Origin of the sequence: Seleniivibrio sp. (genome assembly GCF_021209385.1) — a bacterium.
GTDB lineage: Bacteria > Chrysiogenota > Deferribacteres > Deferribacterales > Geovibrionaceae > Seleniivibrio.
The window spans coordinates 1-57,671 of sequence record NZ_JAJOIL010000022.1 but is presented as its reverse complement, the minus strand read 5'-3'; the positions used below and the strand labels follow the sequence as shown (position 1 = coordinate 57,671).

Sequence of the window (57,671 nt, the reverse complement as noted above, 5' to 3'; positions counted from 1 at the left end):
GTCGTTGGGTTCAACAGCATTGACCTTATAACCTCTTTCAAGGAGCATTACAGTCAGGTTTCCTGTCCCCGCGCCTATGTCGGCGACATTCTTTACGCTTTCGCCAATATAAAATTTAAGAACATCAAGCAGTTTTGGAGAATAGTTCGGTCTGTAACAGTAATACGCCGCCTGATGAGTATAATCCCAGTTTTTTTCGACAAGATTAGCCATAAATCCCTCATTACGCTTGGTGATATTTTTAATTATAATCTATATTCAGATCGGTTTTACCAAGCTTATCATTAGGTAAATCCGGCATTTAGCTTTCATATGTAACACCAATCAGGATGTTTTTTCCCTTCGATAATATACTCAATATTGTCAGCAAGATACTCGGCAGATTTGCCTATGTTGAACATGAATTCGTCGCGGAAGTTTTTCAACCCTGACTGAATCACGTCATCAGGGGTTTCAAGAATTTTCTTCGCACAGAAAAGCATCTCATCTATATTTTTCGCAACATGCCCGACCCGTTCCCTGTGTTCTACAAAACTGAGCTTCAGTTCCGTATCTGCAGCTCTAACCACAGACGGGAAGTCAACCGGATTGAAAAAAATCGTGGGTCTGAGAGTAGTCAGAGGAAAATTATAAGCAACAGATGAGATGTCTGATACCAAAAATGTGCTTCTGGAAAAGGTTTCCATGTATGATCCGGAACCGTCATCATATACAAAGTTATTGTTATTAATGCCGTTTAAAATACTGTCAATATGCGGATTTTTATTGTGCAGCGGGTGGATTCTGAAAACAACCCTGTACTCAGGGAAATTTTCCAGAAGAGCTTCAATAATATCCTTGCTATAGCTGGGAAAAGACGTATTGGCTCCGGTAAATTTGACGATATCCTCTTTTCTGACATAATCAGGAGTGGGTGCATACAGTATAGTATCCCTCCTGACCGTTTCCTTTGACATTTCCTTAAATTTAGCCAAATTCTGATCAAAACTTGGATAGCCGCCGGGTATTATGCATCTTTCCCTTTTATCTCCGTAATATTCCTTAACGATAGAGGTAAGTTTTTTTGTGAGTTCAAATGTCGATCGACAGGAAGCAAAATTGAATTCTGAAAAATCGAATTCTGCTTTGTAATATGTTTCGAGTGACACCGAACTATCTGAATTAAGGCTCAACGCTGATGAATAGTCAAGAGCGTGGTGTATGAACAGGCTCTTTGTATTGACCGGAACAGGTACTCCGTCGGTCATAATCATAAGGTCTATCCCTTCCAGCATGGTGATGTGCGCCGGATTGATAAGTAAGGCGCCACCATTATAAAATCCGCTTTCATAGTCTTTGCGGATATGCGTAAGGAAAACCGTTTTTACACCCTTTCCGGAAAGGTGTTCAGGGATGTCCCCCAGCGGTTTTTTAGAGTTCGGGCAAAAAATTGCAACAGTTTTCGCACCATCGGTATTGCCTGCAATTTTCTTTAATCTGCCGTTAAGCATTTTCTTAAGATAGTCTTTGTAATGAAATACCTTGGAAATACCCGCTCTTGCAACTTTTTCATACAGTTCAACACCGTATTTGTCACTGTTAACAACAATTGCCGTGTTTTTGTTTTTCGCGGCTTTTATACCCTCTTCAAAACTCAAAATCCCTTCAGCATGGGAATTATCGTCCATAAGCTCCGTATCAAATCCGTAAAAGCTAAATATATCTGCTGCGTCCCGCCCACCGGCTCCGGCAGGATAAAGGATTATCTTATTGTCTTCACTTTCCATCAATTACCACCTATCCGGATAATACCCGAGGAGGTGTTTTATATCTATCCGTTTTTTCCAACATACCGGACAGCTATAAAATTTATTCATGAATAAGCAAATCATCAAAATAATAGCGATATACATCTTCAAATATAACGCGATTTATGCTAAAAGGAACCTTGATTGTTCAGAAGCTATAATTACCAAGGGGGAACGTAATGGAATGGGTAAATAATTTGGTAGACTACGGAATAATCGGCTTTCTGATCGTTCTGTGCTTCGTTGTCGTCATGCTCTCGGTTGAGCGTATCCTTTTTTTCAGAAGCGTCAAAACGGACAGTTACAAATCCAGAAAAGAGCTTGAACTCGACCTTCAGAAAAACCTGCCTTTCATAGGCACGGTTGCCAGCAACTCACCATATATAGGACTTCTGGGAACTGTTCTGGGAATCATGATGACATTTTACAATGTAGGAACATCCACAAAAATCGACACCGGAAGAATAATGGTAAACCTTTCGCTGGCTCTCAAGGCAACTGCCGTCGGGCTTGTTGTCGCGATAATTGCTGTCGTGCTTTACAACGCTCTCTCCGGAACCACAAAAAAAATGCTCACAAGATGGGATATAAGCAATGAAGGATAGTTTTGTTGAAATTAATGTCATCCCGCTGGTTGACATAATGCTGGTTCTCATCACGATTGTTCTGGTAACTGCAAACTTTCTGGTGAGAGGGGTAATTCCTGTAAATCTGCCCAATGCTGATGCGGAAAATCCTTCGACGGCGGAAACCATGACGCTGGATATGACAGCGGACGGAACCATCTATCTTGAGGGAAAGAAGGTCAGTCTCGAAGATCTGCCCGCCGCGCTTGATGGCAAGGACAAAAACACTCCCATTCTCATAAGTGCGGACAAGGATGCAACTGTTCAGCCTTTTGTTTCTGCCGTTGAGGTACTCAAAAACGGGGGATTCTCAAAAGTCAGTATTCAAACGGAAAGATAAATGAATTATCTGAAAGGTTTTTTTGTTTCTCTTTCTATTCATTTACTGGTTTTTGGTGTTTTCATTTTTGGTGTAAAAAATCTGGGTCATATCAAAGATAATACCAGAACTGTTGATATTTCAGCGTTTACGTTTGAAAAACCGGAAATCAAACCCGTTGTTGAAGAACCAAAAAAGACAGTTTTACCGAAAAAAGAGGAATCGAAACCACCGAAACCCAAAACACTCCCTCCTCAGAAGAAGATTGAGAAGGTAGTTGCTCCGCCAGTTGTACCTGAAAAGGTTCAGGCTCCGGTAGAAATGTCCGAGCCGAAACTTGTAAGTGATACCGGAATGAAAGAATATGTGCCTGTAGCGGTACCGGAAAGCGGTAAACCGGAACCATTCTCAGGCACAGGATACGTCGGCAAACCCTCAGAGGAAACAGCGCAGGAATCCGCACCCGTAAAAAGCACCGGAGGCAACGCGGCTTCAAATTATATGAAGATAAATCTGGACGCTCTGAGAAAAAGCATATACGGAAAACTGATCTATCCCAGACAGGCAAAAATGATGGGACTAAAAGGGGTCACAGACCTTCGTTTCAGAATACTTAAAAACGGATCAGTTGAAAAAATTACAGTATACAAATCAAGCGGCTATACAATTCTGGACGATGCCGCGAGAGATGCTGTGCTGGACGCTGCCCCGCTCCCTGTACCGACGGAGGAAATTACAATAGTTCTATCCGTCAGTTTCACATTGAAATAACTGTCATAAGCCTGCGAAACCGATTCGCAGGCTTTCTTGTTTTAATATAAGAATGATTAAGTTTACAAATTTTTGTTTATTTTCTTCCATATCACACTTTCTTTTTTAAATATTTGCAATATCATAAATCATACACATTATCGAAAAATAGTAATTTATTGCTTATAAACACAAGGAGAAGCACAATGACGGTCAACATGTCTTTGAAAAAAAAGATAATTTTATTAGGAATAACAGTTTTTTCCGGTCTGATACTTATTATTATCAGCACCATCGCAAGCTCAAACAAACTGACAGCTCTCTTTAAAGACAAAGAAGCTGCCCTTGAGATAAAAACTGAGATGCTCTCTCTGAGAAAAAGTGAAAAAGATTTCATGATGCGCAATGATCTGCAATACGCGACCGAATTTGACATACACGCTCAGGTGCTCAAAGATAAACTTGAAGAATTGATGGCAAAAAACTCTGAAAATACCTCTTTGGCAGATATTAATAACCATCTGACCGATTACAAAACAGATTTCGCCGGTATGGTAGAACTGAAAAAGAATATAGGTCTCGATGAGGAAAAGGGATATTACGGAAGCCTGCGCGAAAGAGTCCACAAAGTTGAAGATTTTTCAAAAAAACTGGGACTCACAGAAGTAACAAAAAATATGCTTATGCTCAGACGGCACGAAAAAGACTTCATGCTTCGCCGCAAAGCAAAATATCTGGATTCTTTTAACAAAGACTTCGAGGTTCTTATAAACTCTGTAAAATCAAACGTTTCCGATCCCGCCACGAAATCTGAAATGATCAGTTTGACAGAGAGTTACAAAAATGACTTCACAAAACTTGTTCAGGCGGAAACAGAATTCGGTCTCCAGTCGTCCGACGGAGTACAGGGCAAGATGCGCGAAGCTGCGCACGACCTTGAAACCACTATAGACAAGGTTATTGACGATTTTTCGGCGGAAATAACCTCAAAACAAAAAATGAACATGATTATGAACCTGACTGTGATAATTGCCGTTGCCGCTTTGCTCACTGCAATTTTAACAGGACTTCTGATGAACATCATTTCACTGATTAACAAGCTGAACACAACAACAAAAGAACTGCTGATATTTGCAAATCTGAAAACGGACAGCGCAAAACAGAGCAACTGTGAGATCACAACAATCACCCAACTGCTTGAAAGCTTTAAAAAGAAGGTTTACAACATCATAATAACCGTGACAGAAAGCTCTCACAGCGTCACATCCGGCAACACACAGCTTTCTGCCGCTGCCGAAGAACTTTCATCAACCTTCGTTTCCCAGTCGGAACAGATGACTGCCGCTGCCGGAGCCATGGAAGAGATGTCCGCATCATCCGAGCATGTCATATCCAACATTGAACTTTCAGCCGGCATAAACAAGAAAACACTCAACTCCGCCAACAACGGAACGGAAAAACTTAACATCCTGCTGGAGAATATAAATACAATAGAGCATGACACTAAAAAACTGGCGCAAACCATAACAGGTCTTTCCAACTCCTCCGCAGAGATAGGAAACATCCTTGTCGTTATCAACGATATCGCAGACCAGACTAACCTGCTTGCGCTGAACGCCGCCATTGAGGCAGCCAGAGCGGGCGAAGCAGGACGCGGGTTCGCAGTTGTTGCTGACGAAGTAAGGAAGCTGGCGGAAAAGACCCAACAAGCGATACAAGGCATAAGTTCCATCATCAATACACTGGTGAACGATACGAAATACGCCTCAACCGACATGGAACAGGCTTCTCATACGGTAGAAAACGTCTTCAAAGCGGCAAAGGAAACAGGCGTGTCATTCTCGGAAATAACCGAAACGATAAACGAACTGAACAAAACCAACAACAGCATAGAAGTGGCTGTGAAAGAGCAGGTTTCAGCAATACAGAACATTAACGACAGTTTTCAGGTGCTGGCATCTGGAATAGACGAAAGCACAACAGCGGTCACAGAGATAACGAACACTGTGAACGACCTGCAAAAGCAGGCGGAAGGTCTCAACGCTCTCATAAAGGAATTCAAAATATAAACAAAAAACCTCTGACAAAGGAGGCTTCAAACTGATGACAAACTAGATTTTACGTTTCTATCTCCCCCTTTAGAAAAGGGGGATTAAGGGGGATTTTGATTAAACATCAATCAAATCCACCCCAGCCCTTCTTTACAGAAGCTCTGTACACTAACCGCAGGTTGAATGAGTCTACATTCAATTAATCGTCGAATAGAAACATTCGCATAACGAAATCGAATGTTTTTGCTAAAGGAGGGAGAAAAATGGAAATTATGACTTTGTCAACAACTCTAAAGCCTCCGGCAACGGAGGCTTTTTTATTATCTGCCTATGATTTTAGAAAAATATCTCCGCGTGGAATCCTGTAACTTTCCTGCCGCTTTGAACGCTTCTTTCAGAAGCTCCGCCTCCTGCTCTGTCAAACTGTCGGGATCAAGGAAATGACTAGGTGCAAGTCCGCTGTCTATGCACTTGATTTCATTTTGCAGGCGCAGATATGTGAACGATTCAAACGCAGCCTTAACGTGATCCGCAGTCGCCTTGTTGAATTTTCCAAGCTCTTCGAGCCTGTCAAGTCTGTCTATGGTGCTTACGCCATGAATTCCCTGTTCCAGCATATACATACGCACACAGTCCACTATAAAAATACTTCCGTTCTCTTTCAGCGACAAAAGTCCTTTATGCTCACCGGTTTTATGGGTTATGAATCTGTCCAGCAGACCAAGCGGCACCTTATGTTTATAGTCAAGCTCCATCATCTGATACAGGAACAGCGGATTCGCCTTGATAAGTTTACTCACTGTCTCACGCAAGTCGAAACAAAGCGAACTGTCACCTGCAATGGGCATGAAATCGAAAAATATGGACGAATATCTTACTCTTTGAGGTTCAGGCACCTGAATCCAGCGAGTCACCCGCTCCCGCCATTCACGCAGCCTTCCGCGCCATGCTGGATTGTTGACCATCACCTTACCGTTACAGAGATGATATCCCACCTCCGCCAGTGCCATCACAAGTTTTTCAGAAAACGGCACAAAGAACTTGTCCACAGCTTCGTTAAGCTCTTCGGGATAATCCTCGTACAGAAATCCGTTATCCTGATCAGGTCCCAGAAGCATCTCCTTCCGCCCGCCGCTCCCCATGATAAGGAAACACCAGCGGATATCCGGCATAACGTATCCATCATCCAGCATTGAACGCTTAACTATCTCGAAACAGCGGCGTATCACGCTGTGGTGGACATAGGAGAGTATCTCCATTGTCTCAACGTGAGAACGATTCTCTATCAGAAGAACCCGCGCAACTTTGACGATAGCCTTGTAAACTTCCGCCAGCTCCGCCACAGTTTCCGCCTCGTTGGCTCCGCCCACAAGGAGCATGGATTTCTGACTGCGGAACCGCATGAGATCCTGAATTGAAACTATTCCGGCTATCTCGTCACCTGCCAGCACCGGAAGATGCCTTATACCGTGGCGAAACATGAACGTAGCCGCTTCGTACATATAAGTTTCCGGTGTCATAAAATACGGATTATGCGTCATTACATCCGAAACTGGCAGAGCGGAATGGTTCTGCACATCCCGTGCCAGCACTTTGCGCACCAGATCGCGTTCGGTGATTATGCCTTCCATGAGCCCTTCCCTGTTCGTAACTACAAGCGCCGCAATACCCTCTTCCGTCATCTTAACTGCGACCTTCTGCACGCTATCGTCAACCATACACGTCATAACGGGTCTGGACATTATCTCGCTGAGACGCTTTTGAAAAGGATAAGCCTCCATCTGCGCTGCGGGATCCATTGAATTGCGCTCGACCATTTCTTTATAAAGTTTGCGAACCTGAGAAAAGATAGCTTTGTTAAAGTAATTGGAAATGTCGGGATACTTTCTCGCATTCTCAAGCACTTGCTTCTGTGGGATGAGCAGACATGCGGAATCCTCCGCCGCACGCGCGCCTGCTGTGTATCCGTCGTTGGTGAACACAGGCGTCCATCCGAAATAGCCGCCCTGTGACCTCGTATCGACTACCATCTCCACGCCCTCCGGCGTCTCCACGATGATATCTATTTTTCCGCTGCCTATAAAATACAAATAACCTGACGGCTTGTCCGTCTGAGTAAAAATAATGGTACCCGCCGGAAACTGAACAACCTTAGATGCGCTTATGATATCTGCGACGGCATCTTCAGGAATCCGGTCAAAAGGTGAATATTTGTTTAAATTTTTAACATCGGACATCTGTCACCCCGATTGATTCTATGCAATGGCATATGGGCATGCCTAATGGTATTGTTTAAGTTTAACAAAAAAAGTCCCCTTTCGAGGACTTTTTTTGCTGCAGATTTATCTGGGGAGTTGAGGAATAGTCACTGTAATTCAGCTGCTGCCTCTTTCTTTTTCCTGCCGAAAACAAATGGATGCGCCTGCTGCCTAAGTATGAAATCGGCGAATATTTTCGACCAGATGGTGCTTCCCGCAAGAGCCGACCATGTTTCATAAGGGTAGCCAAGAAAAAGAACACCAACTATAGCCCATGCGGCGGCAAGCCCTCCGGCAAGGTTAATAAAACCGGTGAAAGGCGCCCATTTCTTAGGGTTTTTAGGCAACTCTCCGCGTTTGAGCGCCACCTCTGAGTAATCTTTTTTGATAAAAATACGGTAAGCCCTTCGTGTCCAGAAGAAACAAACGGGAAAAAGAGCAAGAAAAAGTATCCATGTTAAAACTACACTTACATCCAAAACCATCTGCAACTCCTTAATACTTTAAAGGTTCCCCGCCGAAAAACTCCGGCGGGGATATTATTGTTAATGATCTACTGCGCCGCCAGCACCCTTGGGGATACGGACACTTTCAACCATAGCCGCTATGTGATCCGGCACAGGTGTCGTCATGTTTTTTACGGCAAATGCTACCGCAAAGTTGACCACTGCACCGATGGCTCCGATTGCGTTGGGAGATATACCGAAGAAGAAGTCCTTCTTGCCGAATATCTGCCAGTATTCAGTTCCCTGAATATAGAATATACCTGTGTGGGCAAACACATATATCATTGTGAATCCCAGACCGGCAATCATACCCGCGATGGCGCCCTGTTTGTTCATGGTTTTGCTGAAAATACCCATCATAAGAGCAGGGAATATTGACGATGCCGCCAAACCGAAGGCAATCGCCACTGTTCCCGCCGCAAAGTCCGGCGGATACATACCAAGATAGCCTGCAACAACAATCGCACACGCCATGGCGATACGTCCTGCCATAAGTTCGCCCTTCTCTGAAAGGTCTTTCATCAGCATGTTTTTAAGAAGGTCATGCGAGATTGCCGATGCAATGGCAAGGAGCAGACCGGCAGCCGTTGAAAGAGCCGCAGCAAGACCGCCTGCCGCAACCAGAGCGATTACCCAGTTGGGGAGTTTTGCAATCTCAGGGTTGGCAAGAACCATAATATCGTTGTTGACTGTAAGCTCGCTGCCTTTCCAGCCGGCCGCTTCAGCCTTCGCAAGGAATTCAGGGTTCTTGGACGTGTCGTTGTAATACTGGATACGTCCGTCACCGTTCTTGTCCTCAAACTTCAGAAGTCCTGTCACTTCCCAGCGCTTCATCCACTCGGGACGTGTGTCATAGCTGATGCTCGCTTCGGGAGCGAAGATATCACCACCGGATTTGACCTCTGTGTTGATTGTGGCATGGAGATTGAGGCGGGCCATAGCCGCAACGGAGGGAGCCGTTGTGTAAAGAATGGCGATGAACACCAGCGCCCAGCCTGCGGATGAACGGGCATCCTTAACCTTCGGTACGGTGAAGAAACGGATGATAACGTGGGGAAGACCCGCCGTACCTATCATAAGAGAAACAGTGTAAACGAACATGTTCAGCTTGCTTCCGGGAACGGCAGTGGTGTACTTGCCGAATCCGAGGTCGTTCACTATGTGGTCAAGCTTCGTGAGAAGCGCCATGTCGGAACCGACATAATGACCGCCGAGACCAAGCTGAGGAATGGGATTGCCCGTAAGCTGGAGCGAAATGAATATCGCTGGGATGGTATACGCAAGGATAAGAACGCAATACTGCGCAACCTGCGTATAGGTAATGCCTTTCATGCCGCCGAAAACCGCATAAACAAACACTATCGCCATACCGATTATAACGCCCATCTGACTGGAAACACCAAGGAAACGGGAAAATGCGACACCGACACCGGTCATCTGACCGATGATATATGTGGTTGAGGCAACCAGAAGACAAATAACAGCAACAACTGTGGCTGTGTTTGAATAATAGCGTGATTTAAAGAAATCCGGCACAGTGTACTTTCCGAATTTCCTGAGATACGGAGCGAGGAGCATCGCCAGAAGAACGTAGCCTCCTGTCCAGCCCATAAGGAACAGCGCTCCGCCGTATCCCATATAACCTATCATCCCTGCCATGGATATGAAAGAAGCCGCAGACATCCAGTCGGCGCCTGTAGCCATACCGTTGATAACAGGGTGAACGCCGCCGCCAGCGACGTAGAATTCTTTTGTGCTGCCGGCTCTCGACCAGAACGCAATTCCAAGATACAGCGCGAACGTCAGACCGACAACAAGATATGTCATTGCTTGCAGACTCATAGGCACCTCCTTAATCTTCTGCCACGTCAAATTCTTCGTCTATCTTGCCCATCAGTTTCGCATAGATAAAGATGAGAGCGACAAAGATATAGATTGAACCCTGCTGTGCAAACCAGAACCCAAGAGGATATCCGCCGAGTTTGATCTTGTCCAGCGCGCCTGCGAACATTATTCCTGCTCCGTATGAACAGAGAAACCACACGATAAGCACATTGCGAATCAGTCCCAAAACTTTTTTCCAGTAAAGTTCTTGAGTTTTCTCCATAGATTACCTCCTCATTATTTTTTGATGCTGTGGGTGGTCAACCCATGAAACCTTTTTAACCGTCACCCCCGTTTGAGTCTTTCCATACTCAGGTTAAAATTTTAAAATAAAATTTATAAATTTTCTAACATCTTTTATATTCATTTTATAATACATTGTTCTATGATTGATAACATCATTTATTCCTTTATTCAAGGGTTAATTTTAAGACACAAGAAAACATATTTGAAAATATAACAACAATACCAAACATAGATATAAAAATATTTTATGAAATATTAACGATCATTGTTAATTTCAAATTAACAGTAAACTATTAGAAATACTAATATCACCCATAGTTAATTCCAAAAACATTGATGCTGAAATATTTCATGAAATATAATCTTAGACATCAACCTATTATACATCCGCTCATATGCTTTCGTGTAAAAAGTTAACAATAAGACATGTGTTTAATTTTTTATAAACACTTAAATTTTGGAGAATTCATGGACACGACAATTAAATATGAATATTTACAAGATATTTAGATAAGCGAACAAAGAAAAGAACACCTGTTATACTAACCGGACACCCACCTCTGTTAAAATTGTAAAGGAGACGAATAATGCATCAGAAATGTAAAAATTCCAAAACAAGTTCGGGCAATCCTGCCATCCTGCAAATTAAAAAGGGACACAAGCCAAAAGGCTTATGTCATGCATGAAAATATACATTAAATTTGCTATGATTGAGCCCGAAACAAGTTCGGGCAATCCTGTCATTCTACAAATAAAAAAGGGACACAAGCCAAAAGGCTTATGTCCCTTTTTTCAAATCGGGATGACAGGATTTGAACCTGCGACCACCTGTTCCCAAGACAGGTACGCTACCAAGCTGCGCTACATCCCGAATATTTACTTTTATAAAAACAAATCCTGTTGACAAGATTGATGGCAAAACAAGTTTGCCAGCCTGCGGCGGAACCTGCGACCACCTGTTCCCAAGACAGAGTAACCTACCAAGCTGCGCTACATCCCGTACTCTTTTTTCAAAGAGATATATCTATAGTAGACTGAAACAAAAATGTCAAGCTATGACAAACAAAAAAAAGAGGGAGCCGGAACTCCCCCGTTAAAAGTTATTTTACAATATGCGCCCAGTCAGGCACAACACCGAACTGTATACCGAACAACGGAACAGCTATCAGATAAACTATAAGCACTGTGATTATTATACCAAGTATGTTCAGACCGAAGCCGCTTTTGACCATCTGAGGAATTGTGACATAGCCGGAACCGAACACAATCGCGTTGGGCGGTGTTGCCACTGGCAGCATGAAAGCGCATGAAGCGGCTATCGCTGCCGGAATGGTGAGAAGCAGCGGATCCTGTCCCAGACCTATAGCAACAGCAGACAGAATAGGCATTACCATAGCCGCTGTGGCTGTGTTGGATGTAAGTTCCGTAAGGAAAATTATTAGAGTTGTAACGGCAATGATCAGAACAAAAATAGGAGCGTTCTGCATCAGACTAACCTGTCCGCCGATCCACTCTGCAAGCCCTGTCGCCTGAAATCCGTCAGCCATGGCAAGACCGCCGCCGAAAAGTATAAGAACGCCCCAAGGCATCTTAGATGCCCAATGCCAGTCCATCACGAAGCTGTTCTTTTTCAGGTCGATAGGGATAAGGAAAAGCAACAGAGCGCCCATCATCGCAACAGCGGAATCGGTGATCATCGAAGGATCAGGGAAAAGGGACGCCACAGGCTTAATAAAAATCCAGCAAAGCGCTGTCAGTCCGAAAACAATGGCTGTATACCTCTCGCCTTTGTTCATAGAACCCATTTTTTTAAGCTCAGCGTCAATAAGCTCGCGTCCGCCGGGAACCTTTTTCAGCTTCATGGGATTTGCAATTTTTGTAAGCCACAGCCAGCAGAGCGGCAAAAATATCACAACAAGCGGAACACCCACAACAAGCCAGCTTGCAAATGTTATCTCATATCCGTATGTCTTATTGAGATAACCGGCAAGAACCGTGTTGGGGGGCGTACCGATGAGCGTTGCGATACCGCCGATAGAAGCGGCATAAGCTATACCAAGCATAAGGTTAAGACCGAATGCAAATTTTTCAGGAGAAAAATCTATTTCCTTGTCAAGTCCCTCTTTTCTGCCCTCTTCCGCAACGTGTGCGATGATGGCAAGACCGATTGGCATCATCATAACTGTTGTTGCAGTGTTGGAAACAAAAGCGGAAAGCGCCGCAGTAGCCACCATGAAACCAAGGATTATCCTGCTGGGTGAAAAGCCGATGACCTTAACGATGTTCATGGCTATACGTCTGTGCAGGTTCCATTTCTGCATGGAAAGGGCTATGATGAACCCCCCCATGAAAAGGAATATCAGGTGGTTTGCGTAGGGTGTCGTGGACTTCGCAGTAGGCAGAAGTCCAAGCGCCGGAAACAGCGGAATGGGAAGAAGGCTGGTTGCCGGAATAGGCAGTGATTCGCACATCCACCATGTCGCCATAAGAAATGTGATCGCCGCCATCTTCTGCGCCGCAGCACTCATTCCTGCGGGTGCCGGAAGGACAAGCACAAGAACAAACAGTATCGGTCCGAGGAAAAGCCCCATCATCTGCCTGCGTGTATATCCGCCGGATTCATGTTTTTTCATACCGCCCGGCGTGGGGTGTACCCTTCCCGAAGTCTCGGCAGGAGACGCCGACATCTCGTCAGCAATATCAACATCCTCTTCATTGGAATGTGAATGGACTGAAGCCTGTTTCATCTTCATAATCATTGCCTTGGGACTGAAGAACACGAGTGCTTTCGTCTCGTGGTGCATGTCCCACATACGCGACCAAAGTGCAGCTAACATGTCAACTCCATTGAAAACGTTATTTTGATTTTTTCACGGGAACTGTTAATCCAATATTAAAAACAATTAACTTGTCATGAATATGTCTTTGAAATGCAATATACATAATACGAAAAAACGAATCAAGTTTTATTTTTAAGCAGGATTACATCGAAAACTCTTTTAAGAACAAATGTTTATAAATAGTCAGGTTCAAAATATTCTATTATATTGACTTTTATGCGGGATAAGAATATCCATATTTTTTCACTTGTGGGGATGATTTATGTTCAAAGGAATAGCCGTAGCGGTATTATCCGCAACATGTTATGCAACACTGGTTATTTTTGGCAAACTTGGAATGGAAATGGGGCTTAAGTCTGTACCGATGCTCACTCTGCGCTTCATTTTCGGAACACTTATCTTATTTATATTTCTGGTTGTTTTTGACAGAGAAGTTTTGCGCCCTAAAAAATCGCTTGTATTGAAATCTGCATTTATCGGGTTGTTCTTTTATCTGGGGCAAAGCCTCACTTTTTTTAAAGCGATAGAATACATCCCAGCGTCCACAGCCTCTCTGATACTTTATCTTTATCCGCTTGCAGTCCTTATTTTATCGCTGGTTTTTCTGCGTGAAAAATTCCGCTCGTCCTCACTCGTGTCGGTTCTTCTGATATTGGGCGGCTGCTGTCTTGTGTTTTACGACGCTTTCCTTCGCAGTTTCAGTATGACCGGAATAATGTTCGCACTGCTTTCAATGGTACTTTTCTCCAGTTATCTGGTTGTGACACAGCATATTCTAAAAACTGAAAATTCAACGGCTGCGACATTCTATGTAATGCTTTTCACAGCGATAGGATACACCGTTCTAAACGGTGGAGCAGACTTTAACAGTTTAACAGGAAAACAGCTTGCGCTTGTATTATCGCTTGGGCTTATCCCTTCGGCAATGGCAATGGGCTTTCTTTATGCCGCATTAAAGATGATAGGAGCTGCTTACACATCAATATTCAGTTCGGTTGAGCCTGTGATAACACTTCTTCTGGCGGGTATTTTTCTAGGGGAAGAGATTGCGGCATTTCAGATATTCGGTGTAATTCTGCTTATGGCAGGGATAATAGTTCCCAACATGCGGATGGTAAGACAGATTTAAGGCAAAAGCTCATCCAGCTTCTCCTTCCAGTCGTCCGTGTCCGTGATGACAACGGTGTTGTATCCTTTGGCTTTGATATATGCCGTGATGCGGGCAAGGCTGTTCTTGTCCCGCGCCTGAACGACGACGAAATCGCCCTCAAGCTTCGCAGGTTCTCCTATGCCTCCGCGCACCTGTTCCAGAAGCGATACGAGGCGTTTCACCCCTTCCTGAAAAACATATTTATCTCTGGAAACCTCTTTGGCGTCTTCAAACGACAGCCCGCTCATATCTCTGGCAGTGAAAACGATCATGCCAAGTTTCTGCATATAGATGCTGGTGGGACCGAACTCTTCGCTGATGAGTTTTCCGGCGTATTCCAGCACCTTATCTTTTGCGCTGTGGTCGCCGTATTTCAGTCTCTCCGCCATTTTCACCAGATTGTCGGCTATCTCGTAAGTTCTTCCCATTTCACCCGCCGCTGAATATAAACCTGTTCTTTCCGCCGTTCTTGGCAGTATACATTGCGCGGTCTGCCATTGCCATAAGTTTAAAGTGATCTCTGCTGTTGTCGGGATAAATACTTATCCCCATGCTAGCGCCTATATGAAAGACAGTTTTGTCTATGACAAGTTCTTCGTTTATGGCATCAAGAACCCTTTTAGCAATGGTTTCAATCTCTGCCATTTCGCTTACCGCCTCCAGCAGAACAACAAACTCGTCACCACCGATGCGTGCGGCAGTGTCTGATTTGCGTATCGCCTCGTTCAGCCTTCCGGCAATCATCTTAAGTGCGATGTCGCCCGCCGCATGTCCGAGCGTGTCGTTAACAGGCTTGAACCCGTCCAGGTCAATGTATATAACAGCCAGTTTTTTTCTGTCACGTTTTCTGCGTTCAACTGCTAGGCTTATCCTGTCGGCAAGCAGATCGCGGTTAGGCAGTCCCGTCAGCGTGTCGTGCAGTGCGAGATATCTGATATATTCTTCCTGAATCTTCTTCTGTGTGATATCGCGTATCACAACCTGAACAGCTGAGCGCCCGTCCATGCTGAAAGGGATTGCGGCAAACTCCACATGGGCAACGCGTCCGTCCCTGCGGAGCATCTTAGCCTCGGCAACGGGCATGGAAGCCTCTTCCTGATAAAGCTTTTTCAGCCGGTCACTTATGGACTGTCTGTTTTCTTCCGGAAAGAAATCCAGAACCTCGCAGCCGAGAATATCCTCCGCCGCACCGCCGAATATTCTGGCTCCGGCAGGATTGATGTATTTTATAACCCCATCCCTGTGAATAACGATGCCGTCAGGGGAATACTCCACCAGCTGTCTGTATCTCTTTTCTGAGTTGACAAGCTCCTGTTCGATGCGTTTTTTGTCCGTAATATCTTTAATGGTGGCAAGAACAGTCCATTTTCTGCCGTATTTAATGCGGGTTAAAAACACCTCTGCATCCAGAATATAATTATCAGAAGGTCTTTTTATCTGCCATGTGAAGACCTGATCACGCCCTTCAACAGCATCCGCAAAGAACTTCATTCCCGCCTGAGAGTTTATGTCATCTGCGGAGAAATCGAAAAAACTTCCCATCTCAGACATCTGTTCTTCTTCGATGCCAAGGAGTGATAGCAGTTTAGCGTTATAGCTGAGAACGTTTCCTTTGGTATCGTGAAGGAGAACGGCATCCTGTATGCCGTGCAGAACGGCACACAGAAACTCCGGGTTCTCATCGGAACCGATAAGTCTGTGTTTCATGAAGGTTTTCAGGTTCTTATCAGGTTTTAAAAGGGGCATTGCACACCAACCTCAAACGTCAAAAAAAATCGCAAAACTCAGGCAACAGATGCTTTCATTTGGCGGATTATACAGATATAATCGGTCAATGCTCAACATTTATATAGGCAACAATCTTAAAAATCTGATAAATATTATGAGCGAAAAGCTCTATGACCCTGCGCATCCGCTCAAAAAACCGGTCGTCTGTGTGCAGACATCGGGTATGCAGCGCTGGATAGGGTTGAAACTTGCCGAACAGAAGGGCATCAGCGCAAATCTGGACTATCTGTTCCCAGCCGCCCTCATAAAGCGCCTTGCCGAAAGGCACTTCGGCTCTGAAAACCTCTGGGTGGACAGACAGCAGCTAACATGGCGCATCTATAAAATACTCACCGCGGCGAAAGACAACGGCTTAAACACCGAGATAATCAGCTACATCAGCAACGACCCTCGCAAAATAAAAACTTTCAGACTGGCGCAGAAGATAGCTGATATCTTCGACCAGTACCAGATATACAGACCCGCCATGGTAAAGGACTGGCTGACGCAGAGTGCACACGAACGCACAAAAAACATCGAAAGCTGGCAGCCGTGGCTTTTCAGCGAAGCATTCCCAAATAAGAACCAATGCAAAACCTTTGTACTCAACAATTTCATGAAGGACTGCTCCGCAGGAAAAGTCAACTTCGCCAATGTGGACACAGTGCATCTTTTCGGGATAAGCGTTATCCCGCGATTCTTCATGGAAGTGCTTTTCGCCGTGAGCAAAGGCGCTGACGTTAACCTTTACCTGCTCTGTCCGTCGGCGGAATATTTTGGGGATTCCATGTCCGACAGAGAGATAAGCTATGCGGAAAAACGCACAGGCAAAACCCGCGACGAGCTTATGATGTACCAGAACCACCCACTTCTGGACAACCTAGGCACCATGGGCAGGGACTTTTTCGAGTTTCTCACAGCAAACGACAACGCAAACATCAAATATGAATACTTTGACGAACCGCCCGCAGACACCCTTCTCGGCGGCATACAGGCGGAGATATACGACTTCGCACAAAGGGACGGTATAACGCCCGACGGCTCCATAATCATAAACTCATGCCACAACCCTCTGCGCGAAGTGCAGGTTCTGTATGATTTCATGCTGGAAACCATGGCAAGTGACGAAACCATAACCCCCGCCGACATACTGGTGATGACTCCGGACATCCAGCGGTATGCACCATACATCCGCGCAGTTTTCGACAACCCGTACGGTGAAAGGGAGACCATTCCCTACACCATAGCGGATATCCCGGCTAAGACAGAAAGCCGCGCCGCCAACGTTTTTTCGGAACTTATTTCGGCAGTGACAGGTGAATTCAGCCTGTCTGCGGTCGTAAAGCTCATTGAAAGCCCCGTAATATCAGGCAGATTCTCAATCACCCGTGTCAGCGACATGGCACAGGTTCTGGAGCGCAACGGTGCCTATTGGGGCATAGATGCAGAGTCTATGCGCGCGGAGGGCATAACAGCCGACATAACCTTCACATGGGATAGAGCCATGCGCAGACTTGCACTGGGGCTTGCGGAAGGCGGCAGACACTCGCTATATGCCGAAGCCGCAGGAAACGACGTTCCCTTCTCAATGGCGAAACAACTTGGCGGTCTGATGCGCTTCGTTGAACTATGCACTGGTTTTTCAAAAAAACTGGGCGGCGAACGAAGAGCCGACGAATGGTGTTCAATTCTTGCAGAAATGGCGGACAGCTTTTTAAGCACAGAGCCGGAATACGCTGACGAAAACGTAAACATTGCAAAGATAATAGCCGACGTGCGCACTGAAACGGAAGACTGCCGCATAAATATGCCGTTCAGACCGATATACGAAACGATCTCAGGCAAACTCGACGAGGTAAAAACCTCCAAAGGGTTCATCACGGGAAAAACCACCTTCTGTGCCATGCTGCCCATGCGGAGCATCCCTTTCAGGGTTATCTGTATTCTGGGGCTGGACGACGGCGCTTTCCCCAGACTTAAGACGGAACCCGAATTTGACCTTATCTCCGCAAAACCTGAAAAAGGCGACAGAACCCAGCGGGAGAGCGATAAATATCTTTTCCTCGAAACGCTCATCAGCGCGAAGGACAGACTTTATCTGAGCTACACAGGCAGAAGCGAAACCGACAACAGACTTCTGGTGCCTTCAATAGCCGTGACGGAACTTCTGCGCCACCTCAAAGAGCGTTTCGGCATTACAAACGCAGTTACAGAGCATCCGCTGCACAGTTTCAGCAGGAAATATTTCAAAGGCGACGGAAAACTTTTTACATACAGCCCCGAAAGATTCGCGGCGGCATCGGTGTTCGGAACACAATATGAAGAGAGAGATTTCTGCGCTGGCGAACTCCCTGCGGAAATGCCTTTAGAGGTCTCACTGGAAGCGTTCGAGCGGTTCTTCATGAACCCGCCTGCATATTTTCTCAACGCAACTCTGGGCATTGACCTTTCCGACAAGTTTGAAGCACTGCCGGACACGGAACGGCTGGTTCTCGACGGTTTACAGCAGTACAATCTGCGTGAGGAAACCACCCGCAGGATGCTGAACAGCGAGAATGCAGGCGACCTGCTGGCATACGCACAGGCAACGGCGCAGATACCCGCAGGAGGGCTGGGCGAAGGCTACAAACAAAAGATAACAAGAGAATCTGAACAAATCTGTGCGGCAGTAACAGCACACGGAACGCCTGAAAGCATAACCGACAGCATAACGGTAGGCGGCTTGCGGATAAATTTCAGAATAGACAACATCACCCAAGACGGGCTGATATACACCAAGAACGGAACGCTGAAACCGAAAGACCTCCTTAAAGCGCGGATACGCCAGCTTATCCTCCTGAACAAAGGGTATGACATAAAAGCCATTCTCATAAACATAGAGGGCGACAGGACGGAACTGAGCGCTGACTGCAACAAAGATGCATTGCAGACCTATGCGGAAATATTTCTGAACGGTCTTAAAAAACCTTTCTGCTTCACGCCTGACGACGGCTTTAAGGCGTTCAAAGGCGTTTATAAAAAGCTCTACCCCGATGTTAAAGAGGGCGACACAAATGGCGAATTGCAGGAATTTACTCTCTGCTTCGGTAATAAAGACTACGCGGAAGAAATGACCAAAAACGGCATACTTGTATTTGGCGCACCGGAAAAAGAAAATGCAGATAAATAATATAGATATCCTCAACTGTCAGCTTGACGGTACGCACCTGATAGAGGCGAACGCAGGTACCGGAAAAACCTACACCATAACCGCACTCACCGTGCGTCTGCTCATTGAGACCGACGCAACCATTGAACAGATTCTGGTCGTTACCTTCACAAAGGCGGCGGTGGCAGACCTTAAAACAAAGATATACGAACGTCTTATAGAAATGCGCGCGGCTCTGAGCGGTGACGTGGCGAAAACCGACTTCGTCAGGAACTATCTGGCAAAAGGACTGCCGGACAACGCAAAACAGAAGATAGACGCGGCGATACGCGATTTCGACATGAACGGCATAAGCACCATCCACGGATTCTGCCAGAAAATGCTCACAGAGAACTCGTTCGGCGGCAACATCGCATTCGGAACAAAGCTGGCAGGTGATGCGTCCTCGCTTCTGAAACGTCCGGTTCAGGACTACTGGCGCAAACGCATGTATGGAATCAGACCCGAATTCGCAGAGATTATGATGGGCGAAACACCCGACAACATGGTCAAATTCGTGAAAAACATGATGGAAAATCCGTCTATGCGGATCATCAACCGACCCTTTGTTACGGAATCCGAAATAGAAGAAATGTCCGTCAGGATAGAAAAGTCATTCGCACAGGTGCAACATCTGATCGTCTCATGTGATATTTCGCAGATGATTCAGGAAATCTACGCAAACATGAACGGCAGAACGTATTCCAAAGGTTCAGTGGAAAAGGCTTTTGAAGGATTGCAGAACCTTGCCCCTGCAAAGGCTGTTGACCCGCCCTCTGATTATAAATTCCACCTGCTGACAACGCAAAAACTTGAAAGCAGTTTAAATAAGAATAAGACAGCTCCGAAACATGAGCTTTATAACGCGGTTGAAACATGGCTCGACCTCTGCACAGCCCTCAAATCCATGCTGTCCGCTTACAGAGACATGATAAAATGCGAATTCTACGACTATTGCATGGAAACGCTGGAGGATTACAACCAGCAGGCGGACAGCCAGTCATACACCGACCTGATAGTCAGGATGCGGACAGCGGTCATAGGCGGCATGTCCATGAAAGAGACCCTGCGGAAAAAGTACCGCGCCGCCATGATAGATGAATTTCAGGATACCGACCCGCTCCAGTACGACATTTTCCATGAAACTTTCGCACCCGCAAAGCGCCCTCTCTTTATGATAGGCGACCCGAAACAGGCGATTTACGCCTTCCGCGGCGCAGATGTATTTACATATCTGAAAGCCGCTCAGGACAGGGAGGAACAATACACCCTCACCACTAACCACCGCTCCGACAAAGGTCTGGTGGAGGCGGTGAACCGTTTCTTTATCAAACCGAACCCTTTCTGCATCGACAGGATAGGATACAACCCGTCGGCGGGAAAACATACGCTATCGCTGATAGAGAACAAAGAGAGACGGAAACCTCTGACACTCTGGTATGATGTCAGCGATGAAAAACCGAATCCGGCGCAAACAGCAGAAAAATGCGCATATGAAATTGCGAGGCTTCTGAACACAAAGGCACAGCTTGAGGACGAAAACGGTTTAAGAACCGTTCAGCCTTCGGATTTCGCTGTTCTGACCCTTACCAACCCGCAGGCTCTTCTGGTGCGCAACGCACTCATAAGATTCCGCATCCCCTGCGTCGTCACAGGTGGTGAGAACGTATTTTTTACCGCACAGGCGAAGCAGATAACGCATTTCGTGACAGCTCTGGTGCAGCCATTTTCAGAGAAAGCTGTGAGAACCGCACTGGCTTCCGATATCTTCGGATTCAGCGCGGAGGAACTTTTCACCCTATCCGACAGAATGGACGGTATTTTTGAAGATTTTGCCGAGTTTTCGGACATAATGCGCTCAAAGGGCATAGCGCCCGTGTTTTTCAGAGCGGCAGAAAAATATTCGATGTTCACCAGACTGGCGAAAAGACGCGGCGGCGAACGGATAATCACTAATTTCATCCATCTCACCGAACTGGCACAGCAATACGAGGCGGAACACAGAGCTTCGCCATCACAGCTTCTTCTCTGGCTCACGGAAAAATCAGCACAATCCGCAGAACGCGAAGAAGAATATCTGCAAAAGATGGACAGCGACGACAACGCAGTAAATATCTCCACCGTTCACAAAAGCAAAGGTCTGGAATACAACATAGTTTTTACGCCGTTCCTCATGTACGGCAAAAAGAAAGACGGAAAATCCTTCCCGAAATATCACAACGACGAGAGCGAACTTGTCATGGATATGGCGGCGAACACGGATGCAGAAAAAACAGCCGATACCGAGGCGCTTTCTGAGTCTCTCCGTCTGGCATACGTCGCACTGACACGGGCAAAAACCGTTTGTTATACGGCGTTTGCGCCTGTTACGTCACACTATATGTCGTCCATGGGCTACATGATAAACGGTGCTGTGGGAAAAGATGTACAATACAACGCAGCGGCAGTTGCAAAGTTCGCGGCGGACTGCGAACATATCGACCTGAAACCTTTTCCCGAAACTGTTGTTCAGATTTATAAACCGGAACGCCCGACGCCGGAAACACAAAACCGTGTTTTCAACGGGCAGATACGCGAAAGCTGGCAGATGAACAGTTTTTCCAGACTGGTTCACAAGGCATCGTCCGACCGCGACACAGATCAGTTCGCACCGCAGACAGTGGAAAAAACTTTCGGCTACAGCATATTCACCTTTCCCAGAGGCGCGAAGGCGGGTAACTGTCTCCACGAGTGCATGGAAGATATCTCACTTGAAAGCGTAGACAGAAAAGACATCGAATCCATTGTGAAAGACAGGCTGAAACAATACTTTTTTGACGAAAAATTCATTCCGTCAGTAGCGGATAACATACATACCATTCTTACCAAAGAACTTACAGACGGCATCACCCTTGCAGGTATCAACCGAGAAGATTTCGTACACGAGATGGAGTTCAATCTCTCCACCTGTCGTTTCGATGCGAAGCAGATAGCTGACATCTTCCTTGAAGCAGGCGAAACGGAATTTGCGAAAGCGGCATCCACACTGGATTTCACCGCTGTTAAGGGGTTTCTGACAGGTTTTGCCGACCTGATTTTTAAAACTGACGACAGATTTTACATTCTGGACTGGAAATCAAACTTTTTAGGCGGCAAAGCAGAGGATTATTCCCAAAGCAGGATGTTTGACGAAATGCTTAACAGCCACTATTACTTACAGCTTTATATATATACGCTGGCACTGCACGTTCATCTGACAAGATACCTGCCGGACTACGATTTTGACAGGCATATCGGCGGCGGGATATACGTTTTCATGCGTGGTGTGGAGCAATCCGGCAATAACGGCATCTTTTTGCATAAACCGAAGCGCGAAATAATAGAAAAAATGGCAAAAACGGCGGTTGAATTATGAATACGGCTGATGTTTTATACGAAAACGGACAACTGCGCGACATAGACGTGCAGTTTGCAAAACAGATGTGCGCAGTTTTCGACTGCCCAGAAGCACACCTGTTCTTCGCCGTGCTGTTCTATGCCGTTTCAACCGAACACACATGCCTTAAAACCGACAGAATAGATATTCTGCCTTTTTATAAAGACTTTAAAGAAGAACTGGACACGACTTTTTCCAGAGAGAATATACAAAAAATAGCTGCAAGCGGTGCCATTGCGGAGGATGAAAGCGCGCCTGTGATATTTACAGGCGGAAGACTGTATCTGGCGGCGTTCTACCGAAGTGAAAAGCTGGTGGGAGATTTCATCAGAAAAAGCTCTGAAATTGCTATATCTGACGGCGAAAAGCTGAAAGAGCTTCTCATAAAAGAATTCGGCGAAGGGGCAAACATGCAGAAGGCGGCGGCTCTTTGCGCATGCCTTTCAGGTTTCTGCGTTATCACCGGAGGACCCGGCACAGGCAAAACCACAACCGTCCGCAAGGTGCTGAATATCCTCAACGCCCTTTCGGACACTCCGCTGAACATAGCGCTCACCGCACCGACGGGAAAGGCAGCGAACAGGCTGAACGAAACACTAAACGAAGCGGACGGGCTGAAAGCCGTGACACTGCACAGGCTTTTGGGTACCAGCGGAAGCCGCGACAGAAGCCGTTTCAGCCCTGAATATCCCATGTCATACGACGTGGTGATAGTTGATGAAGCATCCATGGTTGACCTGAAAATGATGAGCGAACTTGTAAACTCACTGAAACCTCACGCAAGACTGATTCTTCTGGGCGACAAAGACCAGCTATCATCAGTTATGCCCGGCTCGGTTCTGGGCGACATCTGCACAGCTTCCCAGACAGATGTTTTCTCACAGGAAAGAGCATCGATAATAAAAAAATATGCCGACACAGAAGTTTTAGCGAACGGACAGAGCATATCGGACATTACAGTTGCACTCACTGAAAGTCACAGGTTTGACGATACGCTGGGTATAGGCAGACTGGCGAAGGCATGCCGCGTTGGCGACAGCGAAACTGCTCTGGATGTTATCTGTAACGACACTACACAAAAAATCGAATTTATCCCGTCAGACACCGACATAATGGGCTTTTTCAGGAAATACATCATTGATCTGTACAAAAAAACCGTAGCTGAAAGCGACCCGCAAATGATGCTTGAGGCGGCGGCAAAATCAATAATCCTCTGCCCCAATGTCACAGGTCGGTTCGGCACACAGGCGATAAACAGCTTTGCACTGGCGGCTCTCTCCCGTGAGGGGTTGCGCAGCAGTACGGAAAAATACTTTCACGGACAGCCTATTATGATAACAGAGAACGATTACTCCATGAATCTTTTCAACGGAGAGACCGGACTTGTGGTTAAACGGGACGGAATGAAAGCATATTTCGCAGGCAGGGAAAGACCTGTCGGCGTGATGCGTATGCCCTCATGGGTGAACGTTTACGCCATGACAGTGCATAAAAGTCAGGGTTCGGAATTTGACCATGTGATTCTGGTTCTGCCCGAATCTGACTCCCCCATTGCCACACGGGAACTTTTCTACACTGCCGTTACGCGTGCAAAGGAAAAGCTGACCGTGATATCAAGCGAAACAGCAATCAAGACATATCTTAACAGGCAGACGGAAAGGTTTTCGGGGCTGGAAGATTATCTGAAAAGTTGAGTACGCTTGTTCCCCGATTTCTGTTTAGAAGCGAATAGTTCAAGGCGGGCGAAAAAAAATATGCGGAGTGTACGAAAATTGTACATGAGCAATATTTTTTTGAGAACAACGCAGAAATATGACGCTTATAAACAGAAATAAAAAAGGGGCGTATGAAACGCCCCGTATCTACTCTTCTGCTTTTTTCCTGACTGAAAGAACAGGACAAGGAGCCTTGCGAACAACCTTTTCCGCTGTCGAGCCGAAAAGAACGTGTTCAAATCCTGTGCGTCCGTGTGTACCGATAACGATAAGGTCTGTGCCTGATTCCTGCGCAACACGCACTATCTCTTCGTCGGCAATACCTTTCGCCATGGTGTATTTATATTTGACACCTTCAAGAACCTTTGCGTTCGCAATGAACTCCTGAAGTTTCGCCGTAGCTCCGTCCTCCATATCCTTCGCGAGGTTCTGCACTGTTATCTGCGGCAGGTAAAAGGACACAAGCTGGCTTTCGTCCAGCATAACGTGCAGAAGTTCAAGCTCGGCATCAAACAGCTTCGCCATCTCCGCAGCATAGTTCAGCGCGTATGCCGACGGATCGGAGAAATCCGTAGGATAAAGGATTTTGTTAACATTTATTGTCATATAAACCTCCGTTAAGATTGATTTTTCTTCAAAACCTTGGCGCAAAGCTCAAGAAGCTGGGACACGTCATAAGGTTTATAAAGCACATCCACAGCACCCATCTGGAATGCGTTCAGCATGTTGTCTATTCTGTTGAAACCTGTGAGAACGATGACGGGGATCTCTCTGCCCGCTGAGCCGAGTGAATACAGAAACTGTATTCCGTCGGACACCGGCATGACAAGATCAGTTATGATTATGTCATATTCCTTATCCTTCACCATATCCCGGGCAAAAAGTCCGTTCTCCGCAGTATCAACCTCGTAGCCCTCTGCCTCAAAAAGTTCTCTGAGAGCAAACAGCTCCAATTCATTGTCATCTACCAGTAAAACATTGTGTTTCATAATCAGGCCTGAAAAAGGGTATTGTAGTTCTTTTCCAATTGTACCGCAAATTCATATAAATTCATGCTTTTTATTATGGAAATTTCGTATGCGTTGTAAACGGTGTTTGCAGGCTCGTTTGTTTTGCCGCGCAACGGCATCGGGGAGAGGTACGGGGAGTCTGTTTCCGTGAGCAAACGGTCAACAGGGACATATTGAAGCGTCGCCCGCAGGTCGTCTGATTTTGAATAGGTGACAGGTCCGGCATACGATATATAAAAACCGTTGTCCAGCGCCCACCGCAAAAGCTGGATGTCGCCGCTGAAACAGTGGATTATACCGTTTCTGTCCCGTCCGCGCACCTCTTCGTCAAGGATGCGTACGCAATCCTCCGCTGAATCGCGGTTGTGTATGACCACAGGTTTTTTATATTCTTTTGCAAGCTGCAGGAAATGACGGAAAACCTTCTGCTGCACGTCGCGCGGAGAAAGATCATAGAAGTAATCCAGACCTATCTCGCCGATAGCGATACATTTCGGATACGTAAACAGTTTATGAAAACCTTTGGTTACATCAGAGTCATCGTAAGCCTCAGAAAAATCGTAGCTGGAGGAATCGTGGGGGTGGATGCCGGCGGCGAAAAATACGCGTTCGTGCGATGCGGCGGCTTTCTGCGCAAGGAGACTGTCCTCAAGCCCGCAGCCGATGGTTACGATGCGGCGGACATAGTTCTCGTCCGCGCGGCTGATAACCCCTTCCATATCCTCTGCAAGGGGTTCCATGTGTATATGCGCGTGGGAATCCGTAAAGAAAGCCCCCGCTTCGCCCGCGCTTTTCAGTTCCATAAGGAACTGATGGTGCAGCGGACTGCCTTTTTTGTTTATCATTGCAAACTCAATAAATGGGAATATTACTTTATTATTGTTCCCGCTTCAATACTGTCGGGAAGTTCCACAACGACGTGTTTGTCTCCCACAGTGGCGGCAAGTATCATCCCTTCGGAAACGATGCCCATAAGCTTCGCAGGTTTCAGGTTGGCGACAACCGCAACGGTCTTGCCCTTCATGTCGTCTGCGCTGTAGCTTTTCGCGATACCGGAAACAACCTGACGGGTCTCTCCGCCGCCTATGTCTATTTTGAGTTTGAGAAGTTTGTCGGATTTTTCCACTTTCTCAGCCTCAACAACCTTTGCCGCTTTCAGCAACATTTTGGAGAAATACGCGAAATCTATGTCTTCAACGACCTCTTCTTTCTTCTCCACAGGTTTTTCAGCTGGTTTCAGCGATTCCAGCATCTCTTTTTCGTCGATTCTGGGGAAAAGCTGTTCAGCTTCGCCGAGTTTCTGTCCGCTTTCAAGCTTTCTGACAGCTTTCAGCGATTTTTCATCAGCTTTTTCTATATCAAGTGATGTATTAAGCTGTTTGCGTATCTTCACCGCTGTGTCGGGTATGAACGGATACAGCAGGAGCGATACGAGACGGATGCCGTCAAGTACAGTGTAAAGCACTGAACCGAGTGCATCTTTTTTCGCTTCGTCCTTGGCAAGCGCCCAGGGTGCGTTGTCGTCGATATATTTGTTAAGTCCGCTCACCAGTTCCCAAAGGGATGCGAGCGCCTTGTTGAACGCAAGGTTGTTCAGGTGACCGTCAACTTCGTCAAACACTCTGCTGACAAGTGCTTCCAGAGCCTCGTCATATTCGCCCTTAACACTGCATGCGGGAACGATACCGTCAAAATAACGGTTAACCATACCCATGGTACGGTTCAGCAGGTTGCCGAGGTCGTTGGCAAGGTCGCCGTTGATGCGGTGTATAAGCCCTTTGAACGAGAAGTCGCCGTCCAGTCCGAACGGAACCTCGCGCAGAAGGAAATAGCGGATGGCATCCACGCCGAATTTTTCAACCAGCCAGTTGGGGTCAATTGCGTTACCCATGGATTTGGACATCTTCTGTCCTTCCACAGTCCACCAGCCGTGAGCAAACACGCTTTTGGGGAGTTCAACTCCCGCGCTTAAAAGCATTGTAGGCCAATAGACGGTGTGGAAACGAAGTATATCTTTACCCACCACATGGAAATCCGCAGGCCAGTATTTTTTGAAATTGCTGTCATCATCCACGCCATAGCCAAGAGCCGCGATATAGTTTGTCAGCGCATCCAGCCACACATAGATAACGTGGTCTTCATCTTCCGGAACAGGGATTCCCCATTTGAAAGATACGCGTGAAACCGAAAGGTCGCGCAGACCCTCTTTTATAAACGAGATTATCTCGTTGCGTCTCGATTCGGGACGGATGAAATCTTTATTTTCTTCAATATGTTTAAGAAGCTGATCGCCGTATTTGCTCATTTTGAAGAAATAGCTGGGTTCTTTCAGCTTGCTTGTTTCGCGTCCGCACGAAGGACAGCAGTTGCCGTCCAGAAGCTGTGTTTCTGTGAGGTAGGTCTCACAGGGTGTGCAGTACCAGCCCTCGTAGTGGTCGATGTATATATCGCCTTTATCGCGCATTGTGCGGAAAATCTTGCGCACGGCTGCCTTATGTTTTTCGTCTGTTGTACGGATGAAATCGGTATTCGAGATATTGAGAACTTTCCAGAGGCTCTGATACCGTTGAACAACCTCATCTGCCAGCGCTTTGGGGGTTATGTTGCGTTTCTGCGCCGCCTGCTCGATCTTCTGACCGTGTTCGTCGGTTCCTGTAAGGAAGAAAACATCGTATCCGCACAGTCTTTTATATCTGCTCACGGTGTCGCACGCAACCGTCGTGTATGCGTGACCTATGTGTGGAACGTCGTTTACATAATAGATGGGCGTGGTGATATAAAATGTTCTGCCGCTCATATGTCTCCTCCGGAATGATCGTCAAGCAGGTCTTTAAGGCGCACCATGTCGTCGCCGTCCATCATCTCCTCTTTTCTGCATCCCGCACAGGAAACGATGTCGCCGTCATATGCGTCCTTTTCATACATCAGACAGCACATGAGCCTTCCGCAAACCCCTGATATCTTCGTGGGGTTAAGGATAAGGTTCTGGTCTTTCGCCATTTTTATTGAAATGTTATCAAATTTTCTAAGGAATGTTGAACAGCAGAATTCTTTTCCGCAAAGTCCGAATCCGCCTATCATCTTGGTGGCGTCGCGCACGCCCACCTGACGCATTTCGATACGGGTGCGGAAAACACGCGCAAGGTCGCGCACAAGCTGGCGGAAGTCTATTCTGCCGTCGGCGGTGAAGAAGAATGTCAGCTTGCTTCTGTCCAGCGTATATTCAGCTTTCAGAAGTTTCATATCCAGATTATGCTGAACCACAAATTCTTTACAGGCTTTAAAAGCCGCAGGCTCGTCCGCCGCGTTCAGTTTTCTCTGTTCAAAATCCGCCATGGTAGCCTTGCGGACAACGTTTTTCATTTCAGCTTTGTCGTCAACCTCTATTTCACGGGCAGAGTGGATGACGTTTGCCATATCCTCGCCCTTTTCAGTTTCAACTATAACTTTTTCTCCAAATCGCGCCTCTACCCCACAGGAGAGGAAATCATATATCTTGCCCGCGGGCTTGAAAGCCACGCCAATGGCATTAACTTTTTTCACTAAGTACCTCAACAGTTTTTATGTACAGGTCAAACCTGAATATGTCTAAACTGACATTATACTCAAGCCTTTTCAAAATATCCAGCAAATAGTTGGAAAATGCGAGCATAGTTTCGCTACCTGTTTTCTTATACCTTTCAAGAAGATATCCGTACAGCGAAGCGCAGTATGCCCGAATCTTGTCCTTGTCGTCCAGTGATTCTATCTCATAGAACAGTTCAACAGGATTAAGCCTGCTATTGAATTCAGGCTGTTTTTCCATGCTTTCCAGCAGATAAAGAGCGTATCCGGCAGAACCGGAGCTTATGGAAACAGCCCTTTCTATCTCTTCATCGGTCTTCTGAGAGTGCAGACGGACTACGCTTGCAACCTCTTCGTCTGAAAGCACTCCGAAGCCTATGTTTATACATCTTGACCTGATGGTATGCAGAACCTGCGTATATCTCGATGTGATAAGGAAAAAATGCGTATCTTCCGGCGGTTCCTCAAGGGTCTTCAGCAGGGCGTTTGCAGCCTCCAGCCCAAAGGTGTCCGCGCTGTCAATGATGTAAACTTTTCTCGATGCCGAAAGTGGCGTCATAAAGGCGTTAGAGGAAATCTCGCGCGCCCTGTCTATTTTAAGCGGTGATTCCTCAACAATGTGTATATCAGGATGCGAACCGCTGTCAGCAAGTGTGCAGTGGCGGCATTTACAGTTTTCCATGAACGAGCCGTTCTCGCACAAAAGCGCCTTTGCAAGTTCCTTTGCGAAAAGCTTTTTGCCGATGCCGTCCCGCCCGCTCAGAATATAGGCATGATGGAGCCTGTTCTCTTTCAGAACCCGTCCGAATATCTCCTTCTCTCTTTCATGCCCTATTACGTTCATATAAAATTATCCAATATAGCAATAACATCAGAAAGCACTGCTTCGGGCGCCTGCATTCCGTTTATCGTCCATACGTTCTCGTGGGTGTCAGCATACCATACGAACCCTTCGTGTACCTTTTCATAAAACTCCGTGCCAAGCGACTCAAACTTACCCTCATCCTGCATCATGCCGTCACGTTTCAGTCTGGCAATCGCCCTGTCAAGGGCTGTCTTCGGGTCTATGTCGATGATAAAGGTGATGTCCGGCATCCTCTTTACGCTGTGTTTGCTCAGAAAATCCAGAAACGGCTTATCCAGTCCCCTTCCGAAAATCTGATATGCATAAGTTGACGACAGAAATCTGTCGCTGATAACGTCCCTGCCCGCTTCAAGGTTCGGCAGAACAAGCTTTGTCTGATGTTCAAGCCTGTCCGCACAATAGAGCATAAGCTCCGTCTCCGGTTCGAGTGAGAACTTCTGGTTCACCAAAAGCTGGCGCAGAAGCATCCCCACCTCAGTACCGCCCGGCTCGCGGGTGAGTTTCACCCGTCTGCCGAGCTTCATAAATTCTTTGTAAATGCCCTGTGAAAGAGTTGTCTTGCCGCAGCCGTCAATTCCGTCCAGAGCTATATAGAGCGGGTAGTCCTTCACTGAGCGCAGTCCGCCTGTGATCCCTGCAGTTTTTCGATGCAGTGGGGAATGGCGTCAACAACGACGTCAAGATTCTCCACAGCGCCTTTAGGGCTGCCGGGAACGTTTATTATGAGTGTTTTGCCGCGTACACCTACAACAGCGCGGCTGATAAGTGCGCGGTTTGTCTTTTCAAAGCTCTTCATGCGCATAGCCTCTTCAAAACCGGGCAGACGTCTTTCAATGACGTTCAGAGTTGCATCCGGAGCTATGTCGCGGGGAGAAACGCCTGTTGAGCCGTTGGTCACAACAAGGTCGAACTTTTGCAGATCGCACATATATTTAAGAGCGTCTTCAAGCTCTTTCTGCTCATCCGCCATAACTTCATTCCTGGTGAAGCAGACTTTCAGTCTGTCGTTGAGCATCTTTGCAACTGCGGGACCTGTCTCATCAACACGCTCGCCTTTGCTTCCCTTGTCGCTGAGAGTTATGACGCATACGGAAAGTCCTTCTTTGCGGGTAATAGTGAATTCGTCGCCCACTTTAACTTTTCCATCGTTGCGGACAACGCCGAAAATACCTTCGCGCGGCATAACGCAGTCGCCTGCGGCGTAATACACAGCGCATCTGTGGTGGCAGAGTTTCCCAAGCTGGCTGATGGTCAGTTCAACACCGCCAACCATAACGGTGTCGCCAACAGCAAGGCTTAAGAGGTCTGCACCCTCTGTTGTGATGTTCTCCGCAAAGTCGCCGCTGTCGACGTTCAGCCCTTTGTCCTTCATCTTCTGAATGCTTTCTGTGGCAAGCAGACTCACCTGTCTGTGCCACTTTCCTGCGTGCGCGTCATCCTTAATACCGAAATCGGTGATAAGCTCTACGCTGTCCACAGGCGTTTTCTTAACGCCCTTTTCCCTGCTTATGTTCAGGCTCTGAACTTTTGCCATGATAAACCCCCTTATATAGGCAAAATAATATATGTCTTATTTTGTTTTGTATTGCAAAAATATAAGAAATGGAGGAAATTGTCAACTAAGGCGGACAATAACGCCCGGTCATACGGAGGTTTTCAATGAAAGAAAAAGTTTTCAACGTATCAGGAATGAAGTGCAAACATTGCGTTATGACAGTTACAGAGGCTGTTACAGAGCTTGACGGCGTTCAGTCATGTGACGTAAACCTTGAAAAAGGTACAGTCACAGTTAAATTTGAAGATTCTCTGGAAGAATCATCAATCACATCCGCTATTAAAGAAGAAGGATTCGGAGTGGCATGAAGGTCTTTGACAACAACACCCTTGCCATAGGCGAAACTCCTCTGATAAAACTGAACAAGATAAAGGGTTCCGAAAAAAATAATATCCTTGTTAAGGTTGAAGGGCGCAACCCCGCATATTCCGTTAAATGCAGAGTGGGCGCGTTCATCTTTAACGAAGCGATAAAAAACGGCGAGATTAAATCAGGAATGTCCGTTCTGGAAGCCACCAGCGGTAATACAGGAATAGGTCTTGCGTTCGCAGGCGCGGCGCTGGGTTATGAGGTCGTCATTGTGATGCCTGACAATATGAGCCTTGAAAGGCGTATGATGATGAAGGCTTTCGGCGCGAAACTCATCCTTACGGACGGCGCGAAAGGCATGGCAGGAGCCGTTGCCGAAGCAGACAGGATGCTTGCCGAGAACCCTGAAAAATATTACCTCGCAAATCAGTTCCGCAACCCGTACAACCCTCTGGTGCATGAAAAAACAACAGGTCCAGAAATCCTCAGAGACACTGACGGATGCGTGGACATGGTCGTTTCGTCCATCGGAACGGGCGGCACCATAACAGGTATCGGAAGGTTTCTGAAAGAGCGGGCAGGAAAAAACGTTATCATCGTTGGCGTTGAGCCGACAAAAAGCCCTGTGATCAGCCAGAAACTTAAAGGCGAAAAACTGAAACCGGGTCCCCACGGGATTCAGGGCATCGGCGCAGGGTTCATCCCCGAAACGCTCGACCTTAAGATACTCGACCGCATGGAAACCGTGGAAGATTCAGTTGCACTGGACTATTCCAGAATGATGGCAAAGGACGAAGGAATAATCTGCGGAATATCCTCCGGAGCCGCTGTCGCCGCCGCGATCAACGCCGCGGACGAGATGGGGCTTGAAGGTAAGAATATAGTCGTAATACTTCCCGATTCAGGCGAAAGATACCTTAGTTCAGGACTGTTCAACTGATATAAAGAGGCAGGGGTTTAAGCCCCTGCCTGAATCTTAATAATTAAGTCCGATTCCTATCAGACCGACTGTTTTGTTCCCTTCATAAAAATCTATATTAGATTCTTTTGCTGAAAAGATTATCTGACCGTACAAATATGTATTTTTCAAATCGAAAGGTTCCTTAAATGTTGTCCTGTGGGAAAACATTCCTTCATTATCTTCCCTTTTTTTATCAAAATATGTATTTTTATTATCATATTCAGTTGCAACAGCGCGGTATCCTGTATCAAAATCGAATCTTTTTGTACTATATCTGTGAAATATACTGAATTTCGCTTCATTTCTGTCTTCAAAACTTCCATCTGCGTCATAACTACGGGCATTCAGCGAAATTTTAAGAGAGTTATGATCGGAAAATCTGAACAGCCATCCGACAGCTGCACCTGCAAAATCAGCATCACGTTTCAGACGGTCATCAGTCACATCATCGTCATCAACACTCTGCTGTCCTCCTTCAACCGCAAAAAAAGCTCCGGAACCCATTATAGAATCAATGCCCACTTCGGCCTTGGTTGTGATCATAAAGGTTTTGTCCCTGTCATATTCAGTTGAGCCGCCGTTCAGAGGCGCATTTTTATAGGGATCTTTCCAAACATTCGCGGCATTCACTGAGCCTGAAACATAAATTGTCCCCACACTGTCAGCAGATTTGGCAAGCTTAAGGATAAGACCGTCGCCGAGAGTATCCAGTGCAAGAGATGCATCGATTTTTGACCCTTCAAAATGATAACCCACAAGGAAATTAAGCAGAACAGCAGCAACATTTTCATTTCCGTTGCTGCCGGAAAGGTTCGTTAATTTGTCATCATCGCCCCATGCCTCATCACCTGCCGGTTCACCTGTCAGAAAACCACCGACAAGTTCAACATTGCCGTAAAACCCGTTTTCTTTCTTTTCTTCTGCATAAGCTGAAAAGGCAAAAAACATGGTAGCGAATAATACCGTTAGTATTTTTTTCATTTTCTCCTCCTGTTTATCAGAAAACAGGCTATCAGAAATGAAAAATACAATCTGTTTTGATTTTGTTTTAAAAATGTATCAAATTGTAACAGAGACTGATCTGAGTATCAGAGAAAAAGAGGCGCCGCCGCCTTCCCGGTTTTTCGCCGTTACCGTTCCACCGTGAAGTTCTGCTATCTTTTTAACTATGGCAAGCCCCAACCCTTGTCCCTCAGCCGACTGTCCATCCGGTCTGTAAAAAGGCTTGAAAAGTTTATCTATTGTATCTTTGTCAAGCCCGGGACCTCTGTCGTTCACAGCAATTATAACATCCCCGTCAACACATCGAACTGACAGCTCCGCCTTAGTCCCTGAGTATTTCAGACTGTTGCCAACAAGGTTATTAACTGCAATATTGATCAGCTTCTCGTCAGCGTTGATAAAAACGTCTTTACAGGATTCATCTGCGACAGTTTCCACCTGTCCTGCGACAGTTCCGGCGTAATCGTGTACCCATTCGCATACGTTGATATTTTTAACCGAGGTGAAATCCTCTCTTCTGTTAAGTCTCGCATAGGTAAGCATGGAAGATATAAGACTCTCCAGTCTTTCGGAATCTTTCCTTATACCGTTCAATGCCTCCGTATCCGGCACAGAAGATGCCAGTTTCTCTATCTCAAATTTCATGCATGCTATAGGTGTTTTAAGCTCATGAGCAAGCGCGTTGGTAAGATCCCTGTGGGAAGAAATAAGGTCACTCGTTCGCTGCGCCATATCGTTAAATATAGCTGCGATCGGTTTTATAAAAGTGGCTCTTCCGGCTTTTATCCTGTAGCTGAAATCACCCCTGCCGAAAGCGGAAGCCGCTTTGCCTATCTTCTCCATTTCTTTCCAGATATAAAAAACAAAAAAGAAGGTACATAAAAATATGAAAGAAATAGCTATCATATTAGCCATCACGAGAAGATAAAGACCGTACTGCCTGATTTTAAAAGGTCCGAGGATAAACACGTCATCCGAACCGGGAATCCGTTTTTTGAACAGGTCTCCTTCCATGTTTGTCACAACGGAACCGTTCATAACGGCTGCGCGCTCATCTGCCGGTATTTCGCTCAGATTCACTATCTCAAGTGGATAACCGTGACGATTTGTATATTCGGAAATATACTCGCGTCTCTCTTTGGCACTCATTTTCTGAAGAATATCTGTGAACATTTCCATGGGAGTTTCGCCGATAAAAACGTTGGTCTCCAGAACCTCATTTTTGAAAAAAACTCTTAAGGCATTGTTGGTCAGGGCATTTCCCGACAATATGACTGCCATAAAGAAAATCGCTGCATATGCAAACAGCTTTTTCATCTGGGAGCACCCATGTCTTTAACAAGCATATAACCCTTTCCCCAGACAGTTTTTATTTTTTCAGGGCGCTTATCGCTGTCGCCAATTTTCTTCCTCAGTCTGGAAACAGTTATATCGACTGTTCTGTCCAGCCCGTCGTAGTTTATTCCGCGCAGTCTTTCAGATATATCGTCGCGGCTCATTGTAAGTCCGGCATTTTCCGCAAGGAAAATAAGCAGCTCATATTCATTCGGCGACAGAATAACTTCTTTCCCGTCAAGAGTCACTTTGCGGGCGCCGGTATCTATCTCCAGTCCGCAGAAATAGAACAATGCCGAAGGTTTTCCGGCGTATCTTCTTGATACTGCACGCAGTCTTGCCAAAAGAACGCGTGGCTCAATAGGTTTTGTAATATAGTCGTCTGCACCCATTTCAAGGGCAGCAACCTCGTCCATGTTGTCATCCTGCGCCGTCAGAAAAAGAATGAATCCGCTGAAACCGTGTCTTATCCTTCTACATATCTCCATGCCGTTCATTCCGGGAAGCATCATATCCAAAAGCACTATTTCAGGCTGCAGCTTTATTGCAGTGTTCATACCCTCTTCGCCGTCATGGGCAAGAAGAACTTCAAAACCGTTCTTTTCCAGATAATCTTTTATCAGCTCAGCAAGCCGCAGATCATCCTCAATATAAAGTATCTTCATAAATCTCAGCTGACAAAAAAACCCCTCGTATCCAAGGGGTTTTCCAATTTTGTATTTGGTTTGTATTATGCCTGTGAACCGGGAACCGTGGGCTGAACGTATACCCTTGTTGCAAGCTCGGCGTTTATCATGAAAAGCCCCTGTCCGGTGCTTCCCGCCAGTTTCAGCTTGTCTTTGATATCTTTAACGTTCGCCTCTTCCTCCTGCTGTTCTGTGATGAACCACTGGAGCCAGCTGTGGGTTCCGTGATCCTTTTCTTCCAGAGCAAGTGAAGCGAGTTCGTAGATTCTTTTTGTAACTTCTCTTTCGTGTGTGAGCGTTTCATCGAAAAGCTCATAAGCGTCTTTATATTCTTTTTTCGGTTTTTCTATCTGCTCAAGCTCAACTTCGCCGTCCTGATCCAGAATATAGTTGTAGAATCTGTCCGCATGGAACAGCTCTTCCTGAAACTGAACGTGAAACCAGTTGGAAAATCCTTTGAGTCCCATTGTGTTTGAATTGGCTGCCATCGCCAGATACACATATGCTGAATACAGCTCGAAATTAAGCTGTTTGTTGAGCGCTTTCACCATTTTTTTACTTATCATACAGTCTCCTCCTAGCAGTAAATTCTGAAATCCATTGACTGGAATATGCTGTTTTTATTTTCTACCGCCCCCAAAAAGGCGTAATCGAAATCTCTGTTTTCAACCATCTCTTTCAGGCGCAGGAAATTATATATGTGTTCCTTCGTGCGCTGAACAGCGTATTCAATAGCGGTACCCGTTGTAACCAGAAACGCCCAGTCGCTTGACTGTGCAAGGAAAAGTTCCCTCGACATCTGGTTCAGGCATCTGCGGATAGTATCGTCGCCTGTATTATGGTGATACTTCGCCAGATTCACCATACTGTCAGACATAAAGTGCAGATGTCTGTATATCCAGTCGTTGCCCTGATTCAGCCACACATCGTAATAGCCTTTATCGCCCCATGACGACGGATTGACCTTAACAACCTGATTCGTCGGGTATTCATGCAGATATTCAAGCGGCGTAAGAGCCTTCACGACATCGGATTTATCCATCTCTCTGAATACGTTATACAAAAATTCAGGACCCTCGAACCACCAGTGACCGAAAAGCTCCGCATCGTAAGGAGAAACCACCATCGGTCTGCGGTCGATAAGTTCCGCAATCTCCTCAACCTGTTTTTCACGTCCTTGTACAAAATGCTTCGCATGGTCGACGGTTTTTTGGGAGGCGATCTCCGGCTGATAGAACTCTTTATAGTCCGAATCGCCGGTTATCCTGTGGTATTTAAGCCCAGTGAACACACGCTCACCGTCGGGGCTGATGTAGGGTTTTATGTATTCGTGGTCAAGGTCGTAACCTATGTCACGGTAGAAGTCTCTGTAATACTCGTCGCCCGGGTAACCCTCTTTTGAACTCCAGACCTGTTTTGACGAATAATAGTCCCGCCCGAAAGCAGCAACGCCGTTCTCCGTATAAACAGGTGCGTAAACGCCGAATCTGGGTCTCGGTTTCGCATAGAGAACACCATGGGTGTCCACAAAGAAATACCGTATGCCGTATTCGGCAAGCACAGCGTCCAGCCCGTCAAAATATGCACATTCAGGCAGCCAGATTCCTTTGGGCGGCTGTCCGAACTTTTCCGCATGACTGCGCACCGCAAGCTCTATCTGAGCGCGCACAGCGTTTGTGGTGTTGTTCAGAAGCGGGAGGAACCCGTGTGTGAATCCGCAAGTTATAACGTCGATATATCCCTTTTCAAGAAAGTGTTTATAGCCGTTTATGAGGCTTCTGCCCAGCCAGCCGTAATAGAAATCACGCAGGTCTTTGAAGCGGTCTCTGTACATAAATGCAAGATGCTCGAAACAGGTGCCTTTCGTGCGGGTTATTTCTTTTTCCGAAAGTTCGATGAGCTTATCCAGATGCTGTTCATATCTGCCCATAAGGAGCGGATCACACATCATCTCCGCCAGCGGAGGTGTAACGGACACAGCAAAACGGAAGTGGACGCCTTCGTCCTCCATCCGCTTCATGTATTTCAGAATTGGAAGATACGTTTCTGATATAGCTTCATAAAACCATTGCTCTTCAAGGAAATATTCATATTCAGGATGCTTTACGAATGGCAGGTGCGAGTGGAGCACCAGCATCCAGTAACCTTTCGGCATCATTCACCGCCTTTGCGGGCAAGTGTCGAAGAGGACATTCCGCCCTCCGCTTTGTGCAGTTTTTTGAAAAGCTCAGAGTGCATTCTCGCACTGGAAAGAAGCTCTTCCTTCTGCATATCTGTAACGCCTGAAAGGGTGTATATCTTCTCAATATTTTCGCCGACTGTCATCCATGTCTCCTCGTCGATGAGGTCGCTTATCCTGTCAGCGGGCATCAGTATCTTCTTGGAAGCGGAAATCATATGGTAGGTGCCTGTTGAGTCAAGCATTCCTATTTCAGACCAGAGCCTTTGTCCTGGGCAGTAGAGGTCGAAATACCAGTTGCCGTATTTGCCCACGCGAACGCTGGCAAGTTCGGAAACTGAATCGTCTTCCCCTGCGTATACTTTCAGTATAAAGACAGGATCCACCGTGTTGAATTCGGAGCAAAAACCATCGACTGTTTTGTCGGAAACTTCCCAGTAGACGTATTCCTTTTTGGGGTTTACGGGAAGAAGAACAACGGTATCAATATTATATCTGTCAGGAATAGGATATTCCTTTTTCGGAACATAAACATCCTGTTTAGGCTGTTCCGGCATAGGGCTGGTCACTGTCTGTCGTGTGGGTTCATCACTTTTTGACACTGTTTTCTCATACTTGGACAAGGCTTTGACAAGTTCATCCTTTGACATCGCACTTCTGTTCTTAATGTTGAATTTTTTGGCGACTTCGTATAGCTCCGCCTTGCTCATCTCTTTAAATTTCATCGGTTGCCTCCAAGAATCCTCTGATAAACCCCTAAAAATTTCTCCGCCGTTTCTGTCCATGAGAAATTAAGCCCCATAACTTTGGCGGCATATTTATACAATATATCTCTATTTTGGAAAAAATCCACTGCTCTATTAATCTGTTTTATCAAATCGTGACGACTGTATCCGTCCATAAAAAAGCCGTAACCGTCAGGCTCGCTTATATCGACGACTGTGTCAATAAGTCCTCCGGTACGTCTGACAACGGGCAGTGCGCCGTATCTCATACCAACTATCTGACTTTTTCCGCAGGGTTCCGTAAGCGACGGGCGCAAAACAAAATCAGCCGCTGCGTATGCTTTGTGGAGCATAGCCTCACTTATACCGATTGATGTGAAAATATTGTCATAATTATTTGCTATTTCCTTAAATTTTGAACAATATTTCGGTTCGCCATAGCCCAGAAAAGCAAAATTCGCTGGTATCTCAGCAAGTTTGTCCGCACTGTCAGCTATCAGCTCCAGACCTTTCCGTTCAGTGAATTTCGTCTCCACCAGAAACAAAGGTCTTTCAATATCCTTAAGTCCGGTTTCCATGAGGAAATCCTCTTTATTGATAAGCTTATCTGAAACACTGGCAGCAGAGTATCGTTTTTTTATGAAGATATCCGTTTCAGGGTCGAACCTTTCGTAGTCCACACCGCCAAGTATTCCCTCTATCCTGTCCTGAAACTTAGCCATGAACGAACCGAGACCAAACGAATTCTCATCCGTCTGCACCTCTCTGGCATAGGTCGGACTTAAAAGCGTTATGAAATCCGAATGTGTCGCCCCGCCTTTCAGAAGGCTGATATTTTCATAAAACTCAAGTTCTTCAATATTATACATCTCCCAAGGAAGTCCGAGGGTCTGTATTGAAAACTTACCGAACACCCCCTGAAAAGTGATGTCGTGTATAGTAAAAACGGTTTTCGCTTTAATATCTTCATAGAAAAGGTGTTTATAAACCGGAACCAGCCCCGCCTGCCATTCGTGGCAATGGATTATATCAGGATTGAGAGCTTTTTCGCGGAGATACTGCAAACACGCAAGACAGAACATTCCGAAACGGATATCGTTATCGGAATAGTCATAACTGGAAGTGCCGTAGATATATCTGCGGTTGAAAAAATCATCGTTGCGGAAAAAAACAAACTTAACGCCGTCCGTCTGCGCAGTATACACGTCAAAAGAGTAGGTCATTCCTGCGGAAAAGATGCTGAAAGACCTCTCAAACTGACATTCATAAGGTTCGTAGCACCCTGCTGATGTATACATCGGAGAAAGAACATGGATGCACTCGCCAAGCTGAGCCTGCGACTTGGCAAGCCCGTAAACTGAATCCCCAAGCATCCCTGTTCTGGAAAAAGGATAAACCTCACTTGTGATATGGGCAACGATCATATTTTCAGTTCACTCCTTTAAGAAAACCCGCCGCGCTTTCGGGAGAGACGGGATTGATGTAGAAGCCTGTTCCGGACTCGAACCCTGCGATACCGGAAAGTCTTGGCGTTATCTCTATGTGCCAGTGGAAATCCTGCTCAATGCTCTGCCAGTAGTTAGGCTGTGACGGTCTTTTGACCACAGGCGGTGAAGTATGCACCACCATGTTCAGCGGCGGATTCTCCAGACATTTATGAAGCCTGCCGAAAACCTCGCGGACAATGTCCGCCAGCCCGCTGAGTTCAGAATCGTCAGTTTTTTCAAAGCAATGCGTGTGCCGTTTCGGGAATATCATAACCTCGAAAGGCAGAGACGAAGCGAACGGACAGAAAGCGATAAAGTCCTGATTTTCATAAACGATCCGTGTTCCTTCATCCTTTTCCTGATTCAGTATATCACAAAAAATACAGCGCTCTTTATTTCTGTAATGCTCCTGTGCGGAAGTCAGCTTCGTTTTAACTATATCCGGCGTAACCGGAAGTGCTATTATCTGTGAATGAGGGTGGTCGATGTTCCCTCCGGCAAGTATCCCATAATTTTTAAAAGGCATTATATATCTGAATCTTGTATCCTTTTTAAGGTCAAGTATCCGCTCTCTGAAAGTTGAAAATACATTCACCAGCACCTTGTCGGTATAGCTGCCGATGTTCATGTGGTGTTTCGGTGTTTCTATGACAACCTCGTGGGCGCCGATACCCGAAACGCAATCGTACATACCCTGGGCAAACCGTTTGAGTTCGCCTTCAATGCGGAATGCCGGATATCTGTTCGGCACAACGCGCGTAAGCCATTGTCCCTGTGCATCTTTAAGTGAAAAAATCTCAGTTCCCGCCTTGTCCTCGTTTCCCTTGCAGAACGGGCAGAAATCAACATGGTTTTCAAGGGTAGTGAGCCGGCGCACAAGAAAATCTTCCGGCTTACGGCTGCGCTCGGAGGCTATCACCGACCATATCTTTTTTACAGGGTCAAATCTCAGTTCCGACATGTCATTCCCCCGACAGAGAGAGCCTGCACTCAAGCTCAAGATGCTTTCTGAACCTTAAAGGAAACAGCAGACATATGCCCTGACGCGTCAGATCCGCGCCGCTTTCGGACTGGGAGACAGTAAACACGGGATACGAATACAGTTTAGCACCTCCGCTCACCTCAAGCAATAGTTTTGAAGGCGTATATTTCTCTGCTAATTCGATTTTCACACAATCAGCGCCTTCTGACTCATCAGGCGTTTTTCCGTTTATCAAAACATTTTCAAGATCATTGAAATGGAAATTCAGCTCCATAACATAATCTAACTCTTCATCAAACTCAGAATCTATATTCAGTTTAAGTTCCAAACCTTTATTAACGAAAGAGAATTGTTTAGTCACGCGGCACTGGAACTTCTGTCCGTATTTATAAAGTCCGCCTTCGCGGGTGAAGGTCAGCTTTGCCTGTGACAATTTCATATCAGCGGGCTGGTTTGCAAAATCCCCCATCTCGCCGAAGCTGACGTTCCTGAACTCTTCCGCATCGAAACGATGTACGAAATGGTCAATGAAACAGTTTTTGTTGTGCCAGTCATAAACCAGATATTCTTTATAAATGTCGCCATCGGTGCGGCTGTCGTTATGTATCGTGCTTATGCCGTCTTCTGCCGCCTCTTCAGCCGGATCTGTTTCTTCCGGCTCCGCAGGGTTCAGCATCTTTTCATGATATGCCTCTTTGCGGCGCGCAAGAGTGTTAAGGAAATTATAACAGTTCGCCTTGTCCTCAACGGAAATAAGCTGTCCGCCGTCAACAGAAACGAACATAAAGTTCAGCTCAGGTGTGCGAACATATGCTTCCTCGTGACCGTCAAAATCGAAATCACCTTTCTCAATAGACGGATAAGAAGTGCCGTCCAGCTCTTCCACCAGTTTTTCGCCCTCGATGATGAAACGGTATGCGTTGTTCCGCAGGTTCGGCAGGTAAAGCCCGCCGAATATCCCGTGCCACAGAACGTCGTTGCACTGCGCTTTGTACAGCGCTTCGTAAAGCCGTGCATCTTTCAGTTTGTCAGCATCTTTAGAAAGTTTCAGCGTCCGCTTATGGATGCGGTTGGATTCCGGATATTTAACCAGGAAATTCTTCCAGATGCCGCCTTTAACAAACACTTTCGCGGTGTCGTCCCTGTGCAGTTTCTCCGTCTCTTTCACAAATTCCGCCATCTTGTTGGTGCGCTCGGAAAAGAGCGACCATTCCCCCATCTCGAAGTATGAAACGGTGGGCAGATAGGCTATCTGCGACGGAGGCACAGTTTCAACCGTATCCTTGAACAGCGCAAATTCGCTGTGTCCGCTCTCTTCAACCGCATCGGCAAAATCATTCAGCCAGCCCTTTTCATAAACCCATTCGTGGGTCTCCGGCCAGAGACCGAATTTCTCGCCGTCGTCAAATATCGTCAGCGATTTACCGCCCTGTTCCGCTATCTCGCCAAGATACCCCACAACCTCTTTCGCAGGTTTGAAAGGTATCATATATCTCAGTTTTTCGCTTATCGGGAATATCAGCATCTCCCGCCCGTCCTGCTCCGTTTTGAAATGCCCATGGAGCATGGATTCATAGAACCCGGCGGCGATGAAGTGGTAATCGTCCACGATGACGTATTCTATGCCGCAATCCGCACAGTCGGGGATTATCGAGCTGTCCCATACGCGTTCAGTCAGCCAGAGACCTTTAGGCGACACTTTGAAATTGTCCTCAATGAAGCCGTTCAGCTTTTTTATCTGTTCCTTGCGGTCGCGCGCCGGTATGGCGGCAAGCACAGGCTCATAGAACCCGCCGGAAAAGAACTCTGTCTGTCCCGCACGATTCGCATCCTGCATCATACCGAAAAGTTTTTCATGGTGATTTTTTATATATTCAAACAGCCAGCCGCTGTAGTGAACGCTCACCTTCATGGCAGGCTTTTTCAGAAGCAGTTCAAAGAAAGGCTGATAGCTCTTCTCAACTGCAATATCCACCACGTTATAAAAATTTTCCACCGGCTGGTGGCAATGTATTCCAAGGTGTAAAGGAAGTTTCATTTATATACTCCAAAAAGGAATGAGACTGCTTCGTCATTCCATTCCTCGCAGAGACAAAAATACGTCTTTGCGAGCGGAGCGAAGCAATCTACTCTTATACAATCTATGCTATCCAGTCCTGACTGCCGTCATGAGCAAGATCAATTTCCACTGTGTTGTACACCGGTGCAGTTTCAATTATGCGTCCGTCGCGGCGCAGGCGGAAAGTGACATACATTTTATCCGATCCGTTGGCATACACCCTCGGCACGGATGCTTCAAAAACCGACTCACAACAGGATGTTTCGCCGTTGTCACCCGAAAATTCATAAACCAGCGGAAAAATAACCGATTTCGTCTCGCCCGCAGTTATCTCCGCCTCAAGTTCGTATCCCAGATTCAGAATATCTCTGAAAGCCCCGTCTATACGAAAGAATATATTATCAGTGTCATAACCGAACCATAGCATATGCAGAACGTTCGACGATGCCGTCATGGCGCCTGCATCAAATTTCAGGTCAAACCGACCTCCGCCCAGCCACTCGAAAAAGCTTGTAACTCTGCCGTCTATAACTGGAGTCATCTCGCCCGCCGGTGTTTTCAGCAGTCCGGTTTTATGACTTTTCTTAATAGGCTGATGAACTTCCGGCGGAACTTTTTCACCAAGCAGAGTGTAAACGTTTGCTATGTGCCTGCGGAAAAGCTTATCGAAAACGTCCGACTGCAAGCTGAAATGGTCGTCGCCGTACCACCAGAACCAGTCCGAACCCTCTGCGGCGTAAAGTTCTTTTTCAACAGCCGCAATATCCTCTGCAGCGTGTGCTTTCGCCGCATATCTTATATAGGCATCGGAGAGTATCCGCCATGCCTCGTTCTTTTCGGGATGCCCCATCCATGTGGTGAAATTCGCGTATATCCACGAACCGGCGCGTATTCTGTCCAGCGGTTCTTCGGGAGTGTCGCACTCCGCCGCCTCGCTCATTGTGAGCGTTTCTACCCAGTTACAGGCGGAAAGCCTTGTATAGAGCAGTTCAAAGAACTTTGAGGCGTTTTCGGGGTAATATTCCCACGCATTCTCACCATCCAGAATAACAGGAACGACGGGCGAAAAATCGCACATATCATAGATTTCAGACAGTTTGGTCATGAAATCGTCCACTGCCTTTTCCGCTTCCCATCCGCTGTAAGTAAAACCAACGAGATCTGAAAGTTCCTTGTCTCTGAAAAAGATGTTTATATTGCCGTCAGGAGTGCTGAACCCGTGACGTTTATAAAGTCTGTGTCTCTGCTGTTTGTCCCGCAGGTCGCGCCCGATGGATGCGGAAAGCACGTCCTCGTCGCTTGCGATCCAGCGTATGCCGCAGTTTCTGAAAAGTTCAGCCGCCTTATTTGAAACGCTCCCCTCCGCAGGCCACATACCTTTGGGAGCAGAGCCGAAAATCTCCTGATAATAGTCAACAGCTGACTGCACATGCACACGGGCATGGGGCGAAAAATCCACCGATATGCTCGGCATAGGGATATCTGGCAGTGCCTCTTTCGCACTTTTCGGGTCGAGCAGAAGCGGCAGAATAGGATGGTAGAAAGGTGTAGCCGAAACCTCTATATTTCCGTTATTCTGCAAATTTTTATAGAGCGGGACTATTGACGCTACAAACTCAGCCAGTTTGTCAATCAGGTGGAGCTTATCATTGTGCAAAAAATCCCTGCCCTTCTTCATAAGTTCCTGAACAAACGGGACATCTTTGCGCGTGAACACGCCGCACCAGCTTATGAGGTACATCACCTCAAGATCCAGAATATCGCTGTCAGAAAAATTCAGTTTTGCGGTCTCGAACAGGGGGGTGTCACCCTTGCGATCATAAAGTTCGCGGTACCTTTTTAGCGGTTTCGCCTGATTCTTATAGTTCGCCATAAAAAGCTGAGGGATAAGAATATTCTTCTCATCCTGCGTAAGCTCGCGAACGTCTTTCAGCATAAGTTTTATGAACGTGTCCGAAACGCCTGCAGACGTATAGTCTGCAAGCTGGACAAGGAGAGAGGGCACAAGATTATATGTGCCCTTTATTCCGGTAAATATTTTGTGATAATACGGAAGCTCATAGTAATCCTTCAGGGCGTGCAGATACACCCACGGCATATGGTACAGCCCGTCAAGGTCATCCTTATAATATGGCTGGTGCATATGCCATAGGAAACACAGCCTGAGTTTCTTCATACTACTCCTGCTCCTGAAGCCATCCGTTTATCTTATCTTTAAATTCGCCGTGCAGACGGTCATATTCCTTTTCGTTCACCGCTTCCACATAAAGGTGGACGTTCGCTGTAAACTGGTCAGGAACCATATGCACCCAGCCTTTGCCTTTGAACATTATCTTAATGCCGTCAAGGAAAGACGCCTCTTTGTCCATAGCCTCTTCGCTTATTTTACGCATCAGATAGCCCTTCATCTCAAGCGGACAGTTGATCACTGTGTGGCTGAAATAATAGTCAGGAATGGTTTTAAGCACATCGCTTATTTTTACGTTGTGCTTTGCCATCATCTCCAGCATCTTGAGCGAGCTGAACATTGCGTCGGCATGTATCCCGTTCTTAATGAATATGAAATTCCGGTTAAGGTCGCCTGTGAAATAGAAATTACGCAGAAACTCCGCCTTTATTCCGCTTCCTTTTCCGCGTGTTATCTCAACGTTCATCAGAGAATCGTCAAGCACTGTGGGTGCGTACGCAGGCAGATAAACCCTGAGTTTGCTCTTTGCGGTAAGGTCGATAAGTTTCAGCATGAACATCAGCGCCTTATCCTCGGAAAGCATTTCGCCTTTGTCGGTTATAACCCCCAGCCGTTCGCCATGAGGATAAACCACAATCCCCAGTTCGGATTCTGTAACTTTGACGATGTCCGACACCTCTCTGAAGCTCATTTCGCTCTGATGCATGGTTCTTGAAAGCTTCTTCTCGTCGCGGTATGCGTTCAGAACAACGGCATCTATCCCCGCCTTATTGAGAAGTTCAGGGAATATCATATCAGTGGTACCGTTCGTAAGATCAGCCACAATCTTGCTTCTGCGGCTTTTCAGGAGCGTGATGTCGATATTTTTCAGCACTCCTTCTTTATAGAATTCGTTGACCATCATCTGATCGTAAATTTCACCTATATCATCCTGCGTTGCCCTGCGGTAATTTTCGCGGAAGAAGATACGTTCAACGTTCTTCTCAGTGTTGCTGTCGATGAGCAGTGCGGAATCGTCATAGAAAAGTATCTCAGTATTTGTCGGATCGGACTGGCACTGGCGGAAATAAACTCCCGCCACCTCGCCGAACATGGACAGCTTGTGTCTCATGATGGGCAAAGGGGTCATGCGCAGTTCCGTAACGTTCACACCTGTTGAAAGCAGACCGCCGAGAAAGCATCTTTTCAGCATTCGCGAGGCTCTGTCATAGTCTCTGGACATCAGCACACGGCATCCCTGAGGAAGCTGACTTCCCAGCGCCGCACCGAGTTTCGCCGCCATATCGGGCGAAAGCTCTACGTTTGTCCTTGCGGACACCTTTCCGCCTTCAAAAATAGATTTCTTCCATTTATCGCCCCAGATGAGGTTGCTGCTGACAATTGAGCCTGCCTCTATCTGCTTTTCCGGCCAGACCATCACGTCTTTTTCAAATATAACCTGATTGCCGACCTCAGTGCCTTCGGCAATGATAACGCCGTGTTCCGCCTTAACGCTTGAACCCAGTTTAACCCTGTCGCAAAGCACAGCATTCATTAGTACACTGCTTTTGCCCGCCAGACAATCGTTCCAGAGGATAGAGTCAGTGATCTTCACCTTCTCTTCCACAATGCTGTTCCTGCCGATCACGGAATCAGTTATCACGGAATCTTTTTTAATGACACAGCCGTCGTCTATAACAACAAGCCCCTCGAAACGGGCAGATTCGTCAATTTCGCAGTTATCGCCTATATAAATATGTGCGGATTTCTCCTCGCGCAGCGTGCCGGAGAAGGGAAGCGTCACCTGCCCTTCCATGATGTCAAGAAGCGCCGCACGGTATGAATCGGGATTGCCAACGTCGCGCCAGTAACCTTTGGCGTTGTAACCGAAAATATCTATCCCGCTCGCCATCAGTTTCGGGAACAGGTCTTTGGAAAAGTCGAAATTTGAATCTTCGGGAATATATTGCAGTATCTCCGGCTCAAAAACGTAGATACCGGTGTTTATCGTATCGCTGAAAACCTCACCCCAGCCCGGCTTTTCGAGGAAACGGAGAATTTTGCTCTCCTTGTCTGTAATGACAACGCCGAACTGCAAAGGGTCGGGAACGGATGTCAGTGTGATGGTTGCAAGGGAGTTTTTGACTTCGTGAAAACCGATTATCTCCTGAATCTTGAAATCGGTTATAAGGTCGCCGCTGACGATTATAAATCTCTCATCAAGGTATTTCTGAGCTTTTTTAACAGCTCCGGCAGTGCCGTAGTCGTCGTCGGGAAGGACATAGTTTATTCTGACGCCGAAATCGGAGCCGTCACCGAAATATCCTTTTATGACATCAGGTTTGAAATAAAGAAGTATGACGATGTCCACTATGCCGGCCGCTTTGAGCGAACCGATGATGTATTCCATCATGGGTCTGTTGAAAACGGGTATCATGGGTTTAGGCATACTTGAAGTGAGCGGCTGGATTCTCGTTCCGAATCCTCCCGCCATAACAACAGCTTTCATAAGAATCACTCCAAAATAAATTTAATTTTTATGCAGTACCTTATTAATTTCTTCGATCAGATTGTCAAACTCAAGAGACTTGACCCAGTATCCGTCGGCAAGCCATGTGGAAAAATCGTCCTGATATGCACTGTATGCAGTGGCGAGTATCACCTTAATCTTGTTTTCGCGTGACGAAAGGTTCTGCAGAATGTCGATACCGCTTTCGCCTTTCAGTTTTATATCAAGCAGCACAAGATCAACGCTGTTTTTCGCAAGGGCGTCGTAACACTCGGCTGAACCTGACGCCTCTATGACTTTGAAACCTCTGTCTTCCAGTTCCGAACGGTAAAGGAGTCTGATTTCCGGTTCATCGTCAACAACAAGTATCGTCACACCCATCATTTTCCTCCGTCATAATTTTAGTTGAATAATTATAACATACGGACAAGCGTTTGTAATGTGATTGAAACGTAAAATCTTTTTTTATATTTTCAGGCTGTTTATCGCTGTTTTATAATCGCTGCTGTTAAACACATAGCTTCCGGCAACGACGCATTCACAGCCCATTTTGGCAAGTCTTTCAATGTTTTGTCCGTTAACGCCGCCGTCAACCTGAATAATAAAATTGAGTTTCCCCTCTTTTTTCATCTGACGCAGCATCATAATCTTACCGTATGTGTTCTCAATGAACTTTTGTCCGCCGAACCCTGGGTTGACGCTCATCAGAAGCACCATATCAACATCAGGCAGTATCTCCTCAATGCTCGCAAGACTTGTCGCGGGATTCAGAGAAACTCCTGCCTTTTTTCCCAGTTCCTTTATGCGGTGTATGGTTCTGTGCAGGTGTACGCACGCTTCCTGATGCACGGTTATATAGTCGCATCCCGCTTCGGCGAAATCTTCGAGATATCTGTCGGGTTTTTCTATCATAAGGTGCGCATCAAATACTTTCTGCGTGGTCTTTCTCAATGCTTTAATGACAGGCGCGCCGAATGTTATGTTCGGAACAAACATTCCGTCCATAACGTCAAGGTGTATCCAGTCGGCTCCGGCACTGTCTATGGCGGCTATCTCCTCGCCGAGTCTTGAAAAATCCGCACTTAATATTGAAGGGGCTACAAGCATATTTTTATCTCCGTTATGACACCCATTTATCCTCAATTACCGAAGGACAAACACCCTCCTTTGACAAAGGAGGGTTGGGGTGGATTTATATTATGTTTTTTATTTCATTGTAAATACAGTTTAAAACGCCATCAATATTTGTTATGACTTCGTTATTATTAAATCTAAGCACTTTCAGACCAAGTGCATTAAGTTTCTCATCCCTAATACAATCTGCTTCCTGAGCCTCTTTTTCATAATGTTGCCCACCATCAACCTCAACCACTATGCATGCTCTGGGGCAATAGAAATCAACAATGTAGTTACCAAGCGTTTTTTGTCTATAAAATTGCACACCAAGAATCTGTTTATTCCTCAAATGCCTCCATATGATTCTTTCGGCATCGGTCATATTTTTTCTCAGTTCCCGTGAGTAACTTTTCAGTTATTTATTGTAATTTTCCACCAGACGCTCTCGAAAGCATAATGTAAATCCCCCTTTATCCCCCTTTTCCAAAGGGGGAAACTGGTACAAAAATTCCAAAAAAACTATTTATTTTAAAACATTCATGCTTTAATACTGTCTATCCGATTATAAACTAAAATAAATAAAAGACCAGAAACTCTTATGAAAAAATACCTGCTATTTCTTTTAACTATGACGCTTTTCGCCCGTTCGGAGGCATTCGAGATCAACAAGGATATCCACGAATTCGCAGCCAACATGGAAAGCTGTTACGGGGTTCCCGCCAGCAAGGTTGAATGGTGGCTGTACGGTACAGACATCAAGGAATTGGCTCTGAACAGAACTGCAAAACCGACAGAGGCAAAACCATGGGGCGAATACAAAAAACTGTTCATCACCGACGACCGTATCCGCGGCGGGCTGGATTTCTATCTTGCTAACGAAGGCGACCTTATCCGTGCGGAACACCAGTTCGGTGTGAGCAGATATGTCATAGCCGCCATCCTCGGCGTGGAGACAAATTACGGAAAATATCAGCTTAAACTGCGTGCGGCGGATATGCTGGCAACACTTGCTTTCAACTCGCCCAACAGAAGCGCGTTCTTCACAAAAGAACTGCAATGGCTTTTCATCATAGCCGACCGAGAGGACGTTGACCCGCTCACATACAAAGGCTCATACGCGGGCGCCATAGGCTATCCTCAGTTCATGCCTTCAAACTTTGACAGCTACGGAGTTGACTTTGACGGGGACGGTAAAACAGACCTTGTGAACTCCATGACGGATGCCATAGGTAGTGTCGCGAAATACCTATCCGGTCACAGATTCATTTTCGGCGAACCCATAGCCGTTCAGGCGGACGTTTCCGGCGACACATGGCAGAAATATGACAGCCGTTCAATGCGCCCTTCAAGACCACTTAAGGAACTGACGGACAACGGCATAATCCCCAGAGGAGATTTCCTGCCGGATACAAAGGCAACACTCTATACCCTTGACGGTGCGGACGGAAAAGAATACTGGATATTCTTCAATAATTTCTATGCTATCTCACGTTATAACCCGCGGGTAAATTATGCTATGGCTGTTTTCTCCCTTTCACAGGAGATAGAGAAAGCGGTTGACTGGGCAAACGACGAAGGCGTTTACGCCGAATAACATTTGTTGATATTATTACTCTTATGTAATATTCTGCCATAAAACCGCACGGAGCATTATTATGATGGAAGAACTTATCAGAAAAGCGGATGTTCTCATCGAATCCCTGCCGTATATCAAAGAATTCTACGGCGAGACAATAGTAATCAAATACGGCGGACACGCAATGGTGGACGACAAGCTGAAATTCAGCTTCGCCCGCGACGTTGTCCTTCTCAAATATATAGGCATAAATCCCGTTGTAATCCACGGCGGGGGTCCCCAGATAGGCGATATGCTGAAAAAGCTGAACATTCCCAGCCATTTCATCTCCGGCATGAGGGTCACCGACAAGGAGACCATGAACGTTGTCGAGATGGTTCTGGCGGGTAAGATAAACAAAGACATCGTAAGCCTCATAAACCGCAACGGCGGCAAAGCTATCGGTCTTTCAGGCAAGGACGGCAACCTCATAACCGCTGAAAAGATGTTCATCAAAGAGGGCGACGACTTCGTGAAAACGCCGGAGATAATCGACCTCGGACACGTCGGCTCAGTTAAATCCGTTGACATAGGCGTACTCAACACCATAGCCAAGGATTTCATCCCCGTCATAGCCCCCGTTGGCATAGGCGAGGACTACGAACCTTATAACATCAACGCAGACCTTGTTGCTGGCGGGATAGCTGCGGCTCTTAAAGCCAGAAAGCTTGTTCTGCTCACAGACGTCGAAGGCGTTCTGGACAAAGAGGGCAAACTCATCTCCACCCTGACACCTGAAAAAATACGGATGCTGAAAAAAGACGGCACCCTTACCGGCGGCATGATACCTAAAATTGACTGCGCTCTGGAAGCCGTTCAGGCGGGCGTTGGCAAATCCCACATAATCGACGGGCGGATCAGCCACTCCGTTCTTCTTGAAATTTTCACCGACTCAGGCATAGGAACACAGATAAGATTATGACAAACATACGGATCCCTGACGAATACTTCACAAACACCGTAGGCCCCAACTGCGAATGGGACAAAAAAGTTATGGAGGCGTTTGCAAAAACTCCCCGTCACAAATTTCTCGACGAAGCAATGTACAAAATGGCATACGTTGACGATGCACTGCCCATCGGTTACGGGCAGACAATCTCAAAACCGTCCACCGTGGCATACATGACAAAAGCTCTTGAGCTTGAAAGCACCCACAAAGTGCTTGAAATAGGCACAGGTTCAGGCTTTCAGGCGGCGGTTCTGGCTCGTCTCTGCGACACTGTCTACACTGTGGAAAGGATAGGTGAACTGCACCGCAGAACCTATCAGATAATAAAGAGAATTCCTCTACGCAACGTGAAAATGAAACTTGAGCCTGTAAAACTCGGCTGGGACGAATACGCTCCTTACGACCGCATCATCTGTACAGCGGAAGGAAAGTCAGTTCCGCAGGAACTTCTTGACCAGCTCGCCGATGGCGGACTGATGCTCATTCCCGTAAACGGCAAGCTTGTGAAAATTACCAAAAATGGTAGCACAATAGCTCAGGAACCCCTGAAACTCTGCTCTTTCGTTGACTTCGTGGGAACATAATAATAACAAAAGTCAAGGAGAATTGCAAAATTCCCTTTTCGTTTATTATTTAGTTCTTTCTTTTTTTTTATAACTCCGTTACAATGTGTTCAGGCGTGCTTTAGATATCATGTGCAGTTTTCTCAAAACTGCCCGGTTTGCACCGCAGGAGACGGGAGTATGGAACACAAAACCATTATCCACAGAACGGCTCGGTTGACATATAGCGGGTGTAAACTGTTCTTAATTCATATTTCAGACATTTGTTGTCCGGAGATCCAAAATAGTCGTGCTTCCCGCACGAAGACCAACTTACCCCCTTTATTTTCGGAGCTGTTATGAACGAAGGCGAAATACTCGAAGACAAGATCGAGGAAGATTTTGACGGCAAGCTTGAAGAGTGCGAAGTCGAAATAGACGTCAAAGTTGATTATTCATCAGACGATCTTGAAGTCTTCAAAATCTACCTCAACGAAATCTCCAAATACCCCGTCCTCTCAAGAGAGGAAGAGGTGGAGCTGTCTCAGGGAATCGAAAAAGGCTGTTCCCAGAGCAAAGAAACAATGATCAAGTGCAACCTGCGTCTCGTTGTGTCAATCGCGAAGAAGTACATCAACCGCGGCATGAACCTTGTCGACCTCGTGGAAGAGGGAAACATCGGTCTGCTGAAAGCTGTTGAAAAATTCGATTACACAAAGGGATTCAAGTTCAGCACCTATGCGACATGGTGGATACGCCAGGCGATTGAACGAGCCATAATCAACCAGTGCCGGATGGTACGCATCCCTGTGCATATGTCAGAGAACATAAGCAAGGTTATGCGCGCGCAGACCGATCTGCAACAGCAGATGGGGCGTGAACCTACCATTCACGAACTTTCCACTGCATGTAAAATGCCGCTTTCAACACTGAAAAAAGTGTTCGATGCCATCAAACAGGACACGTCGCTTGATATGCCCGTCGGCAGTGACGAAAGCAGTACCCTTCACGAGTTCATCACCGATGACGAAAAATACTGCGATCCCTACATGCGCATTGAAAACTCCAGCAAGAAGGACATCATTTTCAAATGGCTGACTTTCCTGTCGGAAAACGAAAAGGTCATAATTGTCCGCCGGTACGGGCTTGCAGGCAACGACCCTGAAACCCTTGAGGCAATCGGCAACGACCTGGGCATAACGCGGGAACGCGTGCGCCAGATAGAAAAATGCGTACTGAACAAAATGCGCAACCTTCTGGCTACAAAAAAGATATCACTTGAGGAGCTGATTTGAACAGGATACCCGCAGACGAATTGAAAGTCAGGATGGCTAACTTCACCGCCAGAATGGACAAGCTTTGTCCGGACTGGGAAACGGCAATGATAGTGAGCAAGATAAACATCTATTACTTCACGGGTACCCAGCAGAACGGAATACTCCTCATCCGCCGCGGAAAAGACGCTGTTTTTTATGTGCGCCGAAGCTTCTACCGTGCGGAACACGAATCGGAATTCGGAAATATCGTAAAGATAAACAGTTTTAAGGACATCGCCGCTGCCGCAGGAAACTGCGGCAGCCGTGTCCATATGGAAAAGGAGTTCGTCCCACTCGCCTATTTCGAGAGGGTGAACAAATATTTCAATTTCAAAGAGACCCTTTCATGCGACCTCGCACTGTCTGTGACCCGTTCAGTCAAAACAAAATATGAACTGAACATCATGCGCATAGCGGGCAGACTTCACGGCAAAACACTCACGGAATTTGTTCCGTCTGTGGTCAGAAAGGGCATAAGCGAGAAGGAACTCGGTTCCGAGATACTTAAATATATGATGGACAACGGACATCAGGGCATAGCAAGACTTGCAATGTTCAACACGGAAATGTTTCTGGGGCAGGTATGTTTCGGCGACAACTCAATGTATTTCAACACGTTCGACGGCCCCGGCGGAGTTCTTGGCATCAGCCCCGCGGCACCGTTCTTCGGCAACGCCGACCGCATCCTTGATGATAACGAACTCATCTTCATTGACATAGGTTGCGGCATTGACGGTTATTATACTGACAAGACACAGGTCTATTCACTCGGCACACTGCCGGACGTAGCGTATGAATACCACGACAGGTGTGTAAAAATACTTGAAGAAACCGTTTCACGACTTAAACCTGGGGCTGTCCCCTCTAAGATATATGAAGAGGTCATGAACGGTATTGACGATGACTTCCTTGAATATTTCATGGGTGTAAAGGACGAACGGGTTAAATTCCTCGGACACGGCATAGGGCTGGTAATCGACGAATACCCTGTGATCGCCAAAGGTTTCGACGAGCCCATCGAAGAGCACAATGTGTTCGCCGTTGAACCCAAAAGAGGTATCCCAGGCATAGGGCTGGTGGGGCTTGAAAACACCTACGTCGTAACGACAGAGGGAGCAGAGTGCATCACCGGATGCACAAAACCCATAATCAGGCTTTGAGGTTCTTTTCCAGATTCTGTTTCAGGATTGAAAGGAGCTGTTCCATCTTGTCGATCAGCTGAATCATCACCATATACATATCCCTGAAAACGTGTGCGGTTTTGAACTGTCTTTTATCCTCGGCAATATCCTCATTCTGGATATTGTTCACCTCGATAAGCGAACGGATGGCGTATGACTGAACATAATGCATCAGAACGTTAAAAAAGTCAGGCGCTTTGAATATCTCGTTCGCATCCTCCATCTTAACCAGCAGTTCCAGTCCTTTTTCAACATCATAGGTCTTGCCATCCTGCGCAGGCATCCAGACATCGGTGAAATATTTATCCGTCAGCGCATGAGCATCTTTAAACACAGTTATTGAACGACGGCATGTATCTAGTCCCTGATTTACTTTATCCAGAACCATACGGCGCTGAGAGTTCTGAATATCATCATCCGGATATTTCAGAGTACCCTCTATTACCCCAAGCGGATTAAAACTTTCGCCTAAGTATTTATCAATTGCCTCGCGGAACGTCATGAGTTTGGTACCGTGTATCTTCGCTCCGCCCTCTGTGGCGTTTATAACCGTAGCTTTCGAGTTTACGACATCTTTGTGGTAATAGTTGAGAAAGGTATTCCAGACCTTTGAAGATCGAACCTGAGGCACATAGTTGCCCTCAACCATTACAGAATTCGCATCGGCATAGCTGAAATTTGCAGTTTCCTTCTCTCCGTATGTACTGCCTGTGGCGTGAGTATTTCCGTCTTCGCCGAAAGCCAGATCCTGCCCTATGAGAATTATAGGGTCACAGCCCATGTATTCAAGAAGTTTAAACGACATGTTACCTGATGATGGTCCTATGTCCAGTATCCCCTTCTCTATACCAAGCCACTTGAACGTGGCAAAATTTCTGTAAACCACTACGCGTTTGCCTTTAAAGTTTGCATATGTCTGCGGGTGGACAACAGGCGTTCCCGCAAAATAAACGTTGTCAAACGCGCTGTCCTCAAAATCCGCAAACAGCTTCGACGTGGCAACAACCCTTTCCAGCGAGCAGACCATGTGAGGTTTCAGACCCCGCCTGTTCAGAACACGAAGAGATGCATCCACACCGACGATTACAGCCTTGTCGTATATTTCATTGAGCAGTTCCACGTTTTTGTTCAAAGAAGGTCCGGTGGCAACTACAACCCCGGGTCTGCCCTTGAACGCATCTTTAAGCTGGTTTATTCCGGGATGTCCGAATATCTCCTCTATATTAAGGAAGGTATGCTCTATCCCTATCATTGAGTCGTGAGGGTCGTTTCCGAAATAATTAAGGAGTTCTTTAACAACGCTCTTCATCGTTCTGACAACATCAATGTAGTATTCCTTGTTCTCGGAAAACGCCACTGGCTGTTCAATAAAATTTATGGTCTTTATAAAGAATTTTGAATCTGTTGCCGTAAGCACGTTTACCATCTGCGTATATATCACAGGCAGCTCTTCGCCAACAAAAAAGAGAGTGTTTCCGTTCTCCAGCATCTCTGAGATATCCACGGTATTAAGAACAAAACGGAACGCATCCACGTTCTTTTCTATTATGACGTGCAGTCCCCCCTGAATGGAGAACATTTTGAACATCGCAAAAACCTGATACATAAAGCCGCATCCGAGAAAAATGTTGAACTGCTTCACCCTCATATTTCTCGACCTGAGATCCTGCTCAACTTCCGCCATAGGATTAAAACCGTTATAAAACAGTCTCCCTGTGGTTTTGTTGCGCATATTAGGCACTACACCCGCACGCTGGGGCAGAACTATCTCATAGTTCGAGTTTTGCGGCAAAGCCGCCACTCTTTGATAAATTTCAGGATATCTTGCCTTCAATGCATTAAGGTTCTTTTCTCTGACATTCATGTGGCTTAGTCTCCGTTTAGAATAGAAAAATAATACCCGCCGCCTGCATGAACCGTCAATAATTTATATTTTTTTGAATTGATGAAAAATAAGCAAAAGTATTTGCTTTAATGTCCGATTACATAACGGTAAAAAATTATTGTGGAGTTTTAGTGTGGTTAAAGTCTTGTAAATTTTGATAAAGCTCGGAACATTTTCTTATCATTATCATCTATGACGAAATAATTACGTCAATTTCTAAAGTTATCAATATTTCTGCCGATACTATTCTCAGTAAAGTTATGAATCCCTGTAAAGCCCCTTGGACAAGGGTTTCGCGGGGAACAGTTTAAAAAAAACGGTACTGAAACAATCAGACCGATGCATCCGTACAACGGAGCATCGGTCTTTTTTGTTTTCACGAGGAGGATTTATCGGCTTGCCAATGGTTATTGAGTTTCTTTAAAAACGGCAATTTTCGACGCACAACAATTTAGTACTGTCGGCACGGACGCCGACACCAAACCAACATGGAGGTATATCATGGCGTTAACAGTATATACTAACGTCAACTCGATGGTTGCGCAAAATTATGTGAACCAGACGAGCAACAACCTTTCCAAAAACCTTGAAAGACTTTCCTCAGGTCTCAGAATCAACAGCGCATCTGACGACGCATCAGGTCTTGCTATTTCTGAGAAACTGCGCGGACAGATTTCAGGTCTCTCAAGGGCATCATCAAACGCTCAGGACGGTATTTCAATGCTTCAGACTGCTGAAGGCGGTCTGGCTACCATTCAGGAAATGACTCAGAGAATGAGAGAACTCGCTGTTCAGGCTTCCAACGGTGTTTACACATCAAACGACCGTTCGGAGATCCAGAAAGAAGTGGATCAGCTTAAAGACGAGATCGACCGCGTTGCTTCATCAACAGAGTTCAACACCAAGAAACTGCTGAACGGTGACGCAACTGCCCTCTGGTCTTCCGACAAAAGCGGCGATATCGACGTAGCCGTTACAGGTAAAGTTGCAGAAGGCAACTATAACCTGAATATTGAAGTTGACCCCGGCAAAAACTACGTCTATAAAACAGACGTTATGACCCTCAGCGACGACGCTGTGGGCGGTGAAATCACTACCGCTGCCGGAACAGACAACACTACAAACGTTGCATCAGTAACAGATATCAAAACTGTTGCAACATCAGGTACAA

General features: G+C 46.3%; 47 protein-coding genes, 1 tRNA gene and 1 pseudogene (1 of these 49 running past the window's edge). 16 read left to right on the top strand and 33 right to left on the bottom strand.

Features of this window, described 5'->3' with window-relative positions; all coding sequences use genetic code 11:
* A protein-coding gene (locus tag LRY47_RS06590) for a class I SAM-dependent methyltransferase (RefSeq protein WP_295223593.1) crosses the window boundary here: on the bottom strand, positions 1–213 show its start. It extends 549 nt beyond the left edge of the window; 213 of the gene's 762 nt are visible here — the first part of the coding sequence; its start codon is at positions 211–213; its stop codon lies beyond the left edge, outside the window.
* Between the two features lie 95 nt (positions 214–308).
* The gene (locus LRY47_RS06585; RefSeq protein WP_295223591.1) at positions 309–1,766 is read right to left on the bottom strand and encodes a CDP-glycerol glycerophosphotransferase family protein; all 1,458 of its coding nucleotides are present in this window, start codon (positions 1,764–1,766) and stop codon (positions 309–311) included.
* Between the two features lie 200 nt (positions 1,767–1,966).
* Between LRY47_RS06585 and exbB the strand changes: the two genes are divergently transcribed.
* From exbB to LRY47_RS06565, 4 genes are all read left to right on the top strand, one after another.
* A complete protein-coding gene (gene exbB / locus LRY47_RS06580) occupies positions 1,967–2,392 on the top strand; it encodes a TonB-system energizer ExbB (RefSeq protein WP_295223590.1) in 426 nt (141 codons plus the stop codon).
* Complete coding sequence (locus tag LRY47_RS06575) at positions 2,382–2,753, top strand: biopolymer transporter ExbD (RefSeq protein WP_295223588.1); 372 nt, start codon at positions 2,382–2,384, stop codon at positions 2,751–2,753. The genes exbB and LRY47_RS06575 overlap by 11 nt, the downstream gene beginning before the upstream one ends.
* The gene (locus LRY47_RS06570) at positions 2,754–3,503 is read left to right on the top strand and encodes a TonB family protein (protein ID WP_295223587.1); all 750 of its coding nucleotides are present in this window, start codon (positions 2,754–2,756) and stop codon (positions 3,501–3,503) included.
* A 185-nt stretch (positions 3,504–3,688) separates the two neighbouring features.
* A complete protein-coding gene (locus LRY47_RS06565; RefSeq protein ID WP_295223586.1) occupies positions 3,689–5,551 on the top strand; it encodes a methyl-accepting chemotaxis protein in 1,863 nt (620 codons plus the stop codon).
* Between the two features lie 302 nt (positions 5,552–5,853).
* Here the strand turns inward: LRY47_RS06565 and LRY47_RS06560 are convergent, their stop codons facing one another.
* The 6 genes from LRY47_RS06560 to LRY47_RS06535 form a co-directional block, all read right to left on the bottom strand.
* Positions 5,854–7,770 (bottom strand): putative nucleotidyltransferase substrate binding domain-containing protein, encoded by a 1,917-nt coding sequence (locus tag LRY47_RS06560; protein ID WP_295223585.1) that lies wholly within the window; start codon positions 7,768–7,770, stop codon positions 5,854–5,856.
* A 128-nt stretch (positions 7,771–7,898) separates the two neighbouring features.
* Positions 7,899–8,276, bottom strand: coding sequence for a hypothetical protein (locus LRY47_RS06555; protein WP_295223584.1), 378 nt, complete (start codon positions 8,274–8,276; stop codon positions 7,899–7,901).
* Between the two features lie 60 nt (positions 8,277–8,336).
* Positions 8,337–10,139, bottom strand: coding sequence for a sodium:solute symporter family protein (locus LRY47_RS06550; protein WP_295223583.1), 1,803 nt, complete (start codon positions 10,137–10,139; stop codon positions 8,337–8,339).
* Positions 10,140–10,149: 10 nt separating this feature from the next.
* Positions 10,150–10,404 carry a DUF4212 domain-containing protein gene (locus LRY47_RS06545; protein WP_295223582.1) on the bottom strand — a complete coding sequence of 85 codons (255 nt, stop codon included), beginning with the start codon at positions 10,402–10,404 and terminating at the stop codon, positions 10,150–10,152.
* An 820-nt stretch (positions 10,405–11,224) separates the two neighbouring features.
* Positions 11,225–11,298, bottom strand: a tRNA-Pro gene (locus LRY47_RS06540).
* A 229-nt stretch (positions 11,299–11,527) separates the two neighbouring features.
* Positions 11,528–13,264 carry a DASS family sodium-coupled anion symporter gene (locus LRY47_RS06535; RefSeq protein WP_295223581.1) on the bottom strand — a complete coding sequence of 579 codons (1,737 nt, stop codon included), beginning with the start codon at positions 13,262–13,264 and terminating at the stop codon, positions 11,528–11,530.
* A 265-nt stretch (positions 13,265–13,529) separates the two neighbouring features.
* On the opposite strand from LRY47_RS06535, the gene LRY47_RS06530 reads away from it, so the two are divergent.
* Entirely contained in the window at positions 13,530–14,396 is an 867-nt protein-coding gene (locus LRY47_RS06530) for a DMT family transporter (RefSeq protein WP_295223580.1), read from the top strand.
* Here the strand turns inward: LRY47_RS06530 and LRY47_RS06525 are convergent.
* Positions 14,393–14,845 (bottom strand): hypothetical protein, encoded by a 453-nt coding sequence (locus LRY47_RS06525; protein WP_295223579.1) that lies wholly within the window; start codon positions 14,843–14,845, stop codon positions 14,393–14,395. The genes LRY47_RS06530 and LRY47_RS06525 overlap by 4 nt on opposite strands.
* A gap of 1 nt (position 14,846) precedes the next feature.
* Complete coding sequence (locus tag LRY47_RS06520) at positions 14,847–16,163, bottom strand: diguanylate cyclase (RefSeq protein ID WP_295223578.1); 1,317 nt, start codon at positions 16,161–16,163, stop codon at positions 14,847–14,849.
* 88 nt (positions 16,164–16,251) lie between these two features.
* On the opposite strand from LRY47_RS06520, the gene recC reads away from it, so the two are divergent.
* The 3 genes from recC to recD are packed head-to-tail and all read left to right on the top strand — an operon-like array spanning position 16,252 to position 24,480.
* Positions 16,252–19,353, top strand: coding sequence for an exodeoxyribonuclease V subunit gamma (recC, locus tag LRY47_RS06515; protein WP_295223577.1), 3,102 nt, complete (start codon positions 16,252–16,254; stop codon positions 19,351–19,353).
* The gene (recB, locus tag LRY47_RS06510) at positions 19,340–22,765 is read left to right on the top strand and encodes an exodeoxyribonuclease V subunit beta (RefSeq protein ID WP_295223576.1); all 3,426 of its coding nucleotides are present in this window, start codon (positions 19,340–19,342) and stop codon (positions 22,763–22,765) included. Before recC ends, recB begins: the two co-directional genes overlap by 14 nt.
* A complete protein-coding gene (recD, locus tag LRY47_RS06505; RefSeq protein ID WP_295223575.1) occupies positions 22,762–24,480 on the top strand; it encodes an exodeoxyribonuclease V subunit alpha in 1,719 nt (572 codons plus the stop codon). Before recB ends, recD begins: the two co-directional genes overlap by 4 nt.
* 168 nt (positions 24,481–24,648) lie before the next feature.
* Here the strand turns inward: recD and LRY47_RS06500 are convergent, their stop codons facing one another.
* From LRY47_RS06500 to LRY47_RS06465, 8 genes are read right to left on the bottom strand one after another with little or no spacing between them, the layout of a single operon-like run.
* The gene (locus tag LRY47_RS06500; RefSeq protein WP_295223573.1) at positions 24,649–25,107 is read right to left on the bottom strand and encodes a universal stress protein; all 459 of its coding nucleotides are present in this window, start codon (positions 25,105–25,107) and stop codon (positions 24,649–24,651) included.
* A gap of 11 nt (positions 25,108–25,118) precedes the next feature.
* The gene (locus LRY47_RS06495; protein ID WP_295223572.1) at positions 25,119–25,490 is read right to left on the bottom strand and encodes a response regulator; all 372 of its coding nucleotides are present in this window, start codon (positions 25,488–25,490) and stop codon (positions 25,119–25,121) included.
* Positions 25,491–25,492: 2 nt separating this feature from the next.
* Positions 25,493–26,356, bottom strand: coding sequence for a TatD family hydrolase (locus tag LRY47_RS06490; RefSeq protein ID WP_295223570.1), 864 nt, complete (start codon positions 26,354–26,356; stop codon positions 25,493–25,495).
* Between the two features lie 23 nt (positions 26,357–26,379).
* Positions 26,380–28,308: a methionine--tRNA ligase gene (metG, locus tag LRY47_RS06485; RefSeq protein ID WP_295223569.1), complete on the bottom strand. Its 1,929-nt coding sequence runs from the start codon at positions 28,306–28,308 to the stop codon at positions 26,380–26,382.
* Complete coding sequence (gene ricT, locus LRY47_RS06480; RefSeq protein WP_295223567.1) at positions 28,305–29,054, bottom strand: regulatory iron-sulfur-containing complex subunit RicT; 750 nt, start codon at positions 29,052–29,054, stop codon at positions 28,305–28,307. The genes metG and ricT overlap by 4 nt, the downstream gene beginning before the upstream one ends.
* A complete protein-coding gene (locus LRY47_RS06475) occupies positions 29,041–29,919 on the bottom strand; it encodes a DNA polymerase III subunit delta' (RefSeq protein WP_295223565.1) in 879 nt (292 codons plus the stop codon). Before LRY47_RS06475 ends, ricT begins: the two co-directional genes overlap by 14 nt.
* Positions 29,916–30,551 (bottom strand): dTMP kinase, encoded by a 636-nt coding sequence (gene tmk, locus LRY47_RS06470; protein ID WP_295223564.1) that lies wholly within the window; start codon positions 30,549–30,551, stop codon positions 29,916–29,918. The genes LRY47_RS06475 and tmk overlap by 4 nt, the downstream gene beginning before the upstream one ends.
* Complete coding sequence (locus LRY47_RS06465; protein ID WP_295223563.1) at positions 30,548–31,474, bottom strand: MOSC domain-containing protein; 927 nt, start codon at positions 31,472–31,474, stop codon at positions 30,548–30,550. The genes tmk and LRY47_RS06465 overlap by 4 nt, the downstream gene beginning before the upstream one ends.
* 125 nt (positions 31,475–31,599) lie before the next feature.
* Here LRY47_RS06465 and LRY47_RS06460 point away from each other — a divergent pair, with 125 nt between their 5' ends.
* Positions 31,600–31,803: a copper ion binding protein gene (locus LRY47_RS06460; protein ID WP_295223562.1), complete on the top strand. Its 204-nt coding sequence runs from the start codon at positions 31,600–31,602 to the stop codon at positions 31,801–31,803.
* The gene (gene cysK, locus LRY47_RS06455; RefSeq protein WP_295223560.1) at positions 31,800–32,744 is read left to right on the top strand and encodes a cysteine synthase A; all 945 of its coding nucleotides are present in this window, start codon (positions 31,800–31,802) and stop codon (positions 32,742–32,744) included. Before LRY47_RS06460 ends, cysK begins: the two co-directional genes overlap by 4 nt.
* 36 nt (positions 32,745–32,780) lie before the next feature.
* Here the strand turns inward: cysK and LRY47_RS06450 are convergent, their stop codons facing one another.
* The 14 genes from LRY47_RS06450 to LRY47_RS06385 form a co-directional block, all read right to left on the bottom strand.
* The gene (locus LRY47_RS06450; protein WP_295223559.1) at positions 32,781–33,746 is read right to left on the bottom strand and encodes a DUF2860 family protein; all 966 of its coding nucleotides are present in this window, start codon (positions 33,744–33,746) and stop codon (positions 32,781–32,783) included.
* Between the two features lie 78 nt (positions 33,747–33,824).
* Positions 33,825–35,084, bottom strand: coding sequence for an ATP-binding protein (locus LRY47_RS06445; protein ID WP_295223558.1), 1,260 nt, complete (start codon positions 35,082–35,084; stop codon positions 33,825–33,827).
* Entirely contained in the window at positions 35,081–35,767 is a 687-nt protein-coding gene (locus LRY47_RS06440) for a response regulator transcription factor (RefSeq protein ID WP_295223557.1), read from the bottom strand. Before LRY47_RS06440 ends, LRY47_RS06445 begins: the two co-directional genes overlap by 4 nt.
* A gap of 65 nt (positions 35,768–35,832) precedes the next feature.
* Complete coding sequence (locus tag LRY47_RS06435) at positions 35,833–36,354, bottom strand: ferritin (RefSeq protein WP_295223556.1); 522 nt, start codon at positions 36,352–36,354, stop codon at positions 35,833–35,835.
* 11 nt (positions 36,355–36,365) lie between these two features.
* A complete protein-coding gene (locus tag LRY47_RS06430) occupies positions 36,366–37,943 on the bottom strand; it encodes a 1,4-alpha-glucan branching protein domain-containing protein (protein ID WP_295223555.1) in 1,578 nt (525 codons plus the stop codon).
* Positions 37,943–38,692 carry a DUF4912 domain-containing protein gene (locus LRY47_RS06425; RefSeq protein ID WP_295223554.1) on the bottom strand — a complete coding sequence of 250 codons (750 nt, stop codon included), beginning with the start codon at positions 38,690–38,692 and terminating at the stop codon, positions 37,943–37,945. Before LRY47_RS06425 ends, LRY47_RS06430 begins: the two co-directional genes overlap by 1 nt.
* On the bottom strand, positions 38,689–40,116 hold the full coding sequence (locus tag LRY47_RS06420; RefSeq protein ID WP_295223553.1) for a glycogen/starch synthase: 1,428 nt from the start codon (positions 40,114–40,116) through the stop codon (positions 38,689–38,691). The genes LRY47_RS06425 and LRY47_RS06420 overlap by 4 nt, the downstream gene beginning before the upstream one ends.
* A 4-nt stretch (positions 40,117–40,120) precedes the next feature.
* Positions 40,121–41,140: a DUF4931 domain-containing protein gene (locus LRY47_RS06415; RefSeq protein WP_295223551.1), complete on the bottom strand. Its 1,020-nt coding sequence runs from the start codon at positions 41,138–41,140 to the stop codon at positions 40,121–40,123.
* 1 nt (position 41,141) lies between these two features.
* Positions 41,142–43,199, bottom strand: coding sequence for an alpha-amylase/4-alpha-glucanotransferase domain-containing protein (locus tag LRY47_RS06410; RefSeq protein WP_295223549.1), 2,058 nt, complete (start codon positions 43,197–43,199; stop codon positions 41,142–41,144).
* A gap of 103 nt (positions 43,200–43,302) precedes the next feature.
* The gene (locus tag LRY47_RS06405) at positions 43,303–45,396 is read right to left on the bottom strand and encodes a glycoside hydrolase family 57 protein (protein ID WP_295223548.1); all 2,094 of its coding nucleotides are present in this window, start codon (positions 45,394–45,396) and stop codon (positions 43,303–43,305) included.
* A 1-nt stretch (position 45,397) separates the two neighbouring features.
* Entirely contained in the window at positions 45,398–47,896 is a 2,499-nt protein-coding gene (locus LRY47_RS06400) for a sugar phosphate nucleotidyltransferase (RefSeq protein ID WP_295223546.1), read from the bottom strand.
* Positions 47,897–47,917: 21 nt separating this feature from the next.
* A complete protein-coding gene (locus LRY47_RS06395; RefSeq protein WP_295223544.1) occupies positions 47,918–48,277 on the bottom strand; it encodes a response regulator in 360 nt (119 codons plus the stop codon).
* An 84-nt stretch (positions 48,278–48,361) separates the two neighbouring features.
* Positions 48,362–49,003 carry a ribulose-phosphate 3-epimerase gene (rpe, locus tag LRY47_RS06390; RefSeq protein ID WP_295223542.1) on the bottom strand — a complete coding sequence of 214 codons (642 nt, stop codon included), beginning with the start codon at positions 49,001–49,003 and terminating at the stop codon, positions 48,362–48,364.
* A gap of 85 nt (positions 49,004–49,088) precedes the next feature.
* A complete protein-coding gene (locus LRY47_RS06385) occupies positions 49,089–49,427 on the bottom strand; it encodes an endonuclease domain-containing protein (protein ID WP_295223656.1) in 339 nt (112 codons plus the stop codon).
* A 213-nt stretch (positions 49,428–49,640) separates the two neighbouring features.
* Between LRY47_RS06385 and mltB the strand changes: the two genes are divergently transcribed.
* The 5 genes from mltB (at position 49,641) to LRY47_RS06360 (ending at position 54,594) form a co-directional block, all read left to right on the top strand.
* Positions 49,641–50,606, top strand: a complete 966-nt coding sequence (mltB, locus tag LRY47_RS06380) for a lytic murein transglycosylase B (protein WP_295223540.1) — start codon at positions 49,641–49,643, stop codon at positions 50,604–50,606.
* Between the two features lie 64 nt (positions 50,607–50,670).
* On the top strand, positions 50,671–51,549 hold the full coding sequence (argB, locus tag LRY47_RS06375) for an acetylglutamate kinase (protein ID WP_366043398.1): 879 nt from the start codon (positions 50,671–50,673) through the stop codon (positions 51,547–51,549).
* Positions 51,546–52,160 carry a protein-L-isoaspartate(D-aspartate) O-methyltransferase gene (locus LRY47_RS06370; protein ID WP_295223536.1) on the top strand — a complete coding sequence of 205 codons (615 nt, stop codon included), beginning with the start codon at positions 51,546–51,548 and terminating at the stop codon, positions 52,158–52,160. Before argB ends, LRY47_RS06370 begins: the two co-directional genes overlap by 4 nt.
* Positions 52,161–52,477: 317 nt before the next feature.
* Positions 52,478–53,413, top strand: coding sequence for a sigma-70 family RNA polymerase sigma factor (locus LRY47_RS06365; protein ID WP_295223535.1), 936 nt, complete (start codon positions 52,478–52,480; stop codon positions 53,411–53,413).
* A complete protein-coding gene (locus tag LRY47_RS06360; protein ID WP_295223534.1) occupies positions 53,410–54,594 on the top strand; it encodes a Xaa-Pro peptidase family protein in 1,185 nt (394 codons plus the stop codon). The genes LRY47_RS06365 and LRY47_RS06360 overlap by 4 nt, the downstream gene beginning before the upstream one ends.
* Here LRY47_RS06360 and LRY47_RS06355 read toward each other — a convergent pair.
* Positions 54,584–56,479: a 6-hydroxymethylpterin diphosphokinase MptE-like protein gene (locus tag LRY47_RS06355; RefSeq protein WP_295223533.1), complete on the bottom strand. Its 1,896-nt coding sequence runs from the start codon at positions 56,477–56,479 to the stop codon at positions 54,584–54,586. The two genes, LRY47_RS06360 and LRY47_RS06355, sit on opposite strands and share 11 nt — an antisense overlap.
* 522 nt (positions 56,480–57,001) lie before the next feature.
* Here LRY47_RS06355 and LRY47_RS06350 point away from each other — a divergent pair.
* Positions 57,002–57,671 (top strand): annotated as a pseudogene (locus tag LRY47_RS06350) (flagellin); the annotation flags it as partial.

Bases quoted from the DNA above. Each gene is read 5' to 3' on its own strand.
- LRY47_RS06575 (WP_295223588.1), top strand. From the start codon at position 2,382: ATGAAGGATAGTTTTGTTGAAATTAATGTCATCCCGCTGGTTGACATA.
- recB (WP_295223576.1), top strand. From the start codon at position 19,340: ATGCAGATAAATAATATAGATATCCTCAACTGTCAGCTTGACGGTACG.
- LRY47_RS06365 (WP_295223535.1), top strand. From the start codon at position 52,478: ATGAACGAAGGCGAAATACTCGAAGACAAGATCGAGGAAGATTTTGAC.
- LRY47_RS06370 (WP_295223536.1), top strand. From the start codon at position 51,546: ATGACAAACATACGGATCCCTGACGAATACTTCACAAACACCGTAGGC.
- LRY47_RS06420 (WP_295223553.1), bottom strand. From the start codon at position 40,116: ATGATCGTTGCCCATATCACAAGTGAGGTTTATCCTTTTTCCAGAACA.
- exbB (WP_295223590.1), top strand. From the start codon at position 1,967: ATGGAATGGGTAAATAATTTGGTAGACTACGGAATAATCGGCTTTCTG.
- LRY47_RS06545 (WP_295223582.1), bottom strand. From the start codon at position 10,404: ATGGAGAAAACTCAAGAACTTTACTGGAAAAAAGTTTTGGGACTGATT.
- LRY47_RS06405 (WP_295223548.1), bottom strand. From the start codon at position 45,396: ATGAAGAAACTCAGGCTGTGTTTCCTATGGCATATGCACCAGCCATAT.
- LRY47_RS06500 (WP_295223573.1), bottom strand. From the start codon at position 25,107: ATGACAATAAATGTTAACAAAATCCTTTATCCTACGGATTTCTCCGAT.
- LRY47_RS06495 (WP_295223572.1), bottom strand. From the start codon at position 25,490: ATGAAACACAATGTTTTACTGGTAGATGACAATGAATTGGAGCTGTTT.
- argB (WP_366043398.1), top strand. From the start codon at position 50,671: ATGGAAGAACTTATCAGAAAAGCGGATGTTCTCATCGAATCCCTGCCG.
- LRY47_RS06520 (WP_295223578.1), bottom strand. From the start codon at position 16,163: ATGCCCCTTTTAAAACCTGATAAGAACCTGAAAACCTTCATGAAACAC.
- LRY47_RS06460 (WP_295223562.1), top strand. From the start codon at position 31,600: ATGAAAGAAAAAGTTTTCAACGTATCAGGAATGAAGTGCAAACATTGC.
- LRY47_RS06430 (WP_295223555.1), bottom strand. From the start codon at position 37,943: ATGCCGAAAGGTTACTGGATGCTGGTGCTCCACTCGCACCTGCCATTC.
- LRY47_RS06530 (WP_295223580.1), top strand. From the start codon at position 13,530: ATGTTCAAAGGAATAGCCGTAGCGGTATTATCCGCAACATGTTATGCA.
- LRY47_RS06565 (WP_295223586.1), top strand. From the start codon at position 3,689: ATGACGGTCAACATGTCTTTGAAAAAAAAGATAATTTTATTAGGAATA.
- LRY47_RS06550 (WP_295223583.1), bottom strand. From the start codon at position 10,139: ATGAGTCTGCAAGCAATGACATATCTTGTTGTCGGTCTGACGTTCGCG.
- LRY47_RS06435 (WP_295223556.1), bottom strand. From the start codon at position 36,354: ATGATAAGTAAAAAAATGGTGAAAGCGCTCAACAAACAGCTTAATTTC.
- LRY47_RS06490 (WP_295223570.1), bottom strand. From the start codon at position 26,356: ATGATAAACAAAAAAGGCAGTCCGCTGCACCATCAGTTCCTTATGGAA.
- recC (WP_295223577.1), top strand. From the start codon at position 16,252: ATGCTCAACATTTATATAGGCAACAATCTTAAAAATCTGATAAATATT.
- LRY47_RS06475 (WP_295223565.1), bottom strand. From the start codon at position 29,919: ATGAACGTAATAGGGCATGAAAGAGAGAAGGAGATATTCGGACGGGTT.
- LRY47_RS06450 (WP_295223559.1), bottom strand. From the start codon at position 33,746: ATGAAAAAAATACTAACGGTATTATTCGCTACCATGTTTTTTGCCTTT.
- LRY47_RS06400 (WP_295223546.1), bottom strand. From the start codon at position 47,896: ATGAAAGCTGTTGTTATGGCGGGAGGATTCGGAACGAGAATCCAGCCG.
- LRY47_RS06425 (WP_295223554.1), bottom strand. From the start codon at position 38,692: ATGAAATTTAAAGAGATGAGCAAGGCGGAGCTATACGAAGTCGCCAAA.
- cysK (WP_295223560.1), top strand. From the start codon at position 31,800: ATGAAGGTCTTTGACAACAACACCCTTGCCATAGGCGAAACTCCTCTG.
- LRY47_RS06555 (WP_295223584.1), bottom strand. From the start codon at position 8,276: ATGGTTTTGGATGTAAGTGTAGTTTTAACATGGATACTTTTTCTTGCT.
- mltB (WP_295223540.1), top strand. From the start codon at position 49,641: ATGACGCTTTTCGCCCGTTCGGAGGCATTCGAGATCAACAAGGATATC.
- LRY47_RS06410 (WP_295223549.1), bottom strand. From the start codon at position 43,199: ATGAAACTTCCTTTACACCTTGGAATACATTGCCACCAGCCGGTGGAA.
- LRY47_RS06445 (WP_295223558.1), bottom strand. From the start codon at position 35,084: ATGAAAAAGCTGTTTGCATATGCAGCGATTTTCTTTATGGCAGTCATA.
- LRY47_RS06355 (WP_295223533.1), bottom strand. From the start codon at position 56,479: ATGAATGTCAGAGAAAAGAACCTTAATGCATTGAAGGCAAGATATCCT.
- LRY47_RS06415 (WP_295223551.1), bottom strand. From the start codon at position 41,140: ATGTCGGAACTGAGATTTGACCCTGTAAAAAAGATATGGTCGGTGATA.
- LRY47_RS06395 (WP_295223544.1), bottom strand. From the start codon at position 48,277: ATGGGTGTGACGATACTTGTTGTTGACGATGAACCGGAAATCAGACTC.
- LRY47_RS06465 (WP_295223563.1), bottom strand. From the start codon at position 31,474: ATGGCAAAAGTTCAGAGCCTGAACATAAGCAGGGAAAAGGGCGTTAAG.
- LRY47_RS06560 (WP_295223585.1), bottom strand. From the start codon at position 7,770: ATGTCCGATGTTAAAAATTTAAACAAATATTCACCTTTTGACCGGATT.
- LRY47_RS06440 (WP_295223557.1), bottom strand. From the start codon at position 35,767: ATGAAGATACTTTATATTGAGGATGATCTGCGGCTTGCTGAGCTGATA.
- LRY47_RS06570 (WP_295223587.1), top strand. From the start codon at position 2,754: ATGAATTATCTGAAAGGTTTTTTTGTTTCTCTTTCTATTCATTTACTG.
- LRY47_RS06525 (WP_295223579.1), bottom strand. From the start codon at position 14,845: ATGGGAAGAACTTACGAGATAGCCGACAATCTGGTGAAAATGGCGGAG.
- metG (WP_295223569.1), bottom strand. From the start codon at position 28,308: ATGAGCGGCAGAACATTTTATATCACCACGCCCATCTATTATGTAAAC.
- rpe (WP_295223542.1), bottom strand. From the start codon at position 49,003: ATGCTTGTAGCCCCTTCAATATTAAGTGCGGATTTTTCAAGACTCGGC.
- LRY47_RS06585 (WP_295223591.1), bottom strand. From the start codon at position 1,766: ATGGAAAGTGAAGACAATAAGATAATCCTTTATCCTGCCGGAGCCGGT.
- recD (WP_295223575.1), top strand. From the start codon at position 22,762: ATGAATACGGCTGATGTTTTATACGAAAACGGACAACTGCGCGACATA.
- LRY47_RS06535 (WP_295223581.1), bottom strand. From the start codon at position 13,264: ATGTTAGCTGCACTTTGGTCGCGTATGTGGGACATGCACCACGAGACG.